The 46,387-nt window shown below is 59.0% G+C and carries 49 protein-coding genes (1 of these 49 only partly in view); 27 read left to right on the forward strand and 22 right to left on the reverse strand.

The window, feature by feature from the left end:
- Positions 1–293, reverse strand: the 5' end (the start) of a protein-coding gene (locus FHT86_RS16185; protein WP_133707799.1) for a phosphotransferase. It extends 766 nt beyond the left edge of the window; 293 of the gene's 1,059 nt are visible here — the first part of the coding sequence; its start codon is at positions 291–293; its stop codon lies beyond the left edge, outside the window.
- Between the two features lie 231 nt (positions 294–524).
- Here FHT86_RS16185 and FHT86_RS16190 point away from each other — a divergent pair, with 231 nt between their 5' ends.
- A complete protein-coding gene (locus FHT86_RS16190) occupies positions 525–1,613 on the forward strand; it encodes an ROK family protein (RefSeq protein ID WP_246779529.1) in 1,089 nt (362 codons plus the stop codon).
- 3 nt (positions 1,614–1,616) lie between these two features.
- Here FHT86_RS16190 and FHT86_RS16195 read toward each other — a convergent pair whose 3' ends face one another.
- Both FHT86_RS16195 and FHT86_RS16200 read right to left on the reverse strand, forming a co-directional pair.
- Complete coding sequence (locus tag FHT86_RS16195) at positions 1,617–2,645, reverse strand: SIS domain-containing protein (protein ID WP_133707801.1); 1,029 nt, start codon at positions 2,643–2,645, stop codon at positions 1,617–1,619.
- Positions 2,646–2,659: 14 nt separating this feature from the next.
- The gene (locus tag FHT86_RS16200; RefSeq protein WP_133707802.1) at positions 2,660–3,559 is read right to left on the reverse strand and encodes an N-acetylglucosamine kinase; all 900 of its coding nucleotides are present in this window, start codon (positions 3,557–3,559) and stop codon (positions 2,660–2,662) included.
- Positions 3,560–3,679: 120 nt separating this feature from the next.
- On the opposite strand from FHT86_RS16200, the gene FHT86_RS16205 reads away from it, so the two are divergent.
- From FHT86_RS16205 to FHT86_RS16225, 5 genes are read left to right on the forward strand one after another with little or no spacing between them, the layout of a single operon-like run.
- Positions 3,680–4,930: an extracellular solute-binding protein gene (locus FHT86_RS16205; protein WP_133707803.1), complete on the forward strand. Its 1,251-nt coding sequence runs from the start codon at positions 3,680–3,682 to the stop codon at positions 4,928–4,930.
- A gap of 1 nt (position 4,931) precedes the next feature.
- Positions 4,932–5,867: a carbohydrate ABC transporter permease gene (locus tag FHT86_RS16210; protein WP_133707804.1), complete on the forward strand. Its 936-nt coding sequence runs from the start codon at positions 4,932–4,934 to the stop codon at positions 5,865–5,867.
- Positions 5,868–5,912: 45 nt separating this feature from the next.
- Entirely contained in the window at positions 5,913–6,743 is an 831-nt protein-coding gene (locus FHT86_RS16215; RefSeq protein ID WP_133707805.1) for a carbohydrate ABC transporter permease, read from the forward strand.
- Between the two features lie 23 nt (positions 6,744–6,766).
- Complete coding sequence (locus tag FHT86_RS16220; RefSeq protein ID WP_133707806.1) at positions 6,767–7,819, forward strand: ABC transporter ATP-binding protein; 1,053 nt, start codon at positions 6,767–6,769, stop codon at positions 7,817–7,819.
- A 12-nt stretch (positions 7,820–7,831) separates the two neighbouring features.
- Positions 7,832–8,602 carry an SDR family NAD(P)-dependent oxidoreductase gene (locus FHT86_RS16225; protein ID WP_133707807.1) on the forward strand — a complete coding sequence of 257 codons (771 nt, stop codon included), beginning with the start codon at positions 7,832–7,834 and terminating at the stop codon, positions 8,600–8,602.
- 90 nt (positions 8,603–8,692) lie between these two features.
- Here FHT86_RS16225 and FHT86_RS16230 read toward each other — a convergent pair whose 3' ends face one another.
- From FHT86_RS16230 to soxR, 4 genes are all read right to left on the reverse strand, one after another.
- Positions 8,693–8,881, reverse strand: a complete 189-nt coding sequence (locus tag FHT86_RS16230) for a hypothetical protein (RefSeq protein WP_133707808.1) — start codon at positions 8,879–8,881, stop codon at positions 8,693–8,695.
- Positions 8,878–9,609 carry an SOS response-associated peptidase gene (locus tag FHT86_RS16235; RefSeq protein ID WP_133707809.1) on the reverse strand — a complete coding sequence of 244 codons (732 nt, stop codon included), beginning with the start codon at positions 9,607–9,609 and terminating at the stop codon, positions 8,878–8,880. Before FHT86_RS16235 ends, FHT86_RS16230 begins: the two co-directional genes overlap by 4 nt.
- Before the next feature lie 2 nt (positions 9,610–9,611).
- On the reverse strand, positions 9,612–9,869 hold the full coding sequence (locus FHT86_RS16240; protein ID WP_133707810.1) for a hypothetical protein: 258 nt from the start codon (positions 9,867–9,869) through the stop codon (positions 9,612–9,614).
- A 644-nt stretch (positions 9,870–10,513) separates the two neighbouring features.
- Positions 10,514–10,948, reverse strand: coding sequence for a redox-sensitive transcriptional activator SoxR (gene soxR, locus FHT86_RS16245; RefSeq protein ID WP_133707811.1), 435 nt, complete (start codon positions 10,946–10,948; stop codon positions 10,514–10,516).
- 86 nt (positions 10,949–11,034) lie between these two features.
- Here soxR and FHT86_RS16250 point away from each other — a divergent pair, with 86 nt between their 5' ends.
- The 4 genes from FHT86_RS16250 to FHT86_RS16265 all read left to right on the forward strand — a co-directional run bounded on the left by FHT86_RS16250 (position 11,035) and on the right by FHT86_RS16265 (position 14,057).
- Positions 11,035–11,757, forward strand: coding sequence for an SDR family oxidoreductase (locus tag FHT86_RS16250; RefSeq protein ID WP_133707812.1), 723 nt, complete (start codon positions 11,035–11,037; stop codon positions 11,755–11,757).
- A complete protein-coding gene (locus FHT86_RS16255) occupies positions 11,754–12,806 on the forward strand; it encodes an S-adenosylmethionine:tRNA ribosyltransferase-isomerase (protein WP_133707813.1) in 1,053 nt (350 codons plus the stop codon). Before FHT86_RS16250 ends, FHT86_RS16255 begins: the two co-directional genes overlap by 4 nt.
- A gap of 208 nt (positions 12,807–13,014) precedes the next feature.
- Complete coding sequence (locus tag FHT86_RS16260; protein WP_133707814.1) at positions 13,015–13,260, forward strand: DUF6894 family protein; 246 nt, start codon at positions 13,015–13,017, stop codon at positions 13,258–13,260.
- Positions 13,261–13,640: 380 nt separating this feature from the next.
- Positions 13,641–14,057, forward strand: coding sequence for a hypothetical protein (locus FHT86_RS16265; RefSeq protein ID WP_133707815.1), 417 nt, complete (start codon positions 13,641–13,643; stop codon positions 14,055–14,057).
- 151 nt (positions 14,058–14,208) lie between these two features.
- On the opposite strand, the gene FHT86_RS16270 is transcribed toward FHT86_RS16265, so the two are convergent.
- The 7 genes from FHT86_RS16270 to FHT86_RS16300 form a co-directional block, all read right to left on the reverse strand.
- Positions 14,209–14,904: a response regulator transcription factor gene (locus FHT86_RS16270; RefSeq protein WP_133707816.1), complete on the reverse strand. Its 696-nt coding sequence runs from the start codon at positions 14,902–14,904 to the stop codon at positions 14,209–14,211.
- A 1-nt stretch (position 14,905) separates the two neighbouring features.
- Positions 14,906–15,283: a response regulator gene (locus FHT86_RS16275; protein WP_133707817.1), complete on the reverse strand. Its 378-nt coding sequence runs from the start codon at positions 15,281–15,283 to the stop codon at positions 14,906–14,908.
- Between the two features lie 2 nt (positions 15,284–15,285).
- On the reverse strand, positions 15,286–15,927 hold the full coding sequence (locus tag FHT86_RS16280) for a response regulator transcription factor (protein ID WP_133707818.1): 642 nt from the start codon (positions 15,925–15,927) through the stop codon (positions 15,286–15,288).
- Positions 15,924–19,133, reverse strand: a complete 3,210-nt coding sequence (locus FHT86_RS16285) for a PAS domain-containing protein (protein ID WP_133707819.1) — start codon at positions 19,131–19,133, stop codon at positions 15,924–15,926. The genes FHT86_RS16280 and FHT86_RS16285 overlap by 4 nt, the downstream gene beginning before the upstream one ends.
- A 520-nt stretch (positions 19,134–19,653) precedes the next feature.
- A complete protein-coding gene (locus tag FHT86_RS16290) occupies positions 19,654–20,730 on the reverse strand; it encodes a lipocalin-like domain-containing protein (protein ID WP_133707820.1) in 1,077 nt (358 codons plus the stop codon).
- A complete protein-coding gene (locus tag FHT86_RS16295) occupies positions 20,720–23,128 on the reverse strand; it encodes an ABC transporter permease (RefSeq protein ID WP_133707821.1) in 2,409 nt (802 codons plus the stop codon). Before FHT86_RS16295 ends, FHT86_RS16290 begins: the two co-directional genes overlap by 11 nt.
- A complete protein-coding gene (locus tag FHT86_RS16300; protein ID WP_133707822.1) occupies positions 23,125–23,784 on the reverse strand; it encodes an ABC transporter ATP-binding protein in 660 nt (219 codons plus the stop codon). The genes FHT86_RS16295 and FHT86_RS16300 overlap by 4 nt, the downstream gene beginning before the upstream one ends.
- A gap of 803 nt (positions 23,785–24,587) precedes the next feature.
- On the opposite strand from FHT86_RS16300, the gene FHT86_RS16305 reads away from it, so the two are divergent.
- On the forward strand, positions 24,588–24,818 hold the full coding sequence (locus FHT86_RS16305) for a hypothetical protein (protein ID WP_133707823.1): 231 nt from the start codon (positions 24,588–24,590) through the stop codon (positions 24,816–24,818).
- A 65-nt stretch (positions 24,819–24,883) separates the two neighbouring features.
- Here the strand turns inward: FHT86_RS16305 and FHT86_RS38090 are convergent, their stop codons facing one another.
- Together FHT86_RS38090 and FHT86_RS38095 are read right to left on the reverse strand one after the other, a co-directional pair.
- Positions 24,884–25,039, reverse strand: coding sequence for a hypothetical protein (locus FHT86_RS38090; protein WP_246779530.1), 156 nt, complete (start codon positions 25,037–25,039; stop codon positions 24,884–24,886).
- Positions 25,040–25,072: 33 nt separating this feature from the next.
- Positions 25,073–25,300, reverse strand: coding sequence for a GNAT family N-acetyltransferase (locus FHT86_RS38095; protein WP_312862369.1), 228 nt, complete (start codon positions 25,298–25,300; stop codon positions 25,073–25,075).
- A 329-nt stretch (positions 25,301–25,629) separates the two neighbouring features.
- On the opposite strand from FHT86_RS38095, the gene FHT86_RS16315 reads away from it, so the two are divergent.
- The gene (locus tag FHT86_RS16315; protein WP_133707824.1) at positions 25,630–26,367 is read left to right on the forward strand and encodes a class I SAM-dependent methyltransferase; all 738 of its coding nucleotides are present in this window, start codon (positions 25,630–25,632) and stop codon (positions 26,365–26,367) included.
- Between the two features lie 242 nt (positions 26,368–26,609).
- Positions 26,610–27,068 carry a GFA family protein gene (locus tag FHT86_RS16320; protein WP_133707901.1) on the forward strand — a complete coding sequence of 153 codons (459 nt, stop codon included), beginning with the start codon at positions 26,610–26,612 and terminating at the stop codon, positions 27,066–27,068.
- A 161-nt stretch (positions 27,069–27,229) separates the two neighbouring features.
- On the opposite strand, the gene FHT86_RS16325 is transcribed toward FHT86_RS16320, so the two are convergent.
- Positions 27,230–27,823, reverse strand: coding sequence for a GNAT family N-acetyltransferase (locus tag FHT86_RS16325; protein WP_246779532.1), 594 nt, complete (start codon positions 27,821–27,823; stop codon positions 27,230–27,232).
- A 53-nt stretch (positions 27,824–27,876) separates the two neighbouring features.
- Here FHT86_RS16325 and FHT86_RS16330 point away from each other — a divergent pair, with 53 nt between their 5' ends.
- A complete protein-coding gene (locus FHT86_RS16330; protein ID WP_133707825.1) occupies positions 27,877–28,416 on the forward strand; it encodes an AAA family ATPase in 540 nt (179 codons plus the stop codon).
- Positions 28,417–28,523: 107 nt separating this feature from the next.
- Here FHT86_RS16330 and FHT86_RS38910 read toward each other — a convergent pair whose 3' ends face one another.
- On the reverse strand, positions 28,524–28,991 hold the full coding sequence (locus FHT86_RS38910; RefSeq protein ID WP_133707826.1) for a GNAT family N-acetyltransferase: 468 nt from the start codon (positions 28,989–28,991) through the stop codon (positions 28,524–28,526).
- A gap of 26 nt (positions 28,992–29,017) precedes the next feature.
- Complete coding sequence (locus FHT86_RS16340) at positions 29,018–29,392, reverse strand: hypothetical protein (protein WP_133707827.1); 375 nt, start codon at positions 29,390–29,392, stop codon at positions 29,018–29,020.
- A 105-nt stretch (positions 29,393–29,497) separates the two neighbouring features.
- Between FHT86_RS16340 and ftsZ the strand changes: the two genes are divergently transcribed.
- The 3 genes from ftsZ to FHT86_RS16355 all read left to right on the forward strand — a co-directional run bounded on the left by ftsZ (position 29,498) and on the right by FHT86_RS16355 (position 32,604).
- Positions 29,498–30,520 (forward strand): cell division protein FtsZ, encoded by a 1,023-nt coding sequence (ftsZ, locus tag FHT86_RS16345; RefSeq protein ID WP_133707828.1) that lies wholly within the window; start codon positions 29,498–29,500, stop codon positions 30,518–30,520.
- Between the two features lie 126 nt (positions 30,521–30,646).
- A complete protein-coding gene (locus FHT86_RS16350; RefSeq protein WP_133707829.1) occupies positions 30,647–30,862 on the forward strand; it encodes a hypothetical protein in 216 nt (71 codons plus the stop codon).
- An 806-nt stretch (positions 30,863–31,668) separates the two neighbouring features.
- Positions 31,669–32,604 carry a hypothetical protein gene (locus FHT86_RS16355; protein ID WP_133707830.1) on the forward strand — a complete coding sequence of 312 codons (936 nt, stop codon included), beginning with the start codon at positions 31,669–31,671 and terminating at the stop codon, positions 32,602–32,604.
- 88 nt (positions 32,605–32,692) lie between these two features.
- On the opposite strand, the gene FHT86_RS16360 is transcribed toward FHT86_RS16355, so the two are convergent.
- A complete protein-coding gene (locus FHT86_RS16360; protein WP_133707831.1) occupies positions 32,693–34,318 on the reverse strand; it encodes a GMC family oxidoreductase in 1,626 nt (541 codons plus the stop codon).
- Positions 34,319–34,537: 219 nt separating this feature from the next.
- Here FHT86_RS16360 and FHT86_RS16365 point away from each other — a divergent pair, with 219 nt between their 5' ends.
- From FHT86_RS16365 to FHT86_RS16380, 4 genes are all read left to right on the forward strand, one after another.
- Positions 34,538–35,617, forward strand: coding sequence for a sugar ABC transporter substrate-binding protein (locus tag FHT86_RS16365; RefSeq protein ID WP_133707832.1), 1,080 nt, complete (start codon positions 34,538–34,540; stop codon positions 35,615–35,617).
- Positions 35,618–35,785: 168 nt separating this feature from the next.
- The gene (locus FHT86_RS16370; protein ID WP_133707833.1) at positions 35,786–36,769 is read left to right on the forward strand and encodes an ABC transporter permease; all 984 of its coding nucleotides are present in this window, start codon (positions 35,786–35,788) and stop codon (positions 36,767–36,769) included.
- A 5-nt stretch (positions 36,770–36,774) separates the two neighbouring features.
- A complete protein-coding gene (locus FHT86_RS16375) occupies positions 36,775–38,277 on the forward strand; it encodes a sugar ABC transporter ATP-binding protein (protein WP_133707834.1) in 1,503 nt (500 codons plus the stop codon).
- A gap of 10 nt (positions 38,278–38,287) precedes the next feature.
- Positions 38,288–39,256 (forward strand): ABC transporter permease, encoded by a 969-nt coding sequence (locus FHT86_RS16380; RefSeq protein ID WP_133707835.1) that lies wholly within the window; start codon positions 38,288–38,290, stop codon positions 39,254–39,256.
- A 77-nt stretch (positions 39,257–39,333) separates the two neighbouring features.
- Here the strand turns inward: FHT86_RS16380 and gloA are convergent, their stop codons facing one another.
- Positions 39,334–39,747, reverse strand: coding sequence for a lactoylglutathione lyase (gene gloA / locus FHT86_RS16385; protein ID WP_133707836.1), 414 nt, complete (start codon positions 39,745–39,747; stop codon positions 39,334–39,336).
- 160 nt (positions 39,748–39,907) lie between these two features.
- On the opposite strand from gloA, the gene FHT86_RS16390 reads away from it, so the two are divergent.
- The 5 genes from FHT86_RS16390 (at position 39,908) to FHT86_RS16410 (ending at position 44,351) form a co-directional block, all read left to right on the forward strand.
- The gene (locus FHT86_RS16390; RefSeq protein WP_133707837.1) at positions 39,908–41,359 is read left to right on the forward strand and encodes an FAD-binding oxidoreductase; all 1,452 of its coding nucleotides are present in this window, start codon (positions 39,908–39,910) and stop codon (positions 41,357–41,359) included.
- Positions 41,356–42,075 carry a FadR/GntR family transcriptional regulator gene (locus tag FHT86_RS16395; RefSeq protein WP_133707838.1) on the forward strand — a complete coding sequence of 240 codons (720 nt, stop codon included), beginning with the start codon at positions 41,356–41,358 and terminating at the stop codon, positions 42,073–42,075. Before FHT86_RS16390 ends, FHT86_RS16395 begins: the two co-directional genes overlap by 4 nt.
- A gap of 17 nt (positions 42,076–42,092) precedes the next feature.
- Positions 42,093–42,836, forward strand: a complete 744-nt coding sequence (locus FHT86_RS16400; protein ID WP_133707839.1) for an SDR family oxidoreductase — start codon at positions 42,093–42,095, stop codon at positions 42,834–42,836.
- Positions 42,837–42,866: 30 nt separating this feature from the next.
- Positions 42,867–43,712, forward strand: coding sequence for a fumarylacetoacetate hydrolase family protein (locus tag FHT86_RS16405; RefSeq protein ID WP_133707840.1), 846 nt, complete (start codon positions 42,867–42,869; stop codon positions 43,710–43,712).
- 459 nt (positions 43,713–44,171) lie between these two features.
- Positions 44,172–44,351: a DUF3309 domain-containing protein gene (locus tag FHT86_RS16410; RefSeq protein ID WP_133707841.1), complete on the forward strand. Its 180-nt coding sequence runs from the start codon at positions 44,172–44,174 to the stop codon at positions 44,349–44,351.
- Between the two features lie 88 nt (positions 44,352–44,439).
- Here FHT86_RS16410 and FHT86_RS16415 read toward each other — a convergent pair whose 3' ends face one another.
- Complete coding sequence (locus tag FHT86_RS16415) at positions 44,440–45,351, reverse strand: NAD(P)-dependent oxidoreductase (protein WP_133707842.1); 912 nt, start codon at positions 45,349–45,351, stop codon at positions 44,440–44,442.
- A 121-nt stretch (positions 45,352–45,472) separates the two neighbouring features.
- Here FHT86_RS16415 and FHT86_RS16420 point away from each other — a divergent pair, with 121 nt between their 5' ends.
- Complete coding sequence (locus tag FHT86_RS16420) at positions 45,473–46,219, forward strand: FadR/GntR family transcriptional regulator (RefSeq protein WP_133707843.1); 747 nt, start codon at positions 45,473–45,475, stop codon at positions 46,217–46,219.
- Positions 46,220–46,387: the final 168 nt, after the last annotated feature.

Below are 46,387 nucleotides of genomic sequence, written 5' to 3' on the forward strand. Positions count from 1 at the left end.
GCGCGCGGCAGCGGCAAGGGCAGTGCCTTAGCTGCGAGGTGGATCAGCGCTTGCGTTTGAAATTCGAGGATGTCGGTACGCTCCGCCGGATTGGCGATCTTGAGAACGTAGTCGCTACCGGTGTCCGTCTGAATCAGAAAGGTCTCGTCCCGCTCGCTCGACAGCGTCACGGCTCTTCCGGTGATACCGAAATGGTCGAATGCGATCGCCTCCACCGTCGCGTGCGAGGTTTTTCCAACCTCGACGTTGAGCGCGTTCTGGTTTTGCTGGATTGGCTCTGATGTCGAGGACATAGGATCACGCCTTTATTGACACTGGGCTATGGAGGATGATTGAAACTGGCAAGTGCGATTTGCATTTTGCGTTGCTAAAACCGCCGGCCCCCATCGAAAAGAGCCAAGATGCCATCCAGCCCAATTCCCTCTCTCACGGAAAGTTCGCGCCTGGTCTTGCGGGTGGTGGCATCGTCCGGACCGATTACCCGTCCGCGGCTTGGAGCGATTCTCGATTTGTCGAAGCCGACGATGACTGCGGTTATGAATGAGCTGGGTGCGCTCGGTCTGGTCGCGGCGATCGGCTCGCAGCAGGGCGCCATGGGTCGCTCCGCGACTGTCTATGCGCTTGGGCCCGCCGCCGGCTACGTTATTGGTATCGACGTCGGCGCGGCGCAAGTGCGTGCCGTCGCGCAGGGCCTCGATGGCAGTCCGCTTGCAACCGTCGAGCTCAAAATCGCCAAGCAAAGTCGCGCGACGATCGAGGAAGTTGCGTCGGTGGTCGATGACGCCGCAAAGGCCGCGAGCCTGGCCGTTGGCAGTCGTGGCAAGGTTCTTCGCAGCATCGCGGTTGCCGTTCCGCGCATCGTCTCGAGAAATCGTCTGGGTCAGAACAGACGTCGAGCGCCCGAGGCAGTTCTGCAACGGTTGCGTCAGTCGGTCGATGCGCCGATCCTCCTGGAAAATAATGTCAATTGCGCAGCCTTCGGTGAGCTGCACACCGGCGTAGCGAAAGGTCGCGAGATCTTCGTGTTTCTGCAGGTCGGCGTGCGAGTCGGTCTTGGCATCGTCATCGGTGGTAAATTGTTTCGCGGCTTCAACGGCGCCGCCGGCGAAGCTGGCCGTATCCCTTTTCCCTGGTCGTTGGACACCGTTCCGGAACGTGAAGGCCTCGAGCATTATCTCGGCTCCGATGCGCTGATCGAGCGCTGTATCGCCGGCTGGTCGACGAGCGAGGCACCCGCAACCGCGAGGGAGCTGTTCGATCGCGCGCAGCAAGGCGAAAAAGAGGCTTTGCTCTGGGTCAACCGGCACGCCGCCGATATTGGACGAATGGTTGCTGGCTGCATCGGTTTCTTTGATCCGGGTCTCGTTGTGCTCGGCGGCGGGGTTGGACAGAATCCATTGATTTTGGAGGAGGTTCGACATGTGTCGCGCGATTTGAGTTGGGCAACGGAAATTGCAAACAGTACTCTCGGTGCAAACGGCACGGTTCTCGGCGCAACGCGGCTGGCCGCCGATTACGCATTGGCGAAGATTCTCGGAGAAACGCCGGATGCGACCGTCGTTCTTCCTTGGCAGGAGACTGCGACCGACGAGCCGCAGCCTTCATTTGGCTAAACGTCAGACTTCCGTCGGCGACCATGGTTTCAGTTTCGTATCGGTCTGCCGATAGCGGAAGGTGATGTCAGTCAGTCCGGCCGCATCCTGCATATCGCCGACGATCATTTGCAACGCCACAATCTGCACGATTGCGTCGGCGACGGGATTGTCGAACCCTGGCACGGTTATGACCGTAAGGCCCTGACGCTCGGAGACGTCGTCGCGATTCGTGATCAAAACGGAGGGGCAGCCGAACCCCGCCATATCTTCCGCGATCTTCATCTCGCGGCCATGCCCGAAAGCGATGACGCCGGTGCGGGCATCCTGGGATTCCATCGGCCCATGAAGATAGTTCAACGTATCCCAACCGGCCGCGGGAATACGTACTGCTTCCCGAATGAGCATTGCGCCTTCGCCGGCGGTGGCAAAGCCGGCACCGGCGCCCACGAGATCGATGGAATGGCAGGCCTGGAGGCTGGCTGCGGCGGCCTGGGCGCCACCAAGCGCCGAACGTAACGTCTCGCGAATGGCTGCCGGAATCTCGTCCCATCTGCCAAAAGAGGCCATGGCGAGCTTGTCGCAAAGAAGCCCGATAGCCAACAGCATACCGCTATAGCCCGTCGAGCTCGCACCATTATCCGACCCGGATCCGCTCGGAATGACGGCGCCGACCAATTCTGCCAATGGGTTGCCGCCGCTTCGGCAAATTGCAATGCGGGGCATATGCGCGCGCAAAGCCATGACATCCGATATTTCCCGGCTTTGGCCTGAGGCAGACAATGCCACGAAGGCTTCTGCGGCACTGTCCACGGCTTGGTAGAGGTCTGTCGGGCAATAGGCGAAAGATGGAATGCCAAGAAGCCGCAGATAACAAGCCCCAACCATGCCGGCCTGGTAGCTGGCGCCGATACCGGCAAACCCCACCGACTTACCATGGAAGGGATGGAGATCGATCGTCTCCAGCGCTGCCGCAACGGTCTCCAGACCGTGCGCCAGGCTCTCAGGCTGTCGCGCGACCGCGCCACGATAGCCGATACGTTCATTCGCCATTGGTTCTCTCCATTTCAAAGGGTGTCGTTACAAAGACGTTGCGCGATCGCCACGGCGCCGGTGACAGGAGCAGCGCGCAACAGCGTCACCTCGCTGGACGGTGCGACCTTGCGCATCGCGTCGACGAATGCCTCGAAAAGCTGGGGCTGTTGGACGACAACGCCGCCGCCGATGACAACATGGCGGGCATCGGCGCCGCGGCCTATCAATATTTGAACCAGGTCCGCAAGCGATGCGGCACCTTCATTGATCACGCGTGTCGCAAGGGGTGAACCTCGTCTTGCGGCGTCGAACACCACATTCGCATAACTGCCCCAGATCGCAGCACTTCGGGTTTCGTTCAAAAGGCGGCCGATCTTGGTCGGATCGTTCGTTTGCAGCGTCGTCATCAATTCCGCGACGAGCGGGTCGCCGGTCTGGCCGAGGTCGATCGAGCCGCGTATGGCGCGTGCGGCTTCCCTGACGAGGGCCGCGGCGCTGCCCTCGTCTCCGAGAATCCAGCCCCATCCGCCCGCGACCAGCATTTCGTCGTCCGCGGTGCGGGCGACAGCGATCGAACCCGTTCCCGAAACGACGCCGATTCCGGTTACGAAGCCTGCCGCCGGCACGAGCAGCTCAGAATCGTTGACGACCTTTATCTTGCCCTCGAGTCTCACGCTGAGGTCGGCCTCAAGCTGCTTGCAATGCTGATCGGTATCGCAGCCATGGGCGCCGATTGCGGTTGCGCAAAGCTTGCCGCCGGCGATGTCTTTTATGAGCGTGGCGAGCGCGACGGCGTCTCGTTCGCGAACCCAGGTGCGCCAGTCGGAGGAGGCGACGACTCGATCCGCGACTACGCGATCGGCGTCTTTGATCAGAATGTGCGTCTTTGTCCCGCCGATGTCGATCCCTGCAACGAGGTCAGCTTGCTTCATATGATTTGGCGCCCTAATGAAAATATAGTTCGGCAAATTTACAAACTATCTAGCCAGAACGCAAGAACTATGATTTTCTAGTGATCGTGAACATGCTCTAAAACCAAAAAGGGGAGCGCAATGAGAGTGACATCGATCGCAGGGCTGCTGGCTGCAGCGACAATCGCCTGGGGCCTTTCTGCGCCCGCCACATTCGCGACTGACATATCCTTCTGGACCTGGCGCCAGGAAGATAAGGCAGCTTACAACGAACTGTTTGCCGACTTCACAAAAGAAAATCCCGACATTCATGTGAAGTTCGAATCCTTCCCGGATGAGAACTACCCGACGATCGTCTCGACCGCGCTGGCAGGCGGCAAGGGTGGGGATGTCATTCACACGCACGCCTATGGCTGGCTTGAGCAGTTCGTGAAGTCCGGCTACTTCGTGAAGCAGGACAGTTCGAACATGCCCTCCCTTGCCAATATGTCGGCCGACGCGTTGCTCGCGGGCACCTATCGCGGCGACGGCCAAGTCTACTCATTGCCTTTTGCGTCGCAGACCCTTGGTCTCTTCATCAACAAAGATGTCTTCGAACAAGCCGGCCTGACGCCGCCAAAGACCTGGGATGAGTTCATCACTGTGTCCAAGGCGTTGAAAGAAAAGGGCATCGTCCCGCTTGCAAACGGTCTCGGCACCAGCTGGTTCAACGAGATGTTCGTTGCGGCCTTCACCGGCCCGTTCCTGGGTCAGGATTTCGTCTCGGATCTGAAAACCGGCAAGGCGACCTTCAAGGATCCGCGTTACATCGCAGCTCTCAACAAGCTGCTAGAACTTCGCGATTATATGTCGCCCGGCTTCGAAGGCATCGACTACGATACGGCGGGTCAGCTTTTTGTGAGTGGACGCGCCGCCATGCTTGCCGGCGGCAGCTTCGATATCGCGACCTATAAGAGCCAGAACCCGCAGCTTAAAATGGACTTCATCGCGCCGCCGGCAGCCAAGTCCGGCGATATCCCGCAGGCAACCAAATTCTTTGACGGCGGCTATGCGGTCAATGCCGCGTCGCCAAACAAGGAAGCGGCCCTGAAGCTGGTTGCCTGGATGGGCACTAAGGAATTCGGCGACAAGTTCACGGCGCTTCTCGGCAATATTTCGCCGATCAAGGGCGTTGAGGTGAAGGACCCGCTGCTTGCCGAGGTCGCCAAGCTCAACGAGACGGCCATGCCGCACATCAATGTGGTTTACTTCCGCTTCGAGAAGCCGACCGGGTCCGAGTTGCTGCAAACCGATATTACGAAGATGATGTCTGGATCCATCACGCCTGAGCAGCTTGGCGCCGACCTCACGAATGGCCTTGCCAAGTGGTACAAGCCTTTCCAGGGGAAATAAAATGACCAACAATCGGCGCCGCTCGACGACTCTTTGGCCGCGGCGCCGGTCGTTGTGGATCCTCTTTCTGCTGCTGCCGGCCTTGGCCGTGATGACGCTCTTCGTTGTCTGGCCGCTGATTTCGGCTTTGCGTTATGCCTTCTACGACTTCAATGGCCTGCGGCCGTCGCAATTCATCGGACTTGAAAACTTCCGCAAGGTGCTTTTCGAGCAGCCCTACAGCGATTGGACCTACAACGCCTTCTGGCACAATGTGATCGTTTTCCTATCACTGATGATCTTCGAAAACGGGACCGCCTTTCTTGTCGCCTTTGCCCTTCTGAAGGGCCTGCCCGGACACCGAATTCATCAGGTCATCGTTTTTCTCCCGGTCGTTTTGTCCTCTGTCATTGTCGGGTTTCTCTGGAAGCTTTTCCTGCACCCGCTCTTTGGCCTCGTGAACGGCGCATTGGCGCTTGTTCATATCCACGGCCCCGCCTGGCTCGGTAACGAGAATACCGCACTCGGCAGCATCATCTTCGCTAATATCTGGCACTGGCTCGGCTTTCCGACGCTCGTGCTTCTCGCCGGCATGCAACGCATTTCGGCTGAAGTCATCGAGGCAGCGCGCCTTGATGGTGCCGGCGATTACGTTCTGCTTCGCCGCATCATCTGGCCGCTGATCGCGCCGAGCGTGACGATCGTTTGTATCCTGACTTTCATCGGCAGTTTCAACTGGTTCGAGATCCCCTATGTCATGGCCGGCTTGACCGGTTCGCCGGGAGGCTCGACCGACGTGCTCGGCCTCTACTTCTATCGTACCGCCTTTGGCAGCGTCACCAACGGCATCCAGGATTTCGGCCAGGGCAGCGCGCTTGCCGTGCTGATGTTCATCTTCGTGGCCGGCTTCTCATTCGTTGCTCTGCGGTTCCTTCGCCGCCGCGAAATTCAGCTCTAGAGATCGCGCCTTGCCGTCGCCCCTCTCAACCCTGCGAGACAAGACATGAAGACTTCCAACGAGTGGATCAAGAATGGCTCCATTCAGGCGCTTCTCGTGCTGAACGCACTGCTCATGCTTTATCCACTCCTCGTCATGGTACTTTCGGCGTTCAAGACGAATGCGGAGATTTTCAGTTCACCTTTTGCTTTGCCGCATTCCTTTTCTACGGCAAATCTTCAGAAGGTCTGGGATCAGACGAACTTCATCCGCTATATGCTGAATTCCTTCGGCGTCACACTAGCCTCGATCGCCTTGATCCTGGTTTTTGGCACCATGGCGGCTTACGCGATTGCGCGGTATGAGTTCAAGCTTGGCGGTGCGGTCCTGATGTTCTTCATCAGCGGCATGACGGTGCCTTTGAAGCTTGCGATAATCCCGCTCTTCATCCAGCTTGACGCCCTGCATCTCGTCGACACCTATGCCGGCCTAATCCTCGTCTATGTGGCGATGGGCTTGCCATCGGCCGTTTTTATCTTGACTGGCTTTCTGCGGACGCTGCCACGCGAACTCGAAGAATCTGCCCGCATCGATGGGGCGAGCGAATTGCTCATCATGCTTCGCATCATGCTGCCGCTTGCAAGGCCCGCCATGGTGATCGTGGCAATCCAGAATGCCGTTCCGATCTGGAACGATTTCTTCTTCCCACTGATCCTGATCACCTCCGACGATCTGAAGACGCTGCCGCAGGGGCTCACCGTGTTCATTGGTGAGTTCACCACTGATTGGGGCGTGATGTTCACCGGCCTGACGCTGGCGGCGTTGCCGATCACGCTTCTGTATATCGTCCTTTCCAAGCAGTTCATCGCTGGCATCACCCAAGGCGCTGTGAAATAGGCCGCCCAATAAGGGAAACGAACATGAGTTCTGTCCAAATTCGTAATGTCAGTAAGAGCTATGCACAGACCAGCATCATCAAGGACATTTCGGTCGATATTCCCGATGGCGAGTTTGTCATTCTCGTCGGCCCATCCGGCTGCGGAAAATCGACACTATTGCGGATGATCGCCGGTCTTGAAGACATCACCGAAGGCGAAATCGAGATCGGTAGCAACGTAATCAATGATGTCGCGCCAAAGGCGCGCGATATCGCCATGGTCTTCCAGAACTATGCGCTCTATCCACATATGACAATTCGCGAAAACATGGAATTCGCCCTATCCCTAAAGAAGATCCCGAAATCGGAGATCGATGCGAAGGTCATGCGGGCGGCCGAAATTCTGGGTTTGAAGGATTTGCTGAAGCGCTATCCCCGCCAGCTGTCCGGCGGTCAGCGCCAGCGCGTCGCCATGGGCCGCGCGATCGTCCGTGACCCGAAGGTCTTTCTGTTCGACGAGCCGCTTTCGAATCTCGATGCGAAATTGCGCGTCCAAATGCGTGCCGAGATCAAGGCTTTGCACCAGCGGCTGAAGACCACGACCGTCTATGTCACGCATGACCAGGTCGAGGCGATGACAATGGCGGACCGCATCGTGGTCATGCGCTCGGGTGTCGTCGAGCAAACTGGCACGCCCCTTGAGCTCTATGACGATCCCGTCAATATCTTTGTTGCACAGTTCATCGGCTCACCGGCCATGAATGTTCTCGAAGGGGAAATCAAGGATGGCGCTTTTGAGACAAGCGATGGCATAAGGCTGGCAATGCCTGCCTCGAATGCAGTGGATGGCCAAAAGATTTCTTATGGCATCCGCCCCGAACATATCCGTCTGTCCGATCAAGGCGTGCCTGGCACCATCCACGTCGTCGAGCCGACTGGTGCTTCAACCGAAGTGATTGTCCAGGCAGGTGCTCAACAGATCGCCCTTACGGCGCACGAACGCCTTGTCTCAAGACCGGGACAGCAGGTCCGTCTGGCGATCGATACGGCCAAGGTATGTCTATTCGACGCCGATGGCCGGCGTCTCCGCGGCTGAGGAGGGTTGGGCATGGTGGGAACAGGCAGGAAATGCGTCATCGTCACAGGCGGTGGTTCAGGGATCGGTGCTGCGACAGCGTTCGCCTTCGCTGGGGCCGGCTATGATGTCGTCATCAACTACAACCGCAACCGCGACGGCGCCGAGGCCATCGCGGATCGGTGCAGAGACCAAGGCGTGGAAGCGATCACTGCCCTCGGAGATATCGCGAGCGATGAGGCCTGTCTGTTGATCGCAGATACGGCCGTTCAACGCTTTGGTCGCATCGACGCTCTCGTCAACAATGCCGGAGTCACGCGTTATGCCGCGGCTTCCGACCTCGATGCTTCGAACGCCGCGGATTTCGAGCATATTTTCAGCGTCAATGTCACCGGCACCTATCAGATGATCCGCGCCGCCACACCTCATCTCAAGAAGAGCGATCTGGGGTCGATCGTCAACGTCTCCTCCGACTCCGCCTTCTCCGGCTCCGGCTCATCTCTTGCCTATGCCGCCTCGAAAGGTGCGATCAACACAATGACGTTGGGACTGGCCCGGTCCCTCGCACCGGCAATCCGCGTAAATGCAGTGTGCCCCGGCTTCGTCGACACGACTTGGGCGCTCTCCTGGCACGATGAAAATTCCTACAAGGCTTTCAAGGAGAACCTGATCAGCGCAGCGCCACTCAAGAGCATCCCCGGTGCGACCGATATCGCCGACGCCATTCTTTGGTTGACTGACCACGCGACAAAGGTGACCGGGCAGTGCCTCGTGATTGACAGTGGCATGCATCTCGGGGTGTAAGCCGTTGCCCAATCAATTGCATATTCGGTCCGGATTGATAGGTCTTCCTCGTGATGGTGTTGGTGCATGGATTGTCAGCCAAACCAGGCCTTACCGATCGTCGACCGCAACAGCCTCGAAGGCATCGAGCGTGCCCATCAGGCGGCCAGGGACACCGGTGTCCGGCTGATCATCGGCTGGGGGCTCGATCTCACCGACGCGATGTCGGTTATCCTCGCACCAGTGTTCGAAATGCACCGGCGCGGCCGGCCTGGTATTGGTCTGCAGATCCTCGCTCATAGCAATGTCGGTTCAGGATCTGGATCTTGATCTTGATCGATGGGATCGAGGATATCGGGCGTGTTGTTCTTCGGCGATCCGACGTTCTTGCCGATTGGCCACATGGTCATCAGCTCGCTCGGGAACGGCCGCATCAAATCATAAGGATCAGGCTCGGGTGACAGCCAGCGCTCATAATCTTCCGGGTGGAGGATGACTGGCATTCGGTCATGGATCTGCGCCATCATTTCATTGGGCGCACAGGTGATGACTGCAAACATCTTCTCTTCGAGACCGGTATCCAGATTGCGGCGACCGGACCAAACGCCGGCGAGAGCGAACGGTTCCCCTGACTTCATGGCGATGGCGTAGGGCTGCTTGTTCTTACCCGTGCTGTAAATGTCCTTCCATTCAAAGAAGCCGTTGATCGGCACCAGGCAGCGCTTGGATTTGTATGCCGCTTTAAACATGCCGTTGGTCGAAATGCCTTCCGATCTGGCGTTGATCATCGGCCGGCCGGCATCCTTTGCCCAAGCTGGAATGAAGCCCCAGCGCGCCGTCGCGAACACCGGACCCATAACGTCCGGCTCTCGCACAATCTCCCTGACGATAATCGGATAATCCTGCTGCGGTGCCCCGTTGTAGCGCGGGAAGCTATTTGCCAGCCCCTCGGCATCACCTGGCGCCGCAAATGCAAAATTGGCGAGCAATTCCCGTAACGATGATCTTATATAAACGCGTCCACACATTGCTATGCTGCTCTCTTCCCATTCAGCTGCATGATGGCTTCATAACATTTTTCGATACGGCAGGCTGCCTCTCGGGCACTTCGATCCACCACGCCGAAGGACAGACGCGGTTGGGCGCTCTCTTCGCCTATCGCGATCAGCCCGAGCATGTCATTGTCGGCTAGGTCGACAAGTGCTGCCGCTGCTTCCCGCTCGTTCCAGCCGGCCGCTACGGCAAGAACAGCGAAGTTAGCCGAACAATCCTTTGATAGTCGAAACAACTGACGACCGGCTAATTTCCCGTTGTGTGGAACGGAACTTAGCGATTGCTGCCGCCCCAGGACTGTTGGCAGTAAAGGACAGAGCAACCGCCATCACGGGCTGGTATCAAGGAACGCCTGGCTTCCGTGCCATTGCTGCATTGTGCGCTGTCACTGACGTATCGATCGTAGAGAGGTGGTCCTCCAGACGAGTTGGAGTAGCGAAGGATGATCGCTCGCTCCCTATCGAGGGTATTGTGGATCGCCGAGCATGTCATTGAAGCAGAGTTGTATCGATTGATGGCAAGTGCGTCGCCTGCTGGAAACGCGAGCGCTGCAATCAGGCACCCCGCAGAATTCCATGAAAAACCTCTCAATTCGCGATGTCTGGGTACACCCGGCATGGTCGTCTCCTTCCGCGCTTGGATGCGTGGTCGATTAGAATGACGGACATGATATTTGGTCGCAGATAAAAGATGCTGGAGAGAAATCTAACATCGCGATCCAGTGCAAGAAACCGACGCTAGAACACGTTTTCGTGCACGGACAAGGTCTAAGAAAGCAGAGCGCTACGCAAATTGGCACGAGAGATGCCGGCCGGGATGGTGTTGCTGGTGCTCGCCGGCCGCCGATGCCAACAGATAGCCCCACCGCTGGGTGCCGAGTCACCCCAGCCAATATCTCGGCCCCGGCCCTTTGCGTCCTGCGACATCAGCAGGGTTCGCAAGGCTACACCGGTCGATCGACAGGCACCCGCAACCGATGCACTCGGTAAGGCCGGACCTCAGGCGCTGCAACTCGGCTATGCGCTGGTCGATGCGCTTTGCCCACTGGCCTGACAGTCGTGACCAATCCCAACGCGACGGTACGTGATCGGCAGGCAACTTGGCGAGCTCGGCGCCGATCTCCTCAAGTGTCAGCCCGATGCGCTGAGCAAAGACGATAAAAGCGATCCGGCGCAATGCAGACCGGTGATAGCGCCTATGCCCCGAACCGGCGCGCTCGGATACGATCAGCCCGCGCTCCTCATAGAAACGCAGGGCCGATGAGGCAACGCCGCTGCGCCGCGATACGTCGGTGATGGTCAGCATCGAATCCATGCACAAACAAGAGCACGATTCCCACTTGACTTCAAGTTAACTTGAACTTGTAGCAAGTGTTCGTATTGATTGAAGGAGTACCAGCAATGCAGACGAATATCGATTTTCAGGGACTTCGCGTGGCGGTTACGGGCGGCACCTCAGGCCTCGGACTGGCACTGGTGCGGCAGCTTACCGGGAAGGGTGCACGCGTTGCCTTCGTCGCTCGCACCGCCGCGAACGTCGAACGCGTCGCAGCCGAGACGGGTGCGCACGGCATTGTCGCCGACATCGGCAAGAAGGACGATATCTACCCGATCGCGATGCAGGTCACGGCGAACCTCGAAGGGGTCGATGTCCTCATCAACAACGCGTCGAGCCTCGGTCCCGTCCCTTTGGCGCTTCTTGCCGATACCGAGTGCGAGGAGCTGGAAGCGGCACTAGCGGTCAATCTGCTCGGCGCATTCCGGCTGACGAAAGCCTTGTTCGGTGCGCTTGCCGCATCCGCACGCGAAGGCCGCGGCGCGCTGGTGATCAACATCTCCAGCGACGCGGCGGTCAATGCTTATCCCGACTGGGGCGCATATGGCGCGAGCAAGGCCGCTCTTTCCCATCTGACGGCGATTTGGGACGAAGAGGCGAAACCCGACGGCATAAGGCTGCTGGCGCTCGACCCTGGCGATATGGACACCCCGCTTCACGCGCTGGCGCTTCCGGACGCCGATCGGTCGAGCTTGAAGGCCCCCGAGTTAGCTGCTGCCGAGATCATCAAGAAGATACTGAACGCGTTGCCAGTCCGCACTGCGCTTCCCGCCGGAGGACTAGCATGATTAACGAGGACGGTTCCGATCGGCGCTTTGCCAGGCTGTTTGTCGTCGAGACGGAGGGCACGATGTGCGACCTGCCGCGTACCAGGCTCGTAACGCTGTTCAATCCCGGCGATCTGGTTGTCGCCAATGATGCTGCGACCTTGCCTGCCAGCTTGCATGGCACGCATGTCCCCAGCGGAAAGGCGATCGAGATCCGTCTGGCCGGCTGGCTATCACTTTCCGATCCCACACGCTTCGTGGCGATTGCCTTTGGCTTGGGCGACCACCGCACGCGCACGGAGGACCGGCAGCCACCGCCTGCGCTGTCAACAGGCGACCGCCTGCGGCTCGGCCCGCTTGAAGCCGTCGTCGAGCGCCTGCTCGACCATCCCCGACTTCTCGAGCTACGCTTCCCAGGTAACCGCACAGCGATGCTTGCAGGACTAGCGCAGCACGGGCGGCCGATCCAATACGCGCATGTTCCCGAGCCGTTGGCGCTATGGGATGTCTGGACGAAGATCGCGGCCCGGCCGTTCGCGTTCGAGGCGCCGTCGGCAGGCTTCGCGCTCGACTGGCGTACGCTTCAAGCCTGGCGCCAGCGCGGTGTCGGATTCGCAGCAATCACGCATGCCGCCGGTATCTCATCCACCGGCGATCCCGTGCTCGACTCGCGCCTTCCCTTCGATGAGCCGTACCGCATTCCTGAACGCACTGCGGAGGAAGTCGCGCGGGCGAAGCTCCGTGGAAGCCGTATCATCGCGATCGGCACGAGCGTCGTGCGCGCGCTCGAGGCAGCCGCCAATCCCGATGGCAGCGTGCGCATTGGAAACGGCACTGCGACAGGACGGATAGCGCACGACACGCCGCTTCGCGTGGTCGATGCGGTTCTCACGGGTGTCCACCAGCCTGGCGAAAGTCATTTCGAGCTCCTGCGCGCCTTCGCAGACGATGCGCTGCTCGCTAAGGTCTCCGCAGCGCTCACCGCGTCCCGCTACCGCACGCATGAATTCGGCGATTCCGTGCTGTATAATTTGTTAACCGCTGCTTCTGTCGGCGCGAACGGAACCTGACTGAAGCGCTCGAGACAAAGCCGGAGAGATCACGATGAGGCTCGGAGCATGTCCAAGGTGCAAGGCGTGACGCCTACTGTGAGACAATGTTCACAGTTACGGTAGGGATAGCGAAATTCATCGAAAACCTTGGGTTCAGCGCAAAGTTGAGGGTAGCCAATGAACTTTCATCCCTGTTGAGTGTTTCGATGTATCAGCGAGGATGACGATGACAAAGGTTTTCTTCACAACGACCGATAAGGATGGAGTCATCGTTGGCGATACCGGCTATGACTATCCGGATCTCATCGCCGCCATCGCGCAGGCGAAGGCGACGTTGGCCGAGATGGCGTCAGACAACATACCGTTGCAAGCTGGTGATGTCTTGTCGGTCTCGATCGAAAACGTGCGGCGAGACACAGTCGCCACAATGCGCCTCGTGTTTCAGATTGAATTCCCAACAAGCGCTGTCTAACGCCGAGGCGATGAGAGGATGAACGCGGCTGGCGTCGTTCCGACCCAGCCCGCCATAGCTTGTCGCCGCCGTCTGTTGCCAATGACGAAGAAGAAGGAAGGTATTGTGATGCCCAAAGCTTTGTATGCATCCAATTGATGCGTCGTACGTTCTCCTGTGACGCCACTGTCATAGGAGAGACACGATGTTTACACGCGAACACATCGCCCCAAGAAACGACAAACGCTACGTGTTTCGCCACGACAGAGGCCGTGTCAGAGAGCCTGTCGTCTTCGAATGGTCGCTATCTGCAGACTGTGCCGGAACACGAAAACGAAGGCAAAGCGGGGTAGGGGCGATTGTGGCAGCCGTTATTGTGCCTCCACACAAAGGAGGCTGCGATGAACGCTTCTAAGCCGGAGGGCTTTGATACGAACGCCGAGTTGCGGGCTCATTTCGCCGAGCTCGAAGCTGATGCCCCGGCGGAGGAGGGACTTCAAGGCCCAATCGACGACATTTCCGTCGAACGGCGCCTTGACGATCTAAAGAGTGAGATCGACCACCTCAGAGACGAGATCGAAAATCTACGTGCGCGCCTGGCTGTCATTGGGGGGCAGGCGAGAACCGTTGTCAGATCTCACCTGGACTGGGCAGATGCGAGCGCGCACGCTCAGCTCGGCCGCTATCCATGGGCAAAACTTGCGGGTGCAATGGCAGGGACCTTTATCTGCGTTCGGCTGTCAAAAAGACTACCCTTGGGAAGGATCGCCAGTGTGGCGGTTGCGCTGATCACCGCCCGGCTCGACGCAAATCCGTAGCATTGAACAAGGTCGCCCTGTTCAGGGACGTGTTGCCGAAATGTAAGCATTTGCTTCCCGAAAAGGCGGGCAGAGTTCGTCACAGATTGGCTCCGCCGGCATCGGGGGGTGCCTGCGACTAGCCTATTTCAGGTGCGTGGGATCGGTCTGGTCAAAATCCGGGTGGGCTGGCCTCGCGCATCGCGAGGGGCAGGGTTTCCCATGCCCTGATCAGCTCTCCGATGGAGCCGGCCTCCATCTTGCGCATGACGTTGGCGCGATGCAGCTTGACCGTGACTTCGCTGATGCCGAGGTCGAAGGCGATCTGCTTATTGAGGCGCCCGCGCGCGACTTCGCGCAGGATCTCGCGCTCGCGATGCGTCAGCGTCTCGAGGCGCTCGAGATTGCGCTTGACGACTATCGCCTCCGCCCGCCGCGCCGCATCCAGCTCAATACCGGCAATCACTGCATCGAGCAACGTCTGGTCCCGCACCGGCTTGGTGAGGAAATCAACCGCGCCGGCTTTCATGGCCTGAACCGTCATCGGGATGTCGCCATGTCCGGTCAGGAAGATGATCGGCTTCAGATTGCCGCTTCGTGCCAGATGGTGCTGCAGATGAAGCCCGCTTGCCCCCGGCATGCGCACGTCGAGGATCAGGCAGCCTGGGCGGTCCAAAATGTCGGAGTCGAGGACTTCCTGGGTCGAGGCGAAACTGACCGGCTGGAAGCCCGCCGAAAGAGTCAGCTCCGACAAAGCCTCTCGAACGGCTGCATCGTCATCGACAATGATGACCGTCGGCTCCTCTACATCGTTCCTGCGTTGCGGTACCGGCGGCACCAATTTCCGGATCGGTTGCTCCACTCTCATGTCACCCTCCATTTCTCGGTTTTTGCATGGCCTCTGTGATGGCTGCGAGCAGGGCAGGCGCATCGAAAGGCTTGCGGAAAAAACCGCTGATGCCCTGGGCGCGACCCTGGTCCGCAATTTCGTGGCGGCCGGTAATCAGGAAAACCGGCAGTTCCGGACGCGCCTTCTTCACAATGTCACGAAGTTCGAAGCCGTCCGTGCCGGGCATGCCGATGTCCGTTATCAGCAAATCCAGGTCCGCCAGTCCGCGGACAAGCAAATGCCCGGCCGACTGGAAGCAGCAAGCCGCATAGCCGGCGGATTCCAGCAACTCTTCCAGCGACTCGAGCAGCCTTGGATCATCATCGACAACCGCGATGATCGGTTTTGTTTTCTCCATGCTTAATTTCCTCCCGCTCGACGCGAGTGGGTAATCGGTATTTCCAGTTTCTCTGCGACACGCACGAGATCGGCGAGCGACGCTGCTCCCATTTTCTGCATCACATTCCTTCGATGAATTTGCAGGGTGACTTCGCTGATCCCCAGTTCGGACGCCGCCTGCTTGTTAAGGAGCCCACTGACCACGAGCGGCAACACCTCACGTTCCCGTGGCGTAAGCTCCAGATATCGCTGTCTCAGCTGTCTGAGTTCAGCGCGTTCCGATCGTGTCTTCCGATCCTCGGAAATCGCCGTGTGGACCGCGGCCATGAGGTCTGCATCGCTGAACGGCTTGGTGAGGAAATCCACCGCGCCATGCTTGATCGCCCGTACCGAGGACGGAATATCGCCGTGCCCGGTGATGAAAACGATCGGCGGGTGATCGCCCTCGGCGATCTGCCGCTGCAATTCGAGGCCGTTGATATCGGGCAATTCGACGTCGAGGATCAGGCAGGCGGGAACATCCGGCTTCTCGGAGTTCACATATTCGCCCGCCGATCCGAAGGCGATGGCGCGCATGCCGTGGGCCTCCAGGAGTTCGCCGAGCGCCTCCCGGATGCGTCCGTCATCGTCTACGATGAATACAACATGATCCTCCGTCGTCATGGCGCCGCTTTCGTTGCAATCGGTAAGGTGAAAATGAATCGCGCGCCGTGCGGTTCATTCTTCTCGGCCCATAAACGCCCGCCATGTGCCTCGACGATCGATCGGCAAATGGCGAGACCCATGCCCATACCGGTTTCCTTCGTCGTGAAGAACGGCTCGAAGACCCGGTCCGGAAGCTCGATGCCATCTCCAAAATCGCTTATTTCGGTTTGCACCTCGTTGCCGACGCGATGCGCGCGCACCTCCAGAGCCTTTTCCCCGGCGACAGAATCCATTGCGTCCATGCTGTTGCGGATGAGATTGATCAGAACCTGCTGGATCTGGATGCGGTCGACCGTGACCGGCGGAAGCCTGCTTTCCACGTCGATGTCAATCCGAGTGCGGCGACGGATCGCCTCGCCAGCCATAAGGTTGGATGCTTCCGCGATGGCGTCCGAGACGGACAGGTTGGCTCTGTTCTCCACCGACTGCCTGAAGAGAGCCCGAATGCGGCTGACGACTTCGGCCGCCGAATTGGCGTCGCGGATGACGCGCTCGGTCGTAATCTTGGCGCGTGCGACATTGACGGGTTCGGCCGAAAGCCAGCGGTAGCAGGCATGCGAATTGGCGACGATCGCCGCCAGAGGCTGGTTCACCTCATGCGCGATGGAAGCCGAGAGCTCGGCGAGGCTCGCCGCCTGGCTCGCACGCGCGAGCCTCTCCTGCGCCAGGCGGAGCTCTTCCTGCGCGCGAACCTCGCCATCGATATCCAGGCAGATGACGTTCCATTGCACGATGGCGCCTTCGCCATTGCGCATCGGCGCGGCGCGCGTCTCGACCCAGCGATATTCGCCGTCGAAGCGTCGCAGGCGGTGCCTGCGTGCATAGGGCTCGCCGGTCGACAAGCAGTGGGCATATTGTTGCTTGACCCCAGCAACGTCATCGGGATGGACGCCGGCGTCGAGCGTGCCGTTCAGCCGCGATTTTCCCGCGCCGTCCAATTCTTCAAGCTCGTAGCCGAGGAATTCGCGGAGTTGCTGGCTGCGATAAACCGGCTCGCCGTTCGGCGCTGCGCAATCGATGAGTGCCGGCAGTGTTTCCACCAATTGCCAGAGAAACCGTTCTCGCTCACGCAAGGCCTCCTGCGCGTGCATCTCGTCTTCGATGTCGATTGAGGCAATGTACCATTGCACGATCGCGCCATTAGGATCGAGCAGAGGCTGCGCGCGTGCTTCTATCCATCGGTAGGTGCCATCCTTGGTGCGCCGCCGAAACCGGTTTACGAAAGGCTGGCCGGTCGCGAAGCCGTCTTTAGCTCTACGAAACATCGTCGGAAAGTCGTCAGGATGAGCCACGTCTCGGGCCAACGCATCAAAATCTTCGATCTGCGTGGCCGGCACACCAACTTGGTCCTGATATCTTTTGCTGGCGTAGGTAAACTTGCCCGAAGGATCGAAGCTCAGGATATTGAAGGGCACGGCGTCGATCATTTGCTCCAGTTGCCGCTTGCTGCTCCGCAGGGCTTCTTCGGCCTGCACCTGATCGTCGATATCGATGGACACCTGGTACCACTGAACGATCGCTCCATCTCGATCACGCAGAGGCTGCGCGCGCGCCTCTATCCAGCGATAATTGCCATCTTTCCAACGCCGGCGATACCGCATCATGAAGGCGTCGCCGGATCTGAGGGAGCTGGCTGACGCACGCAGCACCTCGGCAGCATCTTCGGGATGAACCAGTTCTTGCGCCACGCGGGTGCTATCTTCGAAATTCGCCCCGGAGAGGCCGAGATCCTCCAAAGATCGCTTGTTGACGTAGGCCAGCTTGCCGGCAGGCGTCCAGCTCCAGATGTGGACTGGCAAGGCGTCCACAAGCTGCGAGAGCTCCCGCTCCCGTTCGCGCAAAGCCTCCTGCGCGCGCACCTCATCATCGATGTCGATGGAGATTGCAAACCATTCGACTATTTTGCCGTCGTCATCGCACAATGGCTCCCATCGACCGTCGAACCAGCGATAGACGCCATCTGCGCGACGCATGCGATATTTCATTGCGTAGGGCTCACCGGTCGCAAGCGAGTGTCGGATTGCATTCAAGAGCCGGTCGGAATCGTCGGAGTGAACAAAAGTCCGCATGGCGGTCACCAAACGACTGCTATCCCGATTGTCCAACTGCGCGACGTCGTCCAGACCGAAAAAGTCGAGCAGCCGTTTATTGAAGAAAGTTGGCTCGCCTGCCGGCGTCAGACGCCTAATCTGGACCGGGACCATGTTTACGATTTGCTCGAGCTCCCGCTCCCGATCGCGCAAGGCCTCCACGCTTTGGCGCAATGTTAGCAACGCCAGCTGGTGCTGCCGTGATATGGCGGCGACGATCAGCGCCGAAAACGCCGAGATCACCAGGAAGAGCTGCAACATGATCTGCCTGTGCCGCTGGGTCTCTGGATCGCCGGCAAACTGGCTGGTACCGGAGATCGTGAATAGCGCCGTGATCAGCGCGAGGAGGGCGAGGGTAACGGCAGCCCCCTTGAACTCGAAGCGCACCGCAGCCCAAAGAAGGGGCGGCATGATGATGTAGGCGAAAGGCAGGTAGCCGCTGAGCGAAAGGGCGGCGACGCCGAGCAAGATCAGTCCCAGGACACCAGCTTCCAACCATCGCGACGCCGAGAATTCGGCCTTGCCGTGCCAGTTCTGGAACACGACCAGCGCGAGCGGCGCCACGATCAGGGTCCCGGTGGCATCCCCAATCCACCAGAGAGGCCAGGCCCCTAAGAAGGTTTGCGAAAATATGCCAAACCAGGCGAGTGTCGCACTGCCCACGGTCGCGCTGATGATGGGCGCAATTCCTGCGCCAACTACAACGAATGCGACAACTTCCTGCAAGGTTTCCAGTCGAACCGGCCGCTTGAAGGTTCGGTTCACCAACCATGCGCCGATCGTCGCTTCGAGCGCGTTACCGGCATAAATGAGGACCGCCGCAGGCAGCGGACTATGGAACCAGAGGACATTGCCGACCAGCTCGGCCAGGCAGCCCGCCAGCACCCACCAAGGCCAACTCCGCATGGGAGCGAGGATGAGGGTGGCGATGAACAGCCCGCTCGGTGGCCAGATGGAAATACCTGTTCCAGGTACAATTGCGAGCGCCTGCGCAAAGCCGCAACCCAGGACATAAGCCACAAAAAAGAGGCCCAGATGCAGGAGTTGGGGGCGGTACGACCAGACAAGCGTCATCGGCTGCTCCTGCAGGATAAAGAAAGCGCGGGATCGCCAGCGTTTCGAACAGCTTAGGGCTCGGCTTCGGCGCTGGCGATCTGATGTTGCACCGTAGTCTCGCCGCCGCACAGCGGCAACTTATGGAAATCCATGTATCGGGCTGCAGACAGCCAGAAAACAGATGCCGAACCGCCAATATGCGGCATCCGCACCCCGGCCAAGACGGTGCGAGTGTGTGGCTGGGCATCGCCAATTTATGTCCATTCGAACGGTTGAGCCCAACGATGTCACATGAAGTCCGTCGACCGGCCGCTGCGGCTCGAACGTGTCGTTCTAGGCAATCCGCGCTATGGCGTCGCTTCCCAGAATGAGCTGCTCTGGCAGATCGTTCCGGCGTGAGAGATCGAAAATCACGCCGGCTAGACGTGGGTCAGACTACAGAGTTGTTGCCAGCGCCCGGTCCCGCCGGCTGAGCGAACTCACCTTGGTCATCGCGTTGACCCCAGGTCTTTCCACCTGATCCTTCCCGAGTGGTTCGCTACCGGTAGCCCGTCATCTCTAAGTAGCCCAGCCCGTTGAATGATCCGGTGGTCCGCACAGGCCCCTCCCAATAAGGAAACTGGCTTGCGACCCACGCGTGGTCGTTGATGGCTGACACACTCACATCAAGACCCCTTTCCGGCAGTTCGAGGCGCCACTTCACAGGAACGTTGCGGCCAGCGACTGACGCGGTAGCCCCGGGCGTTACCTTGAGCTGGTTGGACGGGATCGTCGTTGGCTTACCCTCCGCCGATATCCAGGTACCCGAGGTAAAGCCTCCGCCAGCACTATCGCGCAGGCGGAACCCCATCAACTTTTCGCCGCTGTCAAAATGGAGCGAGAACCAGTCCCAGCCTGTCTGGTTCGCCGCGAGCGGCTGGCTCGACCATTCCCGATCCAGCCATGCCTTCCCGGTCACTGCAACCTCCTTGCCCGGCAAGCGCAGCACACCGGTGACTGTGTAGAACGGTTGCGAGTAATAGTAGCTCGCTTGCCCCTCTGCTGATTTGACCGAAAATCCGTTGTCTCCCTGTGGCACGATCGGCCCGCTCGCATCGAGATCAAAACGGTACCCGAAATCGGCACCCGTCGCTGTCATCCTCAAATGCGAAAGCTCGTCTCCTCCGCCGGTCGGCTCCCGCTCGGCCAGGTTCCATTCATCAATCCACGCGGAAAAGGGAGACGTGTTCACCCCGGCCTGACCGACGCCGCCACGCGCCAGCCGCTCCGCCGAGAACTGCCTGTCGGGCGTCGTCACGGCGGCGTTGCCCATCCAGACCTGGGGACTAGACCATCCCGACTTATCGCCAGGCGCGGCAGCCGATCGGAAAAGTGTCCATTGCGCGCCGTAGTCAATGCCGTCCGCCCCCTTTAGGTTTGCCGTCACATACCACCACTCGATGCGGAAATCCGGGTGTGAGCCATGGTCCCTGGGGAATTCGAACTGGCGGCCAGTTGTCGGAAGCGCGAAGCCCTCGGCTTTTGTGCCAAGTCCGGCGAAGCCTTGGGCCTGGGCAACGCCAAGCTCCCCCAGGCAAAGCGTCAGGACAGCGAAGAAATATAACTTAGCGTTCATCCGCAAACACCTTTAAAAGCGTGGCGGGCGTGACCTTCGAAAGCCGCCGTAATGGAACGACGACGGAAACAAGTGCCGCCAAAATTGCGAGCCCACCAAGTTTAAGCCAGTCTGCCGGAAAAAGCCGGAGAGGCAGCCGCCATCCGAATGCTTCGACGTTCACGACGGCGAGAAGCACCCAGGCGAGCGCAATACCGACAGGAATAGCCAGGACAAGGGTTACGAGGACAAGCAGCATTGTTCGCCAAAGCTCCAGCTCAACCAGCCGCCGTCGGGTCAAACCCATTGCCCAGACTGGAGCCAGTTGCGGGAGCCTCATCCCCGAAAGCGTGGTCATGCTCGCAAAGAGCGCCACACCCGCGACGCCGAGGGTCAAGACGTTCAAGGCGGCGGTCACCGAGAACGTCTGTTCGAATACTTCCAGCGAACGCCGCTTGAGGCTTGCCTGATCGACGACGTTCTGTGGGGGTAGTCCGAATGCGTCCACGACCTCCCGCCTCAGTCCGGAAACCTTTTGGGGGTCAACGCGCACGCCAAACCTCAGACGCGAGACGTTGGGATAGTGGTGGGTCAGGGCATCGATAGCGACGATGGCCTGACCGGTGGGGTTTCCGTAGTCCGAATAGACGCCGACGATGGGCACTTTCCAGCCGCGCGGCAGCGTAATCATATCGCCGAGACTATGGTGGCCTCGCCTAAAGAGTTGCTCGTTGACCAGCGCAGCGTCGCCGCGGACGATCCTGTCCCAGGCATTCGGCACGGCTTCAAGGAGCGGCCATTTATCGCGGTAGGTCCGATTGTCGACAACACCGAAGACCTGGCCGGGCTGACCGTCGATATCCCCTTCGGCGTTCCAAACCGGAAGGACCGCTTCGACCCTGGGCCGGAGCCAGCGAGCCAGCCTGTCTCCTTCCTCGTCCGTTCTCGCCGTGAGATAGAGTTCGGAGGCTAGCCGCTGGTCAAGCCAACCGGTGAAGGTCGACCTGAAACTGGAGACCATCGTGCCTACCCCGACGTTGGCCGACAAGGCGATGAGCAACGCCATCAGTGCCAGCGCCAGGCCGGGTATCTGTTGCCGGGTGTCGGCCCAAAACCAGAGGGCTACGGGTCGTGCCGACGTGTGTGACATCAAAGCGAGGAAGCCTGAGAGCACGCCAGGCAGCAGCAGGGCCGCGCCAAGCAGCAAGCATGTGAGAACCGCAAAGCCCATGACAAGGCCGGAACCCCACTCCGAAAGAGCAGCGGCGACGACGAACAGAACGAGGGCCGCCGCCGACTGCACCAAAATCAATCGTTCGGACGCCCTTGCCCAGGCTCTGGGTTGAGCTGGCGCGAGAAGCGGCATACGCGATATCTGCAAGAGACTTTGCGCCGCAGAGAGGAGCGTACCAGCGACTGCGATCGCCAATCCGCTCAAGACCCAACCGCTTCGGAACGTCAATGCTCCATCGACGCTTGCGCCATAAAGGCTACGGAGTGTCGCTGCGACGCCGGGCAGAAGGAATGACGCGAGGATATATCCAAGCGCGACGCCCACCAGGCCGGAGAACACCGCGAAGACCAGAAGCTCGATAAGCAACAAGCCCATAAGCGTCGTCGCGGGGATCCCAAGGGACCTCAATGTCCGGAACGTCGGGCGACGCTGCTCGAACGCCAGCCCGATCGTCGAGTAGACAATGAACAGGCCGACCGCGAAAGCGAGAAAACCGAAGGCCGTCAGGTTCAAGTGGAAGCTGTCCGTCAGCCGGCTGAGGTCGCCCTGCACGTCGGGCTTCTTGAGCGACAATTCGGGCGCGACCACTGAAAGCTCCGGCCTCCCCATCGGCTGGTCCGGCGAGACGACAAATCGGGAAACCAGCATGGGCTTGTCCAGTAGCCCCTGGGCAATGCCGATGTCGGCGATCGCAGTGCTCGGAAGCATCCCTGGACTTACCTTGAGAGGCGGCGTGGAATTGCCCTTGAGTCGCTCAGCAGTTTCGGAGGAAACGTACAGAAGGCCCGGAGGTGTGATGAAGGCCAGGAGATCGGATGTGACACTCAGAGCCGCGGCTGATGCTCCGCTTGGCAGGGTCACAGGGTCGACCCCGATAAGATGGATGCGGCTGGTGCCAACCCGCCACTCGCCCTCGACAATGGGAGAGACCTTCCAGCCAGCGCGGCTCAAGCGGGCAAACGTTTCCTGGCTTACCTCCTCACCGCTCGTGGGAACGAGCTGGTCGAACCTGTCCTGCCCCAGCATGGCAGCCGCCCTGTCGTAGCTCGCGCGCGCCTCGGCGTTAATCGCCTGGACGCCCGACCAGAGGGCAGTTGCCAAAGACAGACCCAACAAGAGCATCGCCAGCTGCAACGGGTGTCGTCGCCAGTGCGAAAGCAAAGCACCAAGGCCGGACGAGATCATAGGACGATCCGCCCCTGCGTGAGCTTGACCTGTCGGTCGAGGCGACCCGCCAAGCGCGTGGAGTGGGTCACCATCAGCAGCGCGGAGTCGGTTTCGGCGATCAACTCCAACATGAGTGTCATGACGGTATCGCCGTTGGCCTCGTCGAGATTGCCGGTCGGCTCGTCCGCCAAGATGAGCGCCGGCCTAGTTGCCAAGGTTCGCCCGATCGCGACGCGCTGCTGCTGGCCACCCGACAGTTGCTCGGGGTACCGGCGCATAAGAGGAAGAAGACCCAGTCGGTCGGCCAGCTCCGCCTCCCAGGCCGGATCCGAGCGCTCGGCGAGACGCGCGTGAAAAGAGAGGTTAGCCGCCACATCGAGAGACGGAATCAAATTGAACTGCTGGAAGACCAACCCAACGACACCGCGTCGCACAGCCGCGCGCCCCCGGTCGTCCATCTCAGAAACGGCTTGCCCGGCAACCACGATTTGCCCATGATCCGGCTTGTCGAGCCCGCCCGCAAGGTGGAGAAGCGTGCTCTTGCCGCTGCCGGATTCGCCTGTCAGCGCAAGGCTGCTCCCCGCAGCAAGGTCGAGATCGATGTCACTGAGGACGGCCAGAGGGCCCTCCGCCGTATCGTAATGCTTGCTGACGCCTCGGAGAGACAGAACCATTCAATCTTCCATTCAAACAATACCGATCCTCACCGAATGACTTGGCGAGCGGCAAAGGCAATGGTTCACCTGGGCGTCGCGACGTGAACGGAAGCGACGCCACATCTCGAATTTATGCGTCCCCGTCGCAAGTGGCCAACGCATCAGACACCGAGAGCCCGCCAAATTCCGCCTTGCCTGACGCGGAGGCCAGATAGCGGATCGAGCCAAGTCCCTGGATACCAACACTTGTTTTCCATCACCATCTGGAATTGCCCCATGAGCCCCTTCATTCAAGCGTGGCCGATGCATTCCTCGCAGATGCCGTATTCCATTGTCTCGTGTTCGGATGGCTCCACTGGCTTTCGGCAGCAGAGACAGGTCACGGCAAAAGGCGTTCGAGCACGGCATTTCGGCGGCGGCGGAAGAATCTCAACTTTGCCGTTGTCGTCTGTCCACTCCTTCCGGACTTCCATCAGGCGCTCCTTCTTAATCCATGGGACACAGATGGGGGTGCGCCGAGGCAAATACCAGCTTATTCCCTGAACGACGCATCGGCGAGTTCGGGGGTGGACCGAACGCTGTGCGACAAGCTGATCGCCCGAAAAAGAGTCCTGAATCGTTCAGGAAACAGGCGTGGAGCAAGCGCTTCGCTTCTTCGCGTGGACGTCGTCGTTTTCGTTTGGTCCTCGCTAATTTTGTTCCTGTCGGGAACCAAGCGGGGAGCCGGTGGTTGAGCATGGGGGTGGAAGGAATTTTCGCCCGCAGCTGTGTCGTTCTATCACGTTGCGCGTCTAGCATAGAAACCAGACTAGGAGATTGTTATGAGCAGGACCTTTGATCTATCAAACTTTTCCGATGAGGAACTGGCCTCCTTCATCGAAGAGGCAACGACCTTGCGAGACACAAGGCGGGAGAGCCGTGATCGTGAGCTTCGAACAGGTGCAGACGGCTCCAAGGGGCAGGATGTAAGGGATCCGGACCACGGTGCCATTCCTACGCCGACGCCGCGTGATGTTAAGGAAGAAGGTCCGGCTCACGGAGCCACCAAGTGAAGCTTCTGGCGTTTGACTGACCGGCTGGCAATCGCGGCCGAGTGTGTCGTGCTTGTCGGTCTCAATTACCTTGTTCTTTCCTCCTCAATCGTCTCCGCTAGAGCGATCTCCATAACGATATCGGTCTGCAAGTCTTCGCCGACCGGGAACGTCGTGCTTCCGGCTGCCGCAAATCCCGACTTCATATAGAAGGCAATGGCTCGCGCATTTCGCTCGAACACTGTGAGTTCCAAACGTGCAGCGCCACGCTGACGCTATTCTCGCACCACATTTTCGAGCAGGTTCTTAGCGACCCCACAGCCCTTCCAGTCGGCATGAACGTAGATGCGGTTGAGAAAGGCGGTATGAGCATCGACCATGCCGACGAGGACATGGGCATACCCGATGATTTGATCGTTGGCGGTCGCGAGAAAGAGCGCTGCCGAGGGATCGTCTATTTCCGCTTGCTGGCATTCAGTGCCGAGGTCTTCTGGATATGGGATTCCATATCGGAAGCAGGTGTGTCATCCTGATAGGTGGCGCGAAATTGTTCGGCTGCAAAAAACGATAGGGCTTCAGCGTCGGATCGGTTTGCGTGTCTTATGGCAAATGTGCCAGGCATGTGCCCCTCGCTTGCCGAGCCAAGCTATGCTCCGGCGAATTCGAAAACATGCAAACGTCGCTGCAACTGTCGTGGACATCCTAGGCGAACTTGGCCTCATCCGAAACTCAAGAAGGCTTATCCGGTTCGCACAGCGGAATACCATCAATAGCGCGGATAAGATGACGCGGAGCTGATAAATGTAAGGTGGCTCTTGTGGTGGAGGTTCCTTTGAAAGATGTAGCGAGTGATAGCGAACATTGGGCGGGAGCGGCGGCGCAATGGATAGCTTGGGCGCGTGCGCCAAACCACGATGCCTTTTGGGCTTATCGGGACGCATTAGCCGACTACCTCGGCACGGCGACAGGTCGAGCGCTTGATGTCGGATGCGGGGAGGGACGAGTCTCTCGCCTGTTGAAGGCGTGTGGTTACACGGTGACCGCAGTCGATCCCGTCGCTGAGCTTGTAAGGGCAGCAGAGCAAGCCCAATCCGCTCATGACTACGCCATCGCGCCAGCCCGCGAGCTGCCATTCGAGAACGAGAGTTTCGATTTGGTCATGGCCTACAACGTGCTGATGGATGTTGTTGATGTTCCGGAGGCGCTCAGGGAAATCAAGCGCGTGTTGCGCAGAGATGGGACGCTCTTCATTTCGATCGTTCACCCGCTGGCGGATTTAGAGCTTCTCGCTGAAACCGGGCCCAACGCACCCTCAGACACTCATGCGAGGTACTTTGAGCGACGCCGTTTCGAGACAAAGGTCGAGAGCAGGGGCCTGACAATGCATTTCGCCGGCTGGGCGCAGCCGCTTGAAGCTTATATGAGCGCTTTGGAATCGGCAGGCTTTGCAATCACGTCGCTGCGCGAACCGGCTGCGGACTTGAGGGAAGGACGGGACCATATGAGCCGTTGGAGCGGACTTCCGCTGTTTCTTTGGTTGCAGGCCAAACTGCTTCCTTTTCATACTTAAGGGGTTTGCTGAGGGTCCAGACGTGACTTGGCGGCATTGTGGGCAAGGGTCCGGAAGTGGCGTGAGACACCAGCTCACGACTGCGAGCCGAAGCGGACCTCACATGTCAGTGTGCCAGGCCGTTATTGAGCTGGTCCTACTATCATCTATCGCCGTGCCGCGTTGAGTGATGCGACCTTTCTTGATACAGCCACGAGCCGGTTGCAGGGATCACAATATTATGGGAGTGCGGCGTGGCTAAGATGGAAGGAGGGTGCCGTTGCGGTTCCGTTCGGTGGCGCATTGAGGGCGAGCGGATTCCTCGGACCTACGCGTGTCACTGCTTGGATTGTCAAACCTGGAGCGGCAGCGCGTTCAGCCAGCAGGCGATTGTGGCGCGAGAGCGTTTCGAATGTATTGGAAAAGTTGGACAGTTCGATTTACCGAGTTCTGACGGCAACAGAATATCCAACCAGTTCGCTTGTCCGGCATGCTTTACGCGGCTCTATAACACCAATACCTCACGGCCGGGCCTTGTTGCCATCAGAGCCGGAACATTTGATGATAGTCATCAGCTCACCGTTGTTGCCCACATCTGGACAAAACGAAAACAACCGTGGCTGACAATTGATGAGCGATACCCCAGTTGGCCGGAGGGTGCGCCGCAGGCGGAATTGTTTCGTTTGATCGATGCGCCGGTTGCGGGCTTGTCAAGAAAGTGACGGCAATGGCATCACTCGGCGCTGTCGCCGTGCGCAGCTTTGAGTCTGCTGTGGTCGAGAGGAGAGTTCGTAGCAGCAGAACAGAGGTCCGGATATGGCGCGAGGGAAATGTCGGCTAACGGCGGCTGTCGGCCCAATCATCGTGGACTGACACGATAAGCTCAAAAGTTAGCTCCCACCAAAATCTTGACCATGGGATAGCCCGGCAATTTGCCCCACGGGACAGGCCTTCCCGCATCGACATAACCGACTGACCGATAGAAGCGATGTGCTGTCTCGGTGCTGGTGAGAATAGCCCGCTCATGGCCATCGTCTCGCAGATGTTGTTCAAGGGCGATCAGCATCATTTTGCTTATGCCTTGGAAGCGAGCATCGGGTGCAACGTAGTTTAGCGTGATTTCTCCGCTTCGCGCCGCACCACCGACAGCGCAAATGTTCCCATCTTGCTCTGCGACCAGAAGGCGTTGATTGGGTAAGCCGAGCCATGAGCGAAAGTGTTCAGGCGTTTTGTTTCCCAACCACATCTGCACGATCTCATCGTCATTGTGGTGATCGGAAACACATAGCTCCGCGATTGACTTGCGAATGACCTGAACCGCCTGCTCTGCGTCATCCATGTGAGCGATGCGAATCATCAGCTTTCTTTCGCGCGTTGCCACCCCCAGTGTATTGCATGAGTTGACCAAAGGAAGTCCGCTGGTAGCGCAATTCTGACGAGGAACTTCGACCGGCCGCCCACCATTGATCGTTGACAACTCCGTTGACTCCGGCCAATGGAAGCTATCCTAATTTCCCGACCGGTGTCCTTATGCTGCCTTTGCACTCCCTTGGCGAGCGCATCGTCGTCCTCGGCCCTTCTAACGCGGGCAAGTCAACGTTGGCGGTCGCCCTCTCCAGGAAGCTCGGTTTTCCGACTGTGCATCTCGACCAGCTTCATCATCTGCCCCACACGGATTGGCAGCCACGTCCGGAAGAAGAGTTCGCCAAACTCCATGATGCGGCGATTCTTGGAGAGCGATGGGTTATGGAAGGCAACTATTCACGGCTGATGCCGCAGCGTCTAACCCGTGCTACTGGCGCTATTCTCATCACGTCAAATCACTGGCTACGCTTTTCGCGCTATCTCAAGCGCACTGTTGTCAACCGTCCGGATCGCGCAGGACATCTCGAAGGTGCCAAAGACAGCATAAAATGGGAGATGGTTCACTGGATTCTTGTGAAGACCCGCAACAGTGGCGTCAAATATGCGAAGATTCTTCAGGAATCCGGCTTGCCAACCATCGAATGCCACACAGCGGATGCACTCAATAATCTCTACCGAGTTTGGGATTTGCCCGTGCCCCGGTAGGGAACCACGGAAACATTTCGCCACGTCCGGTTATGGCGCGATGCGACCGTGGCGACCTTCCGCGATCGGTCCAGATCAGTCGTTCCGGCGTTGCCTTGGTGAGAGGCTCAAAGCAGCCGACGGCACAAATCAATTTCGTCCCTGATTGGTATTCCATCGTCACCGATCGCGGGAATAGTGGGCTTCAGTAATCTTGCCTCATCCACTGCTCCAGGTCGAAGCCGCCGCAGCTCGAAGCCTCGACGTTGGTAGAACCGCAATGCAGTGAGATTGTCGTTCGTCGTCATGACCCAAAGCGAAGAAATTCCTTGGCCCCGCAACTTATCGGCTAGAGCTTCTACCAATAGAGTTCCCACGCCTTGGCCGGGACAGACTGCGTCGAGCGACATAAGTTCTGCGTCGTCGCCCCAAACCCGGTAAGTAGCCAGCCCCTGATCGGAGTCAGCCACAAGTGCTGGAAGCTTCAGCAGGTCAAAAACCTCCCCATGAGCGACGACGGCTGTGCCACCCCATCTTTCTACGAGGAGTTTCACAATCCAATCTGCATCTTGTTGGGTAGGCTCACGAGCAATCATGCCTCAACATAGCAAGCGCCAGGTCGTCAGACCATCGCCGGATGACCACTTCTGACGCAACGCAGCCGCTGTTTCACGCCCAAAATGAGGCTGGTCGGCATTGTGGCACGCGGATGATCGCCGGTCACCACCAGTGGTGGCAAAGGTGGTGACAGCGACATGGGCGAAGAGGAATAAAAATTGGGTGCTGAATACTTCAGCATTAGGACAACGCCGTTCAATTGATGCCTATGGCAGTCGTGATTACACCGACTGGTCAGCGATATCGCCCCAAAGTACGCCTTATCCTGTGGTCGCCCAGCAGACGCGCTATATTGCATCCGGCGGAAAGCCGGGCCAAATCCAAACGACGCCATCGGACCGATTTTTGTCATCAGGACCAGGTCGACTCTTTCGTCCACGCAAACTCCTTTGCCCTGTCAACGCCTTGTTGCGCTTGTATGATGAAGCGCGAATCGCTGTTCGCAGCGATAGACGTCGGCCAAGATGAATGAGGGAAGCTAAACATGACGGACGCCAAGAGCGGCATCGCAGGCCTAAGGCCACACATTACTGTGATTGGTGTAGGCGGTGGCGGCGGAAATGCGATCAACAACATGATTGCTGAAAATTTGGCGGGTGTGGACTTCATCGCAGCAAATACGGACGCTCAGGTCCTCGCGACCTCAAAGGCATCACGCCGCATCCAACTCGGAGCAAATGTAACAGAAGGTCTCGGTGCAGGTTCGCTGCCGGAAGTTGGCCGCGCGGCTGCCGAGGAATCGATCGATGAGATCATGGATCATCTGAGCGGTTCGCACATGTGCTTCGTCACCGCCGGAATGGGCGGCGGAACAGGGACGGGCGCTGCACCCGTGATCGCGCACGCTGCCCGTTCGGCTGGCATCCTAACCGTCGGCGTCGTCACAAAGCCATTTTCCTTCGAGGGCAATCGCCGCATGAAGACAGCCGATATCGGCATCGAGGCGCTGCAGCAGGCAGCCGATACGGTTATCGTCATTCCCAATCAGAATTTGTTTCGGATTGCCGATGCAAAGACCACTTTCGCGGATGCCTTCATGACTGCTGATCGTGTGCTTTATTCTGGCGTCGGATGCATCACCGATCTCATCGTCAAGGAAGGTCTGATCAACCTTGATTTTGCTGACGTGAAATCGGTCATGCGTGGTATGGGCCGAGCCATGATGGGCACGGGCGAAGCCACTGGGGAAAACCGGGCGATGAGAGCGGCCGAGGCGGCAATCGCGAACCCATTGCTAAATGACGTTTCAATGAGGGGTGCCAGGGGTGTTTTGGTCTCGATCTCCGGCGGTTCGGATATGACACTCTTCGAGGTGGACGAGGCAGCGAGCCGCATTCGCGACGAAGTGCAAGGCGACGCGGAAATCGTCATCGGGGCGATCTTCGACCGCAATCTTGACGGCAGGTTCCGTCTCTCTGTTGTGGCGACCGGATTGGATGGTAGCGCGCTCCTGGCACCGATGGATGCCTTGGCTCAGGATTTGGCGCAGAAGCATACGCTGCAGTAGCACACGCAATTTCGATGGGGGCGGGAATGGAATTGGATGTCGAGCCGCCAGTCTGTCGCTTCTGCGGCGCGCGATCTTCCAGCGAGGTGATGCTAAGATCAGGACAGCACAGACAAGGGAACTGAGATGCGCAAGTTCAACGTTATCGTCACAAACGAAATCGAAGCTGACACTGCCGAAGAGGCCGCCCTGCTCATGTACCAGGAGCTAACGAAAGGACCGCCGCCTCTTCGCTTTTCCGTAACGGATGAGTCCAAGTCCACTACCAGCATAAAGCTGGATCGGGCGAAGGCAGATGAATTTGCCAGCGTCGATCATACTGCAGACCCCGGCAATTGGTAGCGGGACAGATTGCTGCGATAGACCGCAAGCTTCCCATCGTCAATTTGCAAATGTGGCCTGGTGAACGGTGAGGAGACAGGCGTTTTGGAAGGGTCATTCGAGGCCACCCTATACTGGCCCGCCGTAATATATGCAGCCGGTGCAAACGGTCTTTGCCCTACGATCATCGAAGCGACGTGATCAGGAGAACTTGGTGGTTGGGTAAACGACCTGAGCTATGTCAGCAATGCTTGCAATGCGACAGCCAAGAAGAACGCGATGATAACGGCCGCCGCCATAAGGGTGACCTGGCGATTGGCTCGTTGAAGGACGCGAGACTGCCGTCCCCGTTTCGCCCGAAGGCGATACCCTCGGGCAGGGACGGTATTGGAGTGGCCTTGCTCTTTTCTCCCGGACATGGCTGCCTCCCAGCAGAAGATGCCAGTTTTGAATATAGCAGCCGACGCCACATTTTTCATGGCGTGAATCGGCACTTTGAGGCTGGGATTTCCCAAGATCCAGGATGATCATGGAGCGTGCAGCCTGCGTCCACGGACAGGTCGCCGCTCCAAGGAGTTTGTCGCGGGCGAGACGCTGCATGTCTGACAAATTCCAGTCACGCTCCATTAGCGATGGGCCGAGAGCCAAAACACCTGACCGAATGATCTTTATATTTTTACCGGTCAAATTTTGCGCAGCAGAAGAGCGGCGCAATGGAGCGCAAGTATTAATGGCAGATGACCGGACGAACTAACTGACATACTACTTTGTACTCTTGCTAATGCAATTTTAACGTGCTTTCCTGCTTACGAATAAGGATTGAGCACATGACATGTTTCTTAAGGTTGTCCGGCGAAACCGTTGCCTTCGTCCTGATATTTGCGGTTTCCTCCTTCTCTGCCAGCTTTTCCTGTGTGAATGCGGTTAGACCGGACAAGAAGGCAATCTGCGCTGATGCCTTGCTCTCTCAAAGAGATGAACAGTTAGCTGCCGCATTCATCAAGGCGTCTGCAGCCATTGGAAAAGAGCAAGCTCGAATGATTTCTCGGCCATTGATCGCAAGACTGCGTCAATGCGGCACCGATCCACAATGCATCGGAGCAATACAAATTCAGACAATCGGCGCACTGAATGCTGTGACAACGGCGCGTGACCCGAATCCGGTGATAGCTGAACCGACCGCACCGCAACCGGAGCAGGGCGTGGCCTTCGTGCCGTATGGCTCTCGCCCTGGCATGACGGTGCAAATTGTCGACCGATGGGGGATTGGCTCGGAACGCGCCGTTTTGTTTATCCGCCATACCCATCAGGACGCAGTGGACTTCTGCACGGGCTATGCGAAGGACCCATCGCCTCAATGCATAAAGGAAGAACTTGCAGTTCCACTTAAACGTATCATGACAGCGAACTGCAAAACTGGTTTGTTCACAGCGGCTGACGGCTCTGTTCTCCTGCTGGATACGACGGATCAAAGTACCGAAAGTGGACATCCAACGATCAGGGATTTCAAAACGAGCGAAATTCTCGGTAATGATTTAGCCAGCGGCCACGACGTCTATTTTCGGCAATACCAGGCGATGTGCCCCGCAAGCGCAAACCGGGTCGTCGCAGCGCAACCTTCCGTTCACCCCGATACCAAACCGGCACCGGAACCAATACCGGTCACTTCAATTGTCCAGACAAAGTCACCCGCTGCAATTCTTATCAGCCCAAGTCCGGCAACGGCGGCAACACGAGCACCGGACATTGGCAACAAGTTTTGAGGTGATCACGTGTCGACCCGTTGGATGGTTTCGACGAAGGTGCACGGGCACCTGACCTCTCAGCCACAGACAATGTGACATTGGCGCATCAATGCCTCTGCGGCGCTTCCCTCAGGAGAGATTCCTTCCGAGCCTCATGAACGCCTTTCAATATATCTGCGGCCTTCTCGGCAATCATTACGGTTGCAGCATTGGTGTTCGAGGAGATCAGACGCGGCATCACTGAACTGTCACAGACGCGCAACCGGTCGATGCCGCGCACCCTAAGTTCAGGGTCAACAACGGACTCGCCGCCGCCCATGCGGCAGGTGCCGACAGGGTGATAGGCGGAGCGGGCATATTGTCGCGCAAACTCCCGGTATTCGGTCGGGCTCCTGACCTGTCCGTTTGGAAGATAGAGCCGTTTCACGAAAGGCCGGAACGCAGGCTGCGACAGGATGTCCTGGCTGATCTTGATGCCATCAACGGCGCGCTCGAGATCATAAGGCTCGGCAAAGGCGTTGGGATCGATTGCCGGGGCTACGCTTGGGTCCTTGGAGCGAAGGGTGACCTGCCCGCGCGATCGCGGACGCACATGGTAGGAATTCAGCGTGCAGCCATTGCCGCCAGGGACGGTGCCAATGCCTTCTTCGACACCTGCACCGGGGAGGAAATGGAATTGGATATCCGGCGTCTTCTCGCCGCGGTCGCCCCACCAGAAGCCACCGGCTTCGACGATATTTGACGCGATCGGCCCCTTGCCAAATAGGGCATACTCGACGCCCGCAGCAATCTGCCAGTGACGCTTCTTGTAGCGGTCGATGCCATGGGAGCCGCTGAGTTCGGCAAGCACGTCGACATCCATGTGGTCCTGCAGGTTCTTCCCGACTTGCGGCAGGTCGCGAATGACGTCGATATCGAGAGCTCGCAGCTCATCGGCGGGTCCGAGGCCGGACAGCATCAGCATCTTCGGCGAACCGATAGCGCCAGCGGTCAGGATTACCTCTCGCTCCGCTCTAAGGAGAACCGAGCGCCCATTCTCGACAATCTCAATCCCGACTGCGCATCCATTCTCGATAACGATGCGATTGACGGCCGTATCGGTGCGCACGGTAAGATTTTTCCGTATGGCGGCGGGCTTCAAATAGCCAACGGCCGTGCTGCTTCGCCGGCCGTTACGCGTTGTTGTCTGATAGAAGCCGGCACCTGCCTGGGAGCCGGCATTGAAATCCGGATTGAAGGGAAGGCCTGCCTCCTGCGCCGCACGTACGAAGACGCGTGTGAGCGGGTGAGGCGTCTGCGAACTGACGCCCAAGGGGCCGTCCGTTCCGTGATGCGAGCCACCAAACGTGTCGTTGCCTTCCGATTTCCGGAAGTAGGGCCGCACATCCTCATAGCCCCAGCCATGGCAGCCTTCGAAATCGCGCCACCCATCATAATCCTGCGGGCATCCGCGGGTGAAAACCTGGGCGTTGATCGAGCTGCCGCCGCCGAGCACGCGAGCCTGGGGATAAACCATTGTCCGGCCCGCTATCTCGCGTCCGGCCTCTGTTTCATAACCCCAGATCAGCGGACCTGTGGTCATTTTGAAGAAACCCACCGGGAGGTGGATATACATGTTGCTATCCCGTGGACCAGCCTCCAGCAAAGTAACGGAAATATCCGGATCCTCGCTCAGGCGCGCGGCAAGGACGCATCCCGCCGAGCCGCCCCCGACGATGATGTAATCGGGCATTCTCTCCTCCGACAGATTTATGCAAACGTCGGATTTCCTCATTGTCCCGACGTCAAATCGCCATCACAATCTCAAGACTCTTGCTCCTCGTCAAGAGAAGGGGTACGGTTGCCGTCTTGAAGGGTTGTCGTACAAATGCTATGACGAACCGCTTCTGATTTGGATGCCGCGGGAGAAGGACGGCATCTCAATCTTCGTCATTCAACGGGAGGTTTTCGAATGACTGACAGGACAAATTCGCGTTTCGCCATCATGAACCGGCGGTCGTTTCTCGCCACGGTAGCCACAGGCGCCACAGTGGCCGCACTACCCAAGCAGCTCCTTGCAGCCGACAAGCCGACACTCGTCACATCCATCCGGTCCCTGTCCAATCCTTATCACGCCGTTTGGAAGACCGGTGCGGAGGCCTTTGCGCAGTCGATCGGACTCGATCATGTGACGCTGGTTTCGGAAGGCAACAGCGAAAAGGGCATCGCCGATATCAAAGCCATGCTCGCCAAAACCGGCGGCAACATGGTGCTGAACTCCGATCCGAACGACACGCCGGACGCGCGTCCGATCGTAGAGGCCTGCGCCAAAGCAGGCGCTTATGTCGTCACTCAATGGAACAAGCCGGACGATCTTCATCCCAAGGACTTCAATCCCTACTACGTATCGCATATCGAATTTGACGGCGTTTCCAGCGGCAAGCAGATCGCCGAAATTCTCTTCAAGACGATGGGCGGCAAGGGCGGCATCATCGCACTCGGCGGACAAATTTCAAATACGGCGGCGATCGAGCGCAAGAAGGGGCTGGAACAGGCACTGGCCGCCAATCCCGATATCAAGCTCCTGGACTTCCAGGTTGCGAACTGGAAATCGTCTGAAGCCTACGACCTGACAAGCAACCTTTTGACGCGCTTCGGCGACGACGTAAAAGGCATCTGGGCCGCCAACGACGACATGGGGACCGGCGCTCTCGAGGCCTTGCGTGCGGAGAGCCTTGCTGGTCAGGTCCCAGTCGTCGGCGTCGACGGCATCAAGGCTGCGGTGGATGCCGTCCGCAAGGGTGAATTCGCCTGCACCGTTACTTCCGATCCGTTCTGGCAGGGCGGCATGGGGCTCGCGATCGGTCTTGCGGCCTTGCAGAAGAAGTTCGATCCGGCCAAGGAGCCGCCCGAGCATCGCGAGTTCTACGGCAAGGCGGTGCTGATCGCCAAGGACAATGTCGAGGACTACTACAAGACCAATATCGACTCTCATCCGCAGCTCGACTGGAGCGACCTCTGGGGCCGCGTCACGGGTCCTATTCGCGCTTAAAACGGTATCATTTCTCCCGGCAGTCCGTGGCCCCCCGCCCGGCTGTCTCCTGCTGGCGGGCGTGTTACGACGCTCGCCAGCCCCTCGGATGACGTAGCGAGGTGCCGTCTGTTGACCATCAATGCCCAAAACATCAAGAGTATAACGAAAAGCAAACAGGCAGGTGCCATGCCGACCGTTGGAGGCCGCCTCTTCGGCAGGCCAAATCTCAAGCAACTGCGCGCCTATGCGCCACTTCTCGTTTTGATCGCGCTCTGCGTCCTGATCACGATCGCCAATCCGAATTTTATCGAGCTGCGCAATCTCGTCCGCGTCGCAAACTCCGCTGCGGTGCCACTGACGCTGGCAATGGGCCTGACCTTCATCATTCTGCTCGGGAGTATCGATCTCTCGGTGGAAGGTTCGCTTTCGGTCGCTGCCATGGTGACGGTACTCCTGGCGACCAATGACGCGAATGCCAATTCTTTTGGTTGGCTCGCCGTCATTGCGGCGATTGCAGCCAGCACGGCAATGGGTTTCGTGACCGGCGTCATCCAGACTTTCCTCAGAATTCCATCCTTCATGGCGACGCTCGGTGTCTGGTTCATCGGGCTCGGTATTTCGGTCTATATGCTCGGAGGTTCGGCCGTACGCCTGATGGACCCGTCCATCCGCGATCTCGCGCTCATGCGCGTCCTTGGTCTGCCGGTCGCCGTTTGGGTGGCCTTGGTGGCCTTCCTGCTTGCCTGCGGGGTTCAATATTATACGCGTCTCGGCCGCCACATCATGGCGATTGGTGGCGGTGAGGACGTGGCAGAGCTCTCGGGCATCAATTTGCGCCGGGTGCGCATCATGGCCTTCAGTCTCGCCGGTTTCTTCTTCGGCATTGCAGGCGTGCTTGCCGCGGCCCAGCTCGGACGGTCGGATGCGGTCATTGCCGACGGCCGGCTTTTTGCCGCCGTCACCGCCGTCGTTGTCGGCGGGACTGCCCTCACCGGTGGCGAGGGCGGTGTCGTCAATACGCTCATCGGTGTGCTGATCGTCACCGTTCTCAGCAACGGCATGATCCTGCTGGGCATCTCTCCCTATGTTCAGCAGACCGTGCAGGGACTGATGATCATTGCCGCAGTCGCCCTTTCGCTCGACCGTCTGCGTCTCAAGATCGTGAAGTGACCGCCATGTTAACAGCCAACGAAATCAGTAAGTCATTTGCCGGCGTTCACGCATTGAAGAACGTCTCGCTCGACATCAGGCCAAACGAGGTCGTCGGACTGATCGGCGAGAACGGCGCCGGCAAGTCGACATTGATGCGCATTCTTGCCGGAACGCATCAGCCGGACGGCGGAACGCTCATGCTCGACGGCCAGCCGCTCAAATTGCGCAATGCGCGCGATGGCGCGGCGCACGGCATCGGCATGGTCTTTCAGGAACAGTCGCTGCTGCTGAACCTCTCCGTGGCCGAAAACATCTATCTGGGTCAGGAAGACCAGTTCGTCCGCTTCGGCGTCATGAACTGGACGCGCATGCGCGCGGCAGCGAAGCGCCAGCTCGCAAAGATCGGCGTCGACATCGATGTCACCGCGCGCACCTCGGAGCTGACGTTCGCGGCTCGCCAAATGGTGGAATTGGCAAAGGCGCTGACGCTCGAGGAAACGGTGTCGCGGCCGCTCGTCATTCTGCTCGACGAGCCGACCTCGGTACTGAGTGGCAGCGATATCGACGTGCTTTTCAAGCGTGTGCGGTCGCTGAAATCCCGGGCGAGCTTCGTCTTCGTCTCGCATCGATTGGACGAAGTGCTGCGCATCTCCGACCGCGTCTATACGATGAAGGACGGGCAGGTCGTGGCCGAGCACAGGGCGTCAGATATCACCGGACCGGAACTGCACGAGATCATGGTCGGACGCGGCTTGCAGGCCAGTTACTATAAGGAGAACAAGCAGCTTCCGCCGCGAAGCGAGATCGTTGTTGATGCCAGTCGGCTGTGCATAAACGGTGCATTTCATGATGTCGATCTGCAAATTCGCGCCGGCGAGATCGTAGGCATAGCAGGAGTCGTCGGATCGGGCCGCGAAGAGGTGACCCGGGCAATCGGCGGCTTTCTTACGCATACGGGCGGAACGTTGAAGATCAATGGCGAAGCGGTACATTTTCGCAGGCCGCAGCAGGCGGTGCGCAAGAGCATCGGCTACATTCCGCGCGAAAGACGCGTCGAGGGCCTGGTGATGTTTCTCTCCATTGCCGAGAACATCACGCTTGCGGACTTGTCTTCCGTCATGCGCAACGGCGCGATCGATTACGGCCGCGAGCGCAAGCTCGCAAGCGATTGGATCCGTCGCCTGCGCATCAAGGCACCGGGTCCGGATATCGCCTGTCGAAAACTCTCCGGCGGTAACCAGCAGAAAGTGGTGCTGGCGCGATGGATGACGGCAGGGTCGCGCATCTTGATCCTTGATCACCCGACGCGAGGGCTCGATGTCGGCGCGAAGGAAGAGGTCTACGAACTGGTGCGCGAATTGTCGTCACAAGGCGTCGCAATCCTGCTGATTTCCGACACGCTCGAGGAGACCATCGGCCTTTCGCATCGCGTCCTGGTGATGCGCGACGGCGCCGTGACCGCACATTTCGATGCGGCTCCAGGCAGCAAGCCGGACCAGGTCGATCTGGTCCGGGCAATGGTTTGAGGAGACCGTCATGGAACGCTTCAACGACATTAAATCTCTGCTTGCTGCGGGCTGGGTGCAGGGCGCAATATCGCCCGCGTTGCTGGTGGTTCTGGTCTTGATCATCGAAGTCGCTGCACCCGGCTTCCTGACCAGTGACACGCTCATTCTGCTCCTGTCCAATACGGCCGTGCTTTTCATTCTTGCTGCGGGCGTCACCTTTGTCATTCTTATCGGCGGCATCGATCTCTCGATCCAATCGGTTGCTTCGCTTGCAAGCGTCATTCTCGCTCAACTGCTGCCGCAGATCGGTATGCTGGCCTTTCCGGTTGCCATTCTTTCCGGTCTCGCCTTCGGCATCTTGAGCGGCTACGTCCATGTGCGTCTGAAAGTGCCGTCGTTCGTGGCGACGCTCGCGACCGGCGGTGTCGTGGCCGGCATCGCGCTTTGGGCAGCCGCCGGTCGGGCCATTACCATTGAGGAAGGCGGCCGCGAAAATACGGCGTGGATCAATGGAACGTTTGCCGGACTGCCGACGGTAATCTGGATTGCCGTTGCCATTGGCATCCTGGCATTTGTCGGCCTCCGATATACACGTTTTGGCCGTCACAGTTTGGCTGTCGGCGCCGGCGAACCTGCGGCAATTGCTGCCGGCATCAACGTCGAACGGACAAAGATCCTAGCCTTTGCGATCTCTGGAATGCTTGCGGCGATCGCGGGGACAATACTTGCAGCACGTCTTTCGAGCGGCTCTCCCAATCTCGCCAATCAGTTGCTGCTGCCAGCCATCGCGGCGGTTATCGTTGGCGGCACGGCGATCACTGGTGGCCTTGGCGGCGTGGCGCGAACGGCTGTCGGCGCGCTGATCATCTCGATCGTTCGCATAGGCATGACATTCGTCGGGATCAATATTTTCGCGGAAAATGTCGTGTTCGGGGCGGTTCTCATTCTCGCCGTCGCCATCACCATCGACCGCAGCAAGATTGCGATCATCAAATGACCGGGTGGTGTAGGCAGGCACCCGAAAATGAAAAAGGCCGCGCCAACCGGCGCGGCCTTCGAAGGGCGAAGCGATCGTTACATCGTGTCGAGACCGATCAGCTCGATCTTGTATCCATCCGGGTCTTCGATAAAGGCAATATGCGTCGTGCCATGCATCATTGGACCCGGCGGACGCGGGATCTTGGCTCCCTGCTTTTCGAGTGCGGCACAAACGGCATAGATATCGTTCACGCCAAGCGCCAGATGGCCGAAGCCGGAGCCCAGGTCGTAAGCTTCCTCACGGCCCCAATTGTAGGTCAGCTCGACGACCGTGTCGGTCTCTTCCGGGCCATAGCCGACGAAGGCATTGGTGAACTTGCCGCCTGGATAATCATCCCTGCGCAAGAGCTTCATGCCGAGCAGCTCGGTGTAGAATTTGATCGATCTGTCGAGGTCGAGAACACGGATCATCGTGTGCATCATTCGAAATTGGCCGGACGCCGCGGTCATAGTGTGGATCCTCCTGCAAGTTATCGTTTTCAAACTGGTTTTTAGCGAAAGAGAGGCAGCGGAAAAGGTCCCTGCACTTGATGTTCGAAACCAGTGTTGTATGATAACCATGTAAGTAACCCAATTGTCCAGTATTTTCCCGTTTGATCGGAGCAACCGCATGAATGCCGTCCCGCCCCTTCAGGAAAGAGCGCTTGCAGCCCTTTCCGCCGCAATGCCGGCGGACATGTTCCTGACGGACGACGAAGCCATGGACCGCTATAGTCGCGACTGGTCCGGCGATCATTACGGGCGTCCACTTGCGGTGGCGCGGCCGCGATCGACGGAGGAGTTGAGCCGCTTGATGAAATGCTGTCATGACCAGCAGATTCATGTGGTGCCGCAGGGCGGACTGACGGGGCTCGTCGGGGCGGCTGTGCCGACCTATCCGGGCGGTGAGGTCGTCGTTTCCTTGGAGCGGATGAACAAGGTGCGCTCGGTCAACCCCATCGATTTCGCAATGGTCGTGGAAGCGGGCTGTATTCTGGAAGATGCCAAGCGCCATGCCGAAGCGGCTGACTGCATCTTGCCGATCACCTTCGGCGCACAGGGCACCTGCCGCATCGGCGGAAACGTCGCGACCAACGCCGGCGGCTTCAACGTCTTGCGATACGGCATGACGCGCGAGCTCGTGCTTGGTCTGGAGGTCGTGCTTGCAGACGGCCGTATCTGGAATGGCTTGCGCACGCTGAGGAAAGATAATCGCGGCTATGACCTGAAACAGCTTTTTATCGGCAGCGAAGGCACCCTCGGCATCGTCACCGCCGTGGCGCTCAAGATCTTTCCGAAGCCCGAGCAGGTAGAGACGGCGCTGGTTGGTCTTCAATCCGTCGAGGCCGCCATGCAGCTTTATGCTCGGGCGCGGCGCCAGTGCAGCGATCTGCTGACCGCCTTCGAGCTCATCCTGCGCGGCGGCATCGAGATCGCCATCAATGCCAGAAAGGATCTACACGATCCGCTGGGCAGTCCCTATCCCGTTTATGTTCTCATCGAAGCCTCGGCAGCCGGCCGGGTCGATCTGCGGGCGCTGCTCGAAGGCTTTCTCGCCGACGCATCGGATCTTGTTCTTGATGGCGTCATTGCCGGCAGCAAGGCACAGGCCGACCGGCTCTGGCTGTTGCGGGAGATGATGGTCGAGGCGCAAGGCCGGGGCGGGCGTTATCTTAGGACAGATGTCTCGGTTTCCATATCCAGCCTGGCGGCCTTCGTTTCCGACGCCCTTGATGCTCTCGCCAAGATGCACCCCGATGCGATTGCCGTGACCTACGGCCATGTCGGCGACGGCAACATTCACCTGAACATCGTTCCTCCGGTGGACATGCCGGCCAACCGGTTCGATGAGCTTTTCCATGCGACGGAAGAGGTGATCTTCGACGTGATCGACAAGCATGGCGGCTCGATCAGTGCTGAGCACGGCATCGGACGCGTCAAACAGGCTGCGTTTCTCAAGCGGGCCGACCCCTTGACGCTCGAGCTCTCCCGCCGGATCAAGGACGCATTCGACCCGAAGCATTTACTGAGCGAGGGTCGGATATTGGCAAGCGTTGAAGGCGAGGCAAAGGGTAGCGAATGACGCTGAAACTGGACAAGGTCAACCGGGGGCCACATCTGTCGACATTGGTCGCGAGTTCGATTTCGCGGGAGATCGTGCAAGGCCGGCTGAAACCGGGCGATCAACTGCCGACTGAACAGCAACTGGCACAGACATTCGGTGTCAGCCGCAACGTCGTTCGCGAGGCGATTGCCCGGCTGCGCTCCGAAGGCCGTATCTGGTCGCAACAGGGGCGTGGCGCCTTCGTTGCGGATCAGCCCAACGCCACGGTGCTGACCATCGATTTCGAGGCGCTGCAGCAGGCCAATGCCTTCCAGTCGCTTTTTGAATTGCGCGGCATTCTCGAAGTTGAAGCAGCCGCGCTCGCAGCCAAACGCCGGACCCGCGACGATCTGCTGGCCATGAAGGACGTGCTCGCGACCATGCATGCCGCCCCATACGGCAGCGTGATGTGGCTGAAGACCGATCTCGAATTCCACAAGACCGTCGCTGCCGCAACCGGCAATGCCTACATGGTCCAGTTTCTGATGTTCGTCTCCGAAAGGGTGCGCGAAAGCATCCTTGCTTCCGGCAATCAACAGCGTTCGGAGGATCTCGCCGTCGTAACGCTCGGTGAGCATCAGCGCATTCTCGATGCCATCGAAGCTGGAGACGGTGCCGAGGCTCGGGAGGCCATGCGTGATCATCTCCATGGCGCCGCAAGCCGTGTGGGTCTTGGCGCAGAGCAATCCGAATAATCTTTTGAGGTTTTGACATGACTGGAAGGCTTGAGGGAAAGACGGCTGTCGTAACGGCGGCCGGGCAGGGGATGGGACGCGCCACGGTGCTCGCCTTCCTGCGCGAAGGCGCGCGCGTCTGCGCGACCGATATCGACGCCGGTAAGCTGGATACGCTGCGCGATCACGCCGGTGTCACGGCGCGCAAGCTGGATGTGCTGAACCCGGCCGAAATTCGTGCCTTCGCGGAGGACATCGAGGCGCCCGACATCCTCTTCAACTGCGCCGGTTTCGTTCATCACGGCTCGATCCTCGACTGCGACGAGGATGCCTTCGACTTTTCCGTCAATCTGAACCTTCGCGCCATGTACCGGATGATCCGCGCCTTCCTACCGGGCATGGTCGCCCGCGGCGGCGGGTCGATCGTCAACATGGCGTCTGTTGCTTCCACCGTCATCGCCGCGCCGAACCGCTTCATCTACGGCACGACGAAGGCCGCCGTTATCGGCCTTACAAAATCGGTCGCGCTGGACTATGTCGGCCAGGGTATCCGCGCCAACGCGATCTGCCCCGGAACGGTTGAGAGCCCCTCGCTGCAGGACCGGATGCGCGCGCTCGGCGATTACGACCAAGCCCGTGCGAGCTTCATCGCCCGCCAGCCAATGGGGCGGCTTGGAACGGCGGAGGAAGTCGCCGAACTCGTCGTTTACCTCGCGAGCAATGAATCTGCTTTCATGACCGGCAACGCGATCGTCATCGATGGCGGTTGGGCGAACGCCTGAAGACAAACGCAAAGACAACGGACAATTGATATGAAGCTTCTGAGATACGGTCAGCGCGGCTCCGAAAAGCCCGGCATTCTCGACAGGAATGGCAAAATCAGAGATCTGAGCAGCGAGATCGACGATGTGGCGGGGAAAAGCCTCACCGCCGCCGGACTTGCAAAGATCGCAGCGATTGATGTCGAGAGCCTGCCGCTGGTTGCCGAGCCGGGCCGCTTGGGGCCATGTGTCGCGGGCAGCGGCAAGTTCATCTGCGTTGGCCTGAACTATGCCGACCATGCTGCCGAGACAGGTGCCGCAATTCCCGAAGAGCCGATTCTCTTCATGAAGGCGACCAGCGCCATCACCGGCCCGAACGATAATGTCATCATCCCGCGCAAATCGAGGAAAACCGACTGGGAAGTCGAGCTCGGCGTCGTCATCGGGGACGAGGCCCGTTACGTCTCCGAAGCCGACGCGATGAAACATGTTGCCGGCTATTGCCTGATCAACGATGTCTCCGAGCGTGAATTCCAAGCTGAACGCGGCGGCCAATGGACTAAAGGCAAGTCAGCCGACAGCTTCGGCCCGATCGGTCCGTGGGTGGTGACGCGCGACGAGATCGCCGACCCCCAGAACCTGAAGATGTGGCTGTCGGTCGATGGCACAATGCGCCAGAACGGTTCTACGAAGACGATGATCTTCGGTGTCGCCTTCCTTGTCCACTATATATCGCAGTTCATGAGCCTGCAGCCCGGCGACATCATTTCCACCGGCACACCGCCGGGTGTGGGTCTCGGCATGAAGCCTCCTGTTTTCCTGAAAGCAGGCCAGACCATCAGGCTTGGCATCGAAGGCCTTGGTGAGCAGACGCAGTTGACGGTAGACGCGACCTGAATGTTTCGCAGGAGGCGCTATCGTGCGCCTCCTCTCTTCAGCATATGCCAGGCCTCCAGTATGCGAAACGCGCCTCAGCCGGCTACGCAGTCACTGTCGAACTTGCAGACGTGCAGACCCAGTGCACAGCTCACAAGCAACTGACACGGCTTTCGCGGCAGCTAGACAGTCGCCAACAAAACCCGCTGCTACGGTTGGGAACGGAAGCGACGGACTGGGGCATCGCTTCTTGGTGTGTGCGATGGCGGGTCGCTACCCTAGCCATTCGTTTCAACCCAGCGATCGCACTAAACAGGCAATAAAATCTGTGGTCTCTGACATTCTCCGGCCGCGGATCGCCGATGACCGGTAAGTTCCGTCTCACACAGGCGATATGAAGCCCGCCCAAGAAGTCTGGGATAGGAACTTTTGAAGGCTTCTGACGTTTCAACCCTAGCTTTCTAACGAAGGAGCAAGCGCATGGGTTTGATACTCTTGATTGTAGTCCTGGTCATTTTGTTTGGCGGTGGCGGTGGCTACTATGCCCATCGCTCATATGGCGGACGAGGCCTTGGCGGAGTGCTAGGTCTGATCATCGCGATACTTGTGCTGGTTTGGCTGCTGGGTGGCCTGCACGGATTGGGGCCTGGGCCGGTTTAAGCTCAAGCACCCACTCAAGAGAGACGGGAGCATGTGGCCTGCCACGCCATCCAGGCTTCATGGCGCAGTTCCGGCCCTGTGTTCCACCTCATCCTGCGGTGTCGCGCGCGCCCGTCAGCGAAACGCCGTTCAAATCCGCAATCACGTCTGAAAGGGCAGGCACGAAGGATTGGCCACGGCCAGATGCCACCGCCGATGCGAAGCTGTTGCGCACCGCCGCGCCGATTGGATTTGCAGCCTGAAGGGCCTGCGCAAGCGAGGCGAGGTAGGACATATCCTTCAAGGCGTTTGCCATGGCGAAACGCTGGGCGTTCTCGTTCCGGTTCAAAACGAAATCGAAGAAGGCCTGATAGAAGCCGCAATCCATGCGGCTGCCGCGCAGCACGCTGTCGAAGACTTGCGGCGTAAGGTTCGCCTTTGCGGCAATCATCAGCGCCTCGGAATAGATTGCCGAATACCCCATCGAGACGAAATTGTTGAGGAGTTTCATCGTGTGCCCGGTTCCAGCCGCGCCGGTTTCGACGATACGTGCCGCGAAAGCCTCCAATATAGGCCGCGCCCGTGCTATTGCCTCAGGAGTACCGCCGGCCATGACGTCCAGTTTGCCCTCGGCTGCCTCCTTCGGCGTGCGCGCGAGTGGTGCGTCAACCAGCATGATTCCGGTCTGGGAAAGCTCCTCTGCGAGCTTGATGGTGATGGCGGGATTTGAGGTCGAACAGTCGATGAGGAGAAGCGGCTTTCCCGCCGCGAGGATACCTGTCGGGCCTGTGAGGAGCTGCTGGACCTGTTCTGATCCGGTGACGCAGAGCAGAATGACGTCGGACGCGAGCGCCAGTTCCTTTGGCGTGGTGACTTCAGTGGCGCCAAGTGCCCTCAGGCGCTCGACCGCCTCTCTCTTCTTATGTGCGACGACGGCCAGCGGCCATCCCTTGGCGAGCAGATTGGCCGCCATGCCCGACCCCATCGCGCCGAGACCGATAAACCCGATTTTCTCTTTCATTCTTTCCTCCCGGTTCGTTACGGATATCCCGGCATGCGGGATTTTGCTTTTTCCCGTGCTATGGGGTAGCAACAAAGTCAGTCGTTGGCTGGCAGCCAGCGAAAATAAACTTCGAGGCAGCATGAAGGACAGGGACAACGCCGTTTTCAACACGATCCCGCAGACCCCTAATCTGCGGGCCGGGCTTGCCGATAATCTGATTGCCCAGATCGAGGCCGGTGACCTCAAGCCCGGCCAGCGGCTTCCCACGGAACAAGCGATCATGGAAGCGACCGGGGTCAGCCGGACTATCGTTCGTGAGGCGCTCGCCACGCTTCGCGCCAAAGGCCTTATCACCACCCGGCAAGGCTTGGGTGCCTTCGTCTCGAACGATCCGACACCGCGCTCCTTTTCCATCATTCCGAATGATCTTGAGTCCATCGACGAGGTGTTGCGTGTCCTGGAGCTGCGCATCGGCATCGAATGTGAGGCAGCCGGCCTTGCGGCGTTGCGGCGCACGCCGGAGGACATTGAGCGTATACAAGACCGCCTCGACGCGCTGGATCGCGCGATTGAGGAGGGTGGCTACGGCGCGGAAGAGGATTTCGCCTTCCACCGGTCCATTCTGGTCGCGACCCAGAACTCCTACTATGGGCGGCTGTTCGATACCTTCGGCAATGCAATGGTGCCGCGCCAGTGGGCACGCCTCGACAAGATGACCGCGGCCGAGCGCGAGCGGCATACGGTGCGCATGCGCAAGGAACATCACGCGATCTTTTCCGCCATCCGTGACGGTAACGAAGCGGCGGCCCGCAAAGCGCTGCGCAATCATCTGTCCAAGAGCACGGCGCGCTTCGAAGAGCTCCGCGACGCAAACCTGCACAGGTGATCGCTCAGGCGGCATAACGGGGAACGACATAGGGTCCCTCCGGAATGATGGCGACGGTGGGATCGCCGGATGTTGCGATGCTGCGGTCGATTGCTGCCTTGATATCGTCGATCATCGTAACACCGGTCAAGGTCCGGTCGTCGCCGGCAAGCCCAGTGGTATAGAGCT

The organism is Rhizobium sp. BK313, from assembly GCF_014193655.1.
Classification (GTDB): Bacteria; Pseudomonadota; Alphaproteobacteria; order Rhizobiales; family Rhizobiaceae; genus Rhizobium.

Coding starts and splice junctions, on each gene's coding strand:
- FHT86_RS16210 (WP_133707804.1), top strand. CDS start 4,932: ATGACCAACAATCGGCGCCGCTCGACGACTCTTTGGCCGCGGCGCCGG.
- FHT86_RS16225 (WP_133707807.1), top strand. CDS start 7,832: ATGGTGGGAACAGGCAGGAAATGCGTCATCGTCACAGGCGGTGGTTCA.
- FHT86_RS16375 (WP_133707834.1), top strand. CDS start 36,775: ATGTTAACAGCCAACGAAATCAGTAAGTCATTTGCCGGCGTTCACGCA.
- FHT86_RS16200 (WP_133707802.1), bottom strand. CDS start 3,559: ATGAAGCAAGCTGACCTCGTTGCAGGGATCGACATCGGCGGGACAAAG.
- FHT86_RS16215 (WP_133707805.1), top strand. CDS start 5,913: ATGAAGACTTCCAACGAGTGGATCAAGAATGGCTCCATTCAGGCGCTT.
- FHT86_RS16355 (WP_133707830.1), top strand. CDS start 31,669: ATGACATGTTTCTTAAGGTTGTCCGGCGAAACCGTTGCCTTCGTCCTG.
- FHT86_RS16395 (WP_133707838.1), top strand. CDS start 41,356: ATGACGCTGAAACTGGACAAGGTCAACCGGGGGCCACATCTGTCGACA.
- FHT86_RS16255 (WP_133707813.1), top strand. CDS start 11,754: ATGATTAACGAGGACGGTTCCGATCGGCGCTTTGCCAGGCTGTTTGTC.
- FHT86_RS16270 (WP_133707816.1), bottom strand. CDS start 14,904: ATGAGAGTGGAGCAACCGATCCGGAAATTGGTGCCGCCGGTACCGCAA.
- FHT86_RS16350 (WP_133707829.1), top strand. CDS start 30,647: ATGCGCAAGTTCAACGTTATCGTCACAAACGAAATCGAAGCTGACACT.
- FHT86_RS16250 (WP_133707812.1), top strand. CDS start 11,035: ATGCAGACGAATATCGATTTTCAGGGACTTCGCGTGGCGGTTACGGGC.
- FHT86_RS16410 (WP_133707841.1), top strand. CDS start 44,172: ATGGGTTTGATACTCTTGATTGTAGTCCTGGTCATTTTGTTTGGCGGT.
- FHT86_RS16290 (WP_133707820.1), bottom strand. CDS start 20,730: ATGAACGCTAAGTTATATTTCTTCGCTGTCCTGACGCTTTGCCTGGGG.
- FHT86_RS38910 (WP_133707826.1), bottom strand. CDS start 28,991: ATGATTGCTCGTGAGCCTACCCAACAAGATGCAGATTGGATTGTGAAA.
- FHT86_RS16305 (WP_133707823.1), top strand. CDS start 24,588: ATGAGCAGGACCTTTGATCTATCAAACTTTTCCGATGAGGAACTGGCC.
- FHT86_RS16415 (WP_133707842.1), bottom strand. CDS start 45,351: ATGAAAGAGAAAATCGGGTTTATCGGTCTCGGCGCGATGGGGTCGGGC.
- FHT86_RS16205 (WP_133707803.1), top strand. CDS start 3,680: ATGAGAGTGACATCGATCGCAGGGCTGCTGGCTGCAGCGACAATCGCC.
- FHT86_RS16320 (WP_133707901.1), top strand. CDS start 26,610: ATGGAAGGAGGGTGCCGTTGCGGTTCCGTTCGGTGGCGCATTGAGGGC.
- FHT86_RS16330 (WP_133707825.1), top strand. CDS start 27,877: ATGCTGCCTTTGCACTCCCTTGGCGAGCGCATCGTCGTCCTCGGCCCT.
- FHT86_RS16275 (WP_133707817.1), bottom strand. CDS start 15,283: ATGGAGAAAACAAAACCGATCATCGCGGTTGTCGATGATGATCCAAGG.
- FHT86_RS16265 (WP_133707815.1), top strand. CDS start 13,641: ATGAACGCTTCTAAGCCGGAGGGCTTTGATACGAACGCCGAGTTGCGG.
- FHT86_RS16370 (WP_133707833.1), top strand. CDS start 35,786: ATGCCGACCGTTGGAGGCCGCCTCTTCGGCAGGCCAAATCTCAAGCAA.
- FHT86_RS16400 (WP_133707839.1), top strand. CDS start 42,093: ATGACTGGAAGGCTTGAGGGAAAGACGGCTGTCGTAACGGCGGCCGGG.
- FHT86_RS16230 (WP_133707808.1), bottom strand. CDS start 8,881: ATGAGCGAGGATCTGCAGACCAATACCAGGCCGGCCGCGCCGGTGCAT.
- ftsZ (WP_133707828.1), top strand. CDS start 29,498: ATGACGGACGCCAAGAGCGGCATCGCAGGCCTAAGGCCACACATTACT.
- FHT86_RS16285 (WP_133707819.1), bottom strand. CDS start 19,133: ATGACGCTTGTCTGGTCGTACCGCCCCCAACTCCTGCATCTGGGCCTC.
- FHT86_RS16295 (WP_133707821.1), bottom strand. CDS start 23,128: ATGATCTCGTCCGGCCTTGGTGCTTTGCTTTCGCACTGGCGACGACAC.
- FHT86_RS16260 (WP_133707814.1), top strand. CDS start 13,015: ATGACAAAGGTTTTCTTCACAACGACCGATAAGGATGGAGTCATCGTT.
- FHT86_RS16390 (WP_133707837.1), top strand. CDS start 39,908: ATGAATGCCGTCCCGCCCCTTCAGGAAAGAGCGCTTGCAGCCCTTTCC.
- FHT86_RS16195 (WP_133707801.1), bottom strand. CDS start 2,645: ATGGCGAATGAACGTATCGGCTATCGTGGCGCGGTCGCGCGACAGCCT.
- FHT86_RS16420 (WP_133707843.1), top strand. CDS start 45,473: ATGAAGGACAGGGACAACGCCGTTTTCAACACGATCCCGCAGACCCCT.
- FHT86_RS16360 (WP_133707831.1), bottom strand. CDS start 34,318: ATGCCCGATTACATCATCGTCGGGGGCGGCTCGGCGGGATGCGTCCTT.
- FHT86_RS16380 (WP_133707835.1), top strand. CDS start 38,288: ATGGAACGCTTCAACGACATTAAATCTCTGCTTGCTGCGGGCTGGGTG.
- FHT86_RS16220 (WP_133707806.1), top strand. CDS start 6,767: ATGAGTTCTGTCCAAATTCGTAATGTCAGTAAGAGCTATGCACAGACC.
- FHT86_RS16300 (WP_133707822.1), bottom strand. CDS start 23,784: ATGGTTCTGTCTCTCCGAGGCGTCAGCAAGCATTACGATACGGCGGAG.
- soxR (WP_133707811.1), bottom strand. CDS start 10,948: ATGGATTCGATGCTGACCATCACCGACGTATCGCGGCGCAGCGGCGTT.
- FHT86_RS16280 (WP_133707818.1), bottom strand. CDS start 15,927: ATGACGACGGAGGATCATGTTGTATTCATCGTAGACGATGACGGACGC.
- FHT86_RS16190 (WP_246779529.1), top strand. CDS start 525: ATGACTGCGGTTATGAATGAGCTGGGTGCGCTCGGTCTGGTCGCGGCG.
- gloA (WP_133707836.1), bottom strand. CDS start 39,747: ATGACCGCGGCGTCCGGCCAATTTCGAATGATGCACACGATGATCCGT.
- FHT86_RS16365 (WP_133707832.1), top strand. CDS start 34,538: ATGACTGACAGGACAAATTCGCGTTTCGCCATCATGAACCGGCGGTCG.
- FHT86_RS16235 (WP_133707809.1), bottom strand. CDS start 9,609: ATGTGTGGACGCGTTTATATAAGATCATCGTTACGGGAATTGCTCGCC.
- FHT86_RS16405 (WP_133707840.1), top strand. CDS start 42,867: ATGAAGCTTCTGAGATACGGTCAGCGCGGCTCCGAAAAGCCCGGCATT.